A 57,671-nucleotide genomic window follows, 5' to 3' on the forward strand; every position below is an offset into this window, starting at 1 on the left:
CCCACAGCGGGTGTGCCTCCTTCGCCGCAACGATCCGCTCCACCAGATCCACTGCCGTCGCCCGGCCATGATTGAGCGGCGCCCGCGGCCGGTCATGCAGACCTTCCGGGCCGAACTCCCGGTACCGTCCCAGCCATTTGTAGCCGATCTTGCGCGACACCCCGAAGTCAGCACACAGCTGCGTCATCGTCTCATCACCCGCCAGGCACTCCACAACAAACCGAAGTCGTTCATCCATGATGTCAGTCTCTCGCCAAACCATCGCCGGTCCTCCCGGCGAAGGAGAAAACTGTCACCCATGCAATCAGTCCATTCTGTTACCTATCTATCCGGTTCGGACAGACGGCATCTTTCTCCCCGTCACTATGCGGGGAGAAATGCCCGGCAGGGCAATGAGGGGCAGCGCAAACCTGAAGCATTATCTCTGCTCTCGATCCTGCTCGCCCTTGAAAGCGTCGCGTCACCTGTCATATATTGAAGCGACAGATGACGTTAGGAGGCGAGCCCGTGGCGACGGCATCGAAAAAAACACCTGCGGCGCCAAGAAACAATGAACTGCAGAAGGTGGCCAGATTGCTCGGTGGCGCCCGCATCCTGTCGCGGCATCTCCGGAGCGCATTGGACGCCCATGAGTTGCTTGTTCACGGCCTGCCAGGTTCGGCGCTGGACCATCTGCTTGGGCAACTCGTCTTCATCCAGAAGACTGATTCGCTCGAGAAGGCCGTCGGCATGAGCTTGCGCACCTACCAGCGTCGTAAGGACGCCCCCTCCAAGCCGCTCAGCCAGGACCAGAGCGGACGAACCTGGAAATTCGCCGAGATCCTGTCGAAAGCGACCGACGTGTTCGGTTCACAGGCGGAAGCCGAGCAATGGCTGGAGCGCCCGGCGATCGGGCTCGACCAGCGCCGTCCCATCGATCTTCTGGCAACCCCGGCCGGTGTCGAGCTTGTGCAAGACTATCTTGAGCGGCTTGAATACGGCGTTTATGCATGACGCCGCTGCCGGCCGCACTTGGCGGCTCCGACCTCGTTGGCTGGCGTCTCGATCAGGCTGCGTTTGCGCCCACATGGGACAGTGGCGAGGGCGCATACAGGGTCGGCGGACGATGGAACAGCAGGGGCGTGCGCGCAGTCTACTGCTCAATCGATCCTTCGACGGCGATTCTCGAGGTCGCAGTCCACAAAGGTTTTAGGACGCTCGACACGATTGCGCATGTGATGACGGCGGCGATAGTCAGCGATGTCACGGATGTGCATATCGTCGACCCTGCCGCCGTTCCGAACCCTAATTGGCTGCGTCCGGGCATTCCGAGCTCTGGGCAGCAGGCATTCGGCGACGATCTTCTCAAACGGCACCGGTTCGTGGTGATTCCGAGCGCAGTATCCCAGAATAGCTGGAATCTGATCTTCGAGGCGAGCGCCGCGAAGGGCGCCTATGCCCTGAGGACCCAGGAAGCCTTTGCGCTCGATACGCGATTGCATCCGCCTCCTGCTAAATGACCGTTGCTTCTCTCGCTGCTTCGCTACCCTGCTGTTTCAATATCGTTTCCATGAAAATCGTATAATGCCAGAGATCGCAGGTCTCTGGTCAAATGCCGAACCTATGCTAGCCTGCCCCGGCTGGGCTGTCCCAGGCCGTGTGATCGAGGGATCAATCATGCTGTACATCCTTGCACTTCTCATCGGCGTCGTTGCCGGCCTTCGCGCCATGACCGCGCCTGCCGCCGTCGCTTGGGGCGCCTGGCTTGGCTGGCTGCCGGTCGCCGGAACCTGGGCCAGCTTCATGGGCCACTGGATCACCGTCGGCATCTTCACCATCCTGGCCATTGCCGAACTGGTCACCGACCAGTTGCCGTCCACGCCGAGCCGCAAGGTGCCGCAGCAGTTCGGCGCACGCATCGCTTTGGGCGCCTTCACCGGCGCGGTGATCGGCGCGACCGGCGGCGCCACCGTCGGCGGCCTGATCGCCGGCGCCATCGGCGCGGTTATCGGCACGCTGGGCGGCGCCGAGCTGCGCAAACGCCTGGCGCTGGCTTTCGGCAAGGACCAGCCCGCCGCCCTCGTCGAGGACGCGGTGGCGATCCTCAGTGGTCTGCTGATCGTGGCGGCGGTGGCATGACGGCAAAGCCATTCGACGCCATCATCATCGGCGCCGGCCAGGCCGGCCCGCCGCTCGCCGGCCGGCTGACGGCGGCCGGCATGAGCGTGGCGCTGATCGAGCGAAAGCTGGTCGGCGGCACCTGCGTCAACACCGGCTGCATGCCGACCAAGGCCATGGTGGCCAGCGCCTATGCCGCGCATCTCGCCCGCCGCGCCGCCGACTACGGCGTGACGCTCTCCGGTCCGGTCGGCGTCGACTACAAGGCGATCAAGGCACGCAAGGACAAGGTGTCGGACGACGCCCGCGAAAACCTCGAAAGCTGGATTGCCGGCATGGACAGATGCACGCTTTTTCGCGGCCATGCGCGCTTCGAGACGGCCGACACCGTGCGCGTCGGCGACGACCTGCTGGGCGCCAAAAAAATATTCATCAACACCGGCGGCCGCGCCTCGGTGCCTGATCTGCCGGGCGTCGACGACATTCCGTTCCTGACCAACTCGTCGATGATGGATCTCGACGTGCTGCCGCGCCACCTCGTCGTCGTCGGCGGCAGCTACGTCTCGCTCGAATTCGCGCAGATGTTTCGCCGTTTCGGTTCACAGGTCACGGTGATCGAAAAGAGCCCGCGGCTGATCGGCCGCGAGGACGAGGATGTCTCGGCCGCCATCCTGTCCATCCTCGAGAACGAAGACATCACGGTTCATCTCGGCGCCGGCGACATCAGCTTCGCCAGGCAGGGCAGCGACATCGCCGTGACTTTCACCGCCGGCAAGGCGCCGGCTGTCGGCTCGCATGTGCTGCTGGCAGTAGGCCGGACCCCCAACACCGACGATCTCGGCCTCGACAAGGCCGGCGTCGAGGCCGACAAACGCGGCTTCATTGTCGTCGACGACCAGCTGCGCACCAGCGTGCCCGGCATCTGGGCGATGGGCGACTGCAACGGCAAGGGCGCCTTCACCCACACCTCCTACAATGACTACGAGATCGTCGCCGCCAATCTGCTCGACAGCGACCCGCGCAGGGTGAGCGATCGCATCGAAGCCTATGCGCTCTATACCGACCCGCCGCTCGGCCGCTGCGGCATGACCGAGGCAGCGGTAAGAAAGTCCGGCCGCCGCGCGCTGGTCGGCCAGCGCCCGATGACACGCGTCGGCCGTGCCGTCGAGAAAGGCGAGGCGCAAGGTTTCATGAAGATCCTGGCCGATGCCGACACCAACGAAATCCTCGGCTGCTCGGTGCTCGGCCCCGGCGGCGACGAGGCGATACACTGCGTGCTCGATCTGATGTACGCCAAGGCGCCGATCAGCACGCTCGCGCGGGCCATGCACATCCACCCGAATGTCTCGGAACTTCTGCCGACGATCGCCCAGGAGTTGAAGCCGCTGGCGTAGGCCGGGCAGGCGTTGGACCAGTATGTCCGCGCCCGGCCGAGGAGAGCCTTGCGCCCATAGCGCCGAAAGCTGGACCAATCGACAGCGTAGCGGCGAAAGGGCATGTGTTCGGCCTCTTTCCAGGAGTCGTATCATGCAGAAATCGATCGAGCGTATCGTCGGCGACAGCGAGGGCGTTTCCTACGAATTCCCAGTCTTCCGCTTTGAAGGGTTCCGCTTCGAGGGAACGGACAAGGCGGCATCCTCGGCCTATCTGCAGGCCGCACTGCATGCCGGCGAACTGCCGGGGGTCGTCGCCATCGACGCGCTGATGCCGATGCTTGAAAAGGCCGAAGCCGAAGGCCGCATCAAGGGCGATATCACCATCGTGCCGCAAGCCAATCCGATCGGCCGCGCCCAGTATCATTTCGGCGAGCACCAGGGCCGTTTTCACCTGGGCACGCGCACCAACTTCAACCGCGGCTTTCCGCTGCTGGCCGCGCCTGACGTAAAATTGTTGCCCGACACCACGCTTGGCACTGCCGATCAGCGGCTGAAGAGCCGGCTGCTGCAGCTGTCGATCGGCCACGACATCGTGCTTGACCTGCACTGCGACGACGAGGGCCTTGCCTACCTCTATGTCCACACCAGCCTGTGGCCGGCCATGGCGGATTGTGCGGCGGCCATGGGCATCGATGCGGTGATCCTGTGGGATGAAGATACCGACGGCACCTTCGAAGGCGCCTCGATCACGCCGTATCTGAAGGTCCCTGCAGAGGTGGCGCGGTTCGACCGGCGCGTCGCCACCACGGTCGAGTATCGCGGCATACTCGATGTCGACGGCGCTCTGGCCGGCGCCGATGCCGAAGGGCTCTATCGGCTGCTGGTGGCGCGCGGCGTGGTCCTGGACCAGGCCCTGTCCACGTCCGGCGGCTTCACCGGGCCCAATTCTTTCACCGGTTTCGTCGCGCCGCTCGAAAACATCGACATGATGCCGGCGCCGCGGGCGGGCGCGGTCCTCTACGAGGTGAAGCCCGGCGACCGCGTGGCAAAAGGCGCGCTGCTCGCCACCATCGTCCATGCGCCAGGTGAAGCCGGCGGCCGCACCGAGGTGCTCGCGCCCCAGGCAGGCATCATCCTGACACGGCGTTCCCGGCGCATCATCCGCGCCGGCGAAGATCTGCTAAAATTGGTCGGCGACAGGAAAAGCGCCGATGCACGATCGGGAACGCTGGAGGATTGAGGGGTCATGCCCTTCTCCATGCCCTCGCCCTTCTCCACCCCTTCATTGGATCCTTCATTGAATCCAGTTGCGCGGCCGTTCAATCGCCGCTATTGGAATCGCCATGAACATGCGCTCGATCAAGACCGTTTGGTGGTGGGCTCGCTGACAGCGGCCTGTTCGAACGCGTGCGCGTGAAAAATAGAAGATGGCCGCAACGGAATGTCCGGGCGGCCATTTGTTTTTCAAAGCCATGCCCCGGGTCCGTTGCCCCCAAGACGCTGAAATATCCAAGACGCTGAAATAGCCAAGACGCTGATGGAGACGGCAATGACGACGAAAATTCTGGAGAACGGGGCGGAGCGCTTCGTCACCGCGGGTGGCGTGACGATTACCCGCGAGCGCCATGAACGGCCTTACCAAGGCGCGATCGACGCCTATGTCGACGGGCTGAATTCACGCCGCGGCGCCGTGTTTTCCTCGAATTACGAATATCCCGGCCGCTATACGCGTTGGGACACCGCCATCATCGACCCGCCGCTGGTGATCTCGGCGCGTGGCCGCGCCATGCGCATCGAGGCGCTGAACAGCCGCGGCGAGATGCTTCTGCCGGTGGTCGGCAAGGCGCTCGGCGGCCTTGACGAGGTGACGATCGCCGAGACGTCGAAAAAACTGATCCGCCTCGACGTCGCCAAGCCCGCCCAGGTCTTCACCGAAGAACGTGTCTTCACCGAGGAAGAACGCAGCCGCGTTCCCTCCGTCTTCACCGTGCTGCGCGCCATCACCGCTCTGTTCAAGACGGAGGAAGACGCCAATCTCGGCCTCTACGGCGCCTTCGGCTACGATCTCGCCTTCCAGTTCGATCCGGTCGACTACAAGCTCGAGCGCCAGCAAGGCCAGCGCGACCTCGTGCTGTTCCTGCCCGACGAGATTCTGGTCGTCGACCACTATTCGACAAAAGCCTGGACCGACCGCTACGACTATTCCAGCGATGGGTTTTCGACGCAGGGATTGCCGCGCGACGAAATCGTCGAGCCGTTCAGGACCGCCGACCGCATCCCGCCGCGCGGCGACCATGAGCCCGGCGAATATGCCAATCTGGTGCGCAAGGCGATGCAGAGTTTCAAGCGCGGCGACCTGTTCGAGGTGGTGCCCGGCCAGATGTTCTACGAGCGCTGCGAGACGCCGCCCTCCGACATCTCCCGCAAGCTGAAGGCCATCAACCCCTCGCCCTATTCCTTCTTCATCAATCTCGGCGAAGGCGAATATTTGGTCGGCGCCTCGCCCGAGATGTTCGTGCGCGTCAACGGCCGCCGTGTCGAGACCTGCCCGATCTCCGGCACGATCAAGCGCGGCGGCGACGCCATTTCCGATAGCGAGCAGATCCTGAAGCTGCTCAATTCGAAGAAGGACGAATCCGAGCTGACCATGTGCTCGGACGTCGACCGCAACGACAAGTCGAGGGTCTGCGACCCGGGCTCGGTGCGCGTCATCGGCCGTCGCCAGATCGAGATGTATTCGCGGCTGATCCACACCGTCGACCATATCGAGGGGCGGCTGCGCGAAGGCATGGACGCCTTCGACGCGTTCTTGTCGCATGCCTGGGCGGTCACCGTCACCGGCGCGCCGAAATTATGGGCGATGCGCTTCATCGAGCAGAACGAGAAGAGCCCGCGCGCCTGGTATGGCGGGGCGATCGGCATGGTCAATTTCAACGGTGACATGAACACCGGCATGACGCTTCGCACCATCCGCATCAAGGACGGCATCGCCGAAGTGCGCGCCGGCGCTACGCTGCTCTTCGACAGCATTCCCGAGGAAGAAGAAGCCGAAACCGAACTGAAGGCATCCGCCATGATCTCCGCCATCCGCGACGCCAAATCAGGCAATGCCGCCGACACCGAACGCGCCACCGCGCGCGTCGGCGACGGCGTCAACATCCTGCTGGTCGACCACGAGGACTCCTTCGTCCACACGCTGGCCAATTATTTCCGCCAGACCGGCGCCAATGTCTCGACCGTGCGCACCCCTGTGCCGGACGAGGTCTTCGACCGGCTGAAACCCAATCTCGTCGTGCTGTCGCCCGGTCCCGGCACGCCGAAGGATTTTGACTGCGCCGCCACCATCAAGCGGGCCCGCGCGCGCGACCTGCCGATCTTCGGCGTCTGCCTCGGCCTGCAGGCGCTGGCCGAAGCCTATGGCGGAGAGCTGCGGCAGCTGCACGTGCCGATGCATGGCAAACCGTCGCGCATCCGCGTGTCGAAGCCGGGCATCATCTTTTCCGGCCTGCCCAAGGAGGTGACGGTCGGCCGCTATCACTCGATTTTCGCCGATCCGGTCCGCCTGCCGGACGGCTTCGTCGTCACCGCCGAGACGGAAGAAGGCGTCATCATGGCCTTCGAGCACAGCAAGGAGCCGATCGCCGCAGTGCAGTTCCACCCGGAATCGATCATGACGCTCGGCCACAATGCCGGCATGCGCATCATCGAGAACATCGTTGCGCATCTGCCGCGCAAAGCCAAGGAAAAGGCGGCTTAGGGCGAGGAGTTTCGTGTTGAGGTTTGCGCCCTACGTCGCCCCCCTCTGTCCTGCCCTCCTTGCCAAAACTTGGCATCTCCGCCACTTGGGGGGAGATTGTCTCTCATTTCGGCTTTCGCCAATCTCAAGCATTGCAGATCTAGCCCGAATATCTCGCACGACGTCATCCATGACAGCCGATCTCCCCCCTTGTGGGGGAGATGTCCGGCAGGACAGAGGGGGGCGCCGAAGAACGCGGCTTCCTCAATGACAACAGCCGAAATCAAGGCGGCCAGCAAGCGCAAGGTCGCCAGCCTCGCCTTCTGGTCGATCATCGTCGCCTTCGTCGTGCTCGGCCTGAAGCTGGCGGCCTGGTACGTCACCGGCTCCGTGGCGCTGTATTCGGACGCGCTGGAATCGATCGTCAACGTCATTGCCTCTGCCACCGCCTATTGGGCGATCCAGGTCAGCCACAAGCCGGCCGACCAGGATCATCCGTTCGGCCACCACAAGGCCGAGTATTTCTCGGCTGTTTTGGAAGGCGTGCTGATCGTGCTGGCAGCCCTTCTGATCCTCAACGAAGTGTGGTGGTCCCTGCGGCATCCCGTCCCGCTCGAACAGCCCTGGACCGGCCTCGCCATCAACGGCGTCGCGACGGTGATCAACGCCTTCTGGGCCATGACGCTGATCCGTGCCGGCCGTGCCGAAAAATCACCGGCACTGGTCGCCGACGGCAGGCACATCATGACCGACGTGGCGACCTCGGTCGGCGTGTTCATGGGTGTGGTCGGCGCCGTGCTGACCGGCTGGCAAGTCCTCGATCCCGCTCTTGCCGTCATCGTTGCGCTGAACATCCTGTGGCAGGGCTGGCACGTCATCGGCTCGTCGATGAACGGACTGATGGACCGCGCCGTCGACACGCAGGAGCACATGCGCATCCGCGACATCATCTCGGCCAATTGCAAGGGCGCGCTGGAAGTCCACGACCTGAAGACGCGGATTGCCGGCCGCGCCACCTTCATCGAGTTCCACCTGGTCGTCGACGCCAACATGTCGGTGGGCGCCAGCCACGTCATCTGCGACCGCATCGAGGATGCGCTGAAGGCGGAAATCCCCTCGGTGCGCGTCACCATCCATGTCGAGCCCGACGACGAGGCAAAACTGCCCAGGGGCACGACCGCCGTGCCGTTCGCGTGAGGCCTGAGAGACGCCGGCTTCCCTGCCATGACAAACGTCGAGCCGGCGCAGAACCTCTATGTCAGAGGGACAGCACCCCCCTCTGTCCTGCCCTCTTTGCCACTACTTGGCATCTCCCCCGCAAGGGGGGAGATTGGTCGTCATCCCGGCCTTCGCTAGTCTTGAGCGTTGGAAATTTAGAGCCGCCAAATGAAGCTGCCGATCTCCCCCCTTGCGGGGGAGATGCCAAGTGGGGGCAAAGAGGGCAGGACAGAGGGGGGTGGGACGGATCGTTGCCGCCGCCATTCTGATCCGAGGATCCGATCAACGCGCGCAGGCAGCCTGCGGCATCGGCTCAAGCCGATAGACCTTGTCGTCGGAAGCGGTCTCGCCTTCTGCTGCCTTCGAGCACAGGTCGACGATCGGCAGGCTGCTGTTGGGATTGGCCAGCATCATCGTGCCGTTGGCGCCGCGGCGCAGATAAATCTCCCTGGCCGCGATGTCGCAGGAAAAGTCGCTCGTCGTTCCGCTCGCCACACAGCGCCACTGGTCTGCTTCGCCGTCACAACTGTAGCTCTGCGTGACCTCTACGGCACTTTGGCGCGTGGTGACGGAAACTTCTATGTCGGCGCCATCAGGCCAATTTGCCGTCTCGCCATCCTTGGCGAAAGCGGCCAGTTCGATCGGGCCCCGGAAAACCCGGATGGTGTGGGTAAGCTGATCGGGATGCGAGCCGAGATGCGCGGCATCGTAGTCGCGCCCGTAGCAGAACGGCTGGTCCGGTTTCAGCCGCTCGCGCAGCGGTGCTCCCAGCGCCGGATCGACCGGATCGATGCGCGCGAATTCGGCCTTGCAGGTCTCACCCGGCATGCGGTCGAGCCGGAAGCCGTCGTCTTCCGTGCCGAGTGCCTGCCTGGAAAACTCCGTTTCGCCAAGTTCATCCTCGGCGCCGGCATCGAGATAAAGGCTGCGATGCACGCCGGAGACGATCAGCCGGCCTTTTTCGTCGACGTTCAGCAAGGCCATGGTGCGGTCGCATTCCATGCCGCAATGGATCTCGCCCGACTGCGGACCGTCCTTGCCGCACCACCCGCCAACCCATTCGGGCTTGTAGGCGCCGCGCACCGTCGTCGCCAAAAAACCGTTGTAGCCGGATGGACCCCTGCTCGGCTCCTCGTTCGGAGGGCTGACCGGATCGCTGCCAAAATAGAAGAAAATCCGTCCCACCTTCTGGTTCGGGTGCAGCTTGAGATGCGCGGCATCGTAGATACGCCCGAAACAGCCATCCTTGCCGTCCGGGCTGAGTTCGGTGAGCTCAGGCGTGTCGTCGGCAAGGGCCGTGCCGGCGACAGCGGCCAGCAAGGCGACAGCAAGTCCGGCGCCCACAATGGTCTTCCCCACAATGGTCTTCCCCCCAATGGTCTTCGATGTCATGTGCCCTCCTCGCCCGACCCCTCTTCGCCCGACCACGACGTAACGTCAATTTATGCTAGGATCGAGGCCGAAGCCACGCAATTTGCCAGGACAAAGTGGAGAACGACATGATGCGACGCCGCGACATTTTCCGCGTGGCCCTTGCCGGCGCCGCCGGTCTTCTTGGGCTGCGCCAGGTCAAGGCGGCGGCCATGGCAGAGGAAAGGCAGAAGGTCGCCTATCACCTCAGCGACCTCGACAAGGTCGGCTTCGCGCTTGGCAATATCAAGAACCACTATGAGGGCACCGGCGGCAAGGTCGACATCGTGCTGGTCGTGCACGGACCGGCACTCGCCGCCTTCAAGTCGAAGAGCGCGTCGGCTGCCGTTTCCAGCCGTTTTTCCGGCCTGGTCCGCGACGGGCTGGCCCCGCATGCTTGCGCCAACACCATGCAGGGCATGGACGTTGCGCTCACCGATCTGCTCGACGGCTTCCATGCCGCCGCGACCGGCGGCGTCGTCAAGCTCGCCGAATTGCAGCGCCAGGGCTACGCCTATTTGCGGCCCTGAACCTCTGCGGCTTGGACATGAGCACGGCGAGGCCCTACGAAGGGCAGGAGAGCCCCGGAGGAATGCCAGCCACCACAACCGCCCCAGACACCGCCACACGTGTCACCTCCACCCCTGTCGCTTCCGCCCTTGTCGCCCCCACTTTGGCGACCTCGCCGGCAAGGCGGTGCTGGTCACCGCGACCGGCATCGGGGCGGCACTTGCACTGGCTTACGCCGCGCAGAAATGCCGCGTCGCGCTGCATTACAATTCAAGTCGGCGAAAACCTGGCCAAAACCATCCGCAACGGCGGTGGCGAGGTATTCCCGGTCCAGGGCGATTTCTCGTTTCCTGCCGATGTCGAGCGCGTCGTCACGCGCAGCATTTCGGCCGGCTCGATGGCCTGGTCAACAATGCCGCCTCGGCCGCGTGCCAAAGCCGAACTGGCCGAGGCGCATTGCGACGCGGACCTCAACGCCCGCTCCGTGCTGACCGCATCACGCCAGGCGATGCCAAGGCTGAAGCGCCAGGGCGGCTTCATCGTCAACACCTCGTCGATCGCGGCACGCAATGGCGCCGGCGGCGGCGCCGGCCTCTATGGCTCGGCTCGTCTCCACCCGCGGCATGGCCAAGGAACTGATCGGCTCGCGTTAACGCGGTGGCGCCGGGCACCATCGCCTTCCATGAGCGCTATTCGACCGAGGAGCAGGCCATGGTTGCCACCATTCCGCAGGGCCGCGCCGGCACGCCGCAGAACTGCGTCGGCGCGTTCCTCTCGTCAGCCCTGTTGAGCGGCTGCATCACCGGGCACGACGGAGGCCAGTTGATGCCGTGAGCGGCGACCTGGATACTTGTCGCAGCAAGCAACGGAGAAACCGGCAATGTATGGTCTGATCGGCAAGATGCGGGCGACGCGCGGCCAGCGCGACGCAATGATGGACGTCCTGCTTGCCAGCACCGGCGCCATGCCGGGCTGCCTGAGCTACATCATCGCCACCGATCCGGCCGATGCCGACGCGATCTGGGTGACCGAGGTATGGACCGACCAGGCAAGCCACAAGGCTTCGCTGCAATTGCCGGAAGTCCAGGCGGCGATTGCCAAGGCGCGGCCGATCATCGCCGGGTTCGAGTTCCAGGTGGAAACGCATCCTGTTGGTGGGTTTGGGTTGGCCAAGGCGGGATAGGCTGGCGGAACAGCGCGCCCTTGGGGGAGATCGGCCGTCCCGGCTTTCGCCAATCTCTGATGGTGCAAGAGTGGGCGGGACGCTGAAGCTGCCAATCTCCCCCCTCGTGGGGGAGATGCCGAGTCATGGCAAAGAGGGCAGGACAGAGGGGGCGCGAAGGATCGCGACGCAAGGCGTTACCACCCCCCCACCATACTCCCCGCAAAAACGGTTCGCATTTTTCGCCGGCCGGTCTAAGAGCCGGATATGGACTCTTTCCCGAACCCACCGGCCCCGAACCCGTCGGCCATCGAGCATCTGGCGCGGATGCCCAAGGTCTGGCAGTGGCTGGTGCTGCTGATTTTCTCGATCCTGTTTGCCGGCGCGCTGGAATTCGGCGCCTTGCCGGCAGCGCTGCTGATCGGACCGATGCTGGCGGCGATCCTGGCCGGCACCAACGGCGCAACGGTGCGTGTGCTACGCCCTTTGTTCGGCGCCGCCCAGGCGATCGTTGGCTGCCTTGTCGCCGCTTCGATCTCCGCCGACATCTTTCCGCTCTTCTACAAGGAATGGCCGCTGTTTCTCGGCGCCGTGGTAGCCACCGTTGCGGCGTCCAGTCTGCTCGGCTGGCTGATCAGCCGCTGGCGTATCCTGCCCGGCACCACCGCGGTCTGGGGCTCATCGCCGGGCGCGGCCACCGCTATGGTGCTGATGGCCGGCGCCTTCGGCGCCGACCAGCGCCTCGTCGCCTTCATGCAATATCTGCGCGTCATCTTTGTCTCGATGACTGCCGCAGTTGTCGCAAGGGTCGACACATCAGGCATCGAGATCCCGGCCATCATCTGGTTCCCGCCGATCGATCCGTTGGCATTTGCCGCGACGCTTGGCGTGGCGCTCGTTGGCAGCCTCATCGGCAAGCTGTTCAGGCTGCCGTCACCCTTCTTCCTTGGCACCTTCATTCTCGGCACTGCGGTGCATCTCGGACTTGGCGTGACGATGCAGTTGCCGCCCTGGCTGCTCGCCCTCGGCTATACGATGATCGGCTGGACCATCGGCCTGAATTTCACCAGGGCGATTCTGCGGCACGCGACGCGTGCGCTGCCGCAGATCGTCGGCTCGATCATCATCCTCATCGCGTTCTGCGGCGGCCTCGGCTTCATGATCAGCCATATGCTCGGCATCGATCCGCTGACCGCCTATCTGGCGACCAGCCCCGGCGGCATGGACAGCGTCGCCATCATCGCCGCCGCCGCACAGCATGTCGACATCTCCTTCGTCATGGCGCTGCAATCGGCCCGCTTCCTCGTCGTGCTGCTGGTCGGACCGAGCGTGGCGCGGCTGGTGGCGCGAAGTCTGAAGAAATAAAGGGCAGTCTGCGGCTGCAGAAAGACCTGCGGCGCTGTCACATAAATGGACCGCAATCTGCTCGCGGCCGCTGAAGGACCACCCCGGTCGCTCAGGAATGCGTCGGGTAGCATAGGAAACACCAGTCGTCCGGCCCACTGTCATTCAGGGCTCCGAATCGAGGTTAACGCGTAGGCCACCGAGGATTGCGCGTCGGTGCGCCAGCCGGGCCCGCCTCTATCGCCTTACGGCAGCGCGTCTATCACGCTTCAGTCAGGAGGTTGTTCGAGGCATCCTCGCCGACGCCGGCTATCGCGGCCACAACGCACCGCAGAGCCACAAGTTCAGGGTCTTCACCGCCGGCCAGAAGCGCCGCGTCACCCCAGCCATCAAGCGCCAGATGCGGCGGCGGTCGGCGGTCGAGCCCGTCATCGGCCACATCAAGAGCGAACACAGAATGGGCCGCAACTACCTCGCCGGCCAGCAGGGCGCCGCCCTCAACGCCATCCTGGCCGCCGCCGGCTACAACTTCTCCCTCCTGCTCAGGTGGCTGAAGGATTTTTGTCGCTCTTGATCGCCCTGCTTCAACTTCGGCCGAAGTCGGTCGCCGCTTAGCGCCCGGATTGTTCACGGTCGACGACTGACCGGGCACGCGAACGGCTGGGGCACTTGGCCAGACAAGTGGGCCTGGATTTGCGGCAGACCTACGTCGGGGTCGGCAAGCTGGCTGATCCAGCACCAGCGTTATGCACACGCCAAGCAGTTCAAGCAGGCCAACAACGCTGCCCAAGCTGAAGACTGTCTCGGCCGGCCCATTCGCGACATCTCCCGCCAGATTGCCGGCGAAGACGAAGCTCGAGACGATCTTCGAATGGCCGCTCTAACAGGCAACGACGGCTCTGGAGCAGAGACAGCGCCAGCTCGGCCGCAATTTCTACTATACAGCCTGCATGCGCCGAACTCGTAAAGGCATGCGCCTTGCCCTTGCCGATGCACGCGACCTCCGGCGTCTCGCTGGCTACGGCGCTGCAGCGCTCAAAAAAAGCGGCCAGTTCGCCCTGCACACCAAAGCACTGCCGGGCAATCCTTATGACGGCCATCCGATGGCAGCGATTATGCCCCCACATGGAGAAGACCAACGCACCCACCACAAGTTCAGGGCCTAAACCGCCGGGCAAGCCTGATCCGCCTTCATTGTTCACGACGACGAAGAAGCATCTGGCAGCGGATCAACGCAAGTAATCCGAAAACCAGTATCACAGTCCCGAATTGTCGGTAGTTGAAATCGCCGATCACAATCACTACCTCGCCGCACGCTACTGCTAGTGTCAAGACGAGCCGTTCCGTCTTTTTTCCCAAGAACAGCAAGGTCCATGATGATAGAATAAACACAACCGTGCCAATAATCATGGGAGCAGCAAAGGACATCTCGAGCCAGATCCCTTCGACGTGCCCAATTTTCATTAGAGCGTACAGTGCAATTAAGCCCAAGGGCGTGACAATCATGCCTGATTTGACGATATTGATTACCGAAATCGAATCCGGGTCCGATAGCATGGAATTTACAGACGTGGATGCGTATACTCTCGTCAGGTTTAACACTCGGTGAACCAAAAGTTGGCTGACTTGGCCATTCACGCCCGAAGGCATCCATAGAAACGCAGCCCATACTGCAGTAGATATTATTGATTCCATACCATATTGGATCGATTTACGATTAGCAGCAAGGAATGCTCCCAGGGCCCTTCGTGATACTATTTCCTTTATTCCAGAACAGACATAGTAATATGCTAAATATCCCGCGCACACCGCTATGCAGATGTGGAAATGAAAAGGCCCTATAAATATCGAAATAATGGATGCTGCAGTAAAAACGATTGAACTTATTGAATCGACAAAGGACCACCAGAGCACACGTCCAGATTTTACGGCGGACAGCTTTTCTGGGATGAAAGCACAAGTAAATACCGCAATAGTGGTCGCGAAAAGTGCGTAAATCTCACCGGTCGCGATGTCATAAACCGTCGCAAATATTAATGACAATCCTCCGAGATAAAGAGTGTTCCGCGCCACAGACTTAATGCCGGCGATTGGAAACGTTCTGCGTAGGGCGCCACGCGATATAGCAGCCCTGGACGATCCGAAATCAATGAAAGTCGTAAATATAAGCGACAAGCTAAGTGCTTTATAAATTTCGAGCACGTATTCTGGACTAAAATAGTGTATGTTTAACTGGAGTGTGAGAACACTCAAACCTAAAAAGCCAAATTTGTATCCGGCAAATAAAACCTGCTTTTTCATTTCCGAAGAACTGCGCCCACCATAATCGGATTGGTGTGCGCGGATCGACGAAAGACCCTACCGAGAATCCGCGTCAAAACGGACGCCAACCTTGTATAATCCATACCAGCTCCACCTAGACGCTGCATTATGAAGTCGCCTGTATGGCCAATCGTGAAATGCTGGATTGTCGTAAAGCCTGCGCGCTCCGCCAGTTCCTGAATTCCGTATGGAGTAAACCGCAAATAGTCGGCCGGCGCCATGTGTATAGGGTTGAGTAGGCAGGTGGAGATAATGGCGATGCCGTCTTTTTTTAAGAGTCGAAACGCTTCAGAAAAAACCACGTCTGGTTGTGTACCCACATGCTCGAGAACTTGATCCGAGAGATACATACTATAGCTCGCATCTGGACGCGGTATGGACCGGCAGTCGTATTCTGGATACGAAAGATCCTCTATTGTACCTTCAAATCTTAGTCCCCGCAGCAGGTGGGCCGATCCGCTTACTGACAACGCGGTTCCGGCAAACTCCGTTTGTGCCAGTATCCTCACAAGTTCGTCCGTTTGCATTCGGCGTAGTTCGTTGTCGGCGTTAACTTTTGGCGCTCTGAAGAATATCGCCTTAATCATTTTTTACATCCCGAGTTTAATGGCGGCGAGCAAATCAAACAGGGGTTGGCCTCGCCGAAAACACCCCCCCATTCTAGGGACGGCACTGTTGCCGAACCACAACCGGGTTCGCGCACCGACGCATGGCGGGTCATCGGCCTTAGCGCCTTACGAGAGGCCGACAATACGACGCCTGCACCCTTCCACAACATGATGCCCCTCTAAAGGCGTTCATGTAGAATGCCGTCTCTGACCTGGTGCCCTGGTCGACTAATCCTCTGTCTACTAGACAACGCCTTTGCTGCAGCAGACGATAAAGCGACAGATGAGCGGTGCTCCTTTGCGAATATTCCCATCGCTACAATAAACGCAAAAACCGGCTGAGCCAGAGGAGTCGATTGCAACAGCAAAAGAAACACGACACTAAGAGTAATAAAGCCCAACTGCCGAACCTGCGCAAATATTGCTAATAAAAACACCAAACCTACCGCCCCACATTCGAATAACACAGCGCCAATTCCCGAGTGTATACGGCCGTGAAACCCGCTGATGTAAGTGAATGTCGAATAATACCAATCGTTGTGTTCCACATAGTTACGCCAACTCACGAACCCATGTGGAACGCCCGCGTCAAAAAACACGCTTGTGGCCGAGAGGACAAGGCTACCCAGCCTATCGTTGATTGACTGATCTTTGAGCAGCGACTCCATGTCGGAGTTGGCAACCAGCGCGGCAATACGCTCGACGCGCCCTCCTCCCTGTATTGCGAGAGTTAGCGCACTAGCCAGCAGGCCGACTGCTATCAACGCAGACAATGCCAAAGCGACGCGGCGGTGCCGAGCACTAAAAAGCAGTGGCATCAAAGTTGCAGCGCCTGAAGCACTTCTGGAAAGAGATACCACGGCAATCATTTCTAGATATGTTCTGCGCCCATATTGGTAGCGCACCAAAGAAAGCAGTATCAAATGAAAGGCTAAAAAGGTCGGCTCAGGCGTTAGAGACTCTACACCGCGCCCGCCTAACCCATACGCGGATCGTTCGATCGGTACAATTCCAACAAACAGATTTGGATCGACGACAATCTGCAAAATGCCACAAATTATGTAAATTGCCGAGCTGGCAAATGCTATCTTCGAAATATTGGCAACGCAATCTAGTGAAAGCTTACTTGCTATCACAACAACAGTAAAGCTTAAGTACGTGACAAAACCCCTAATTGCTAAGGGATCTGGAAGCTCCAACAACATGAGAATAAAGGTAAAAAAGGTCACAAGGACAAACAATTGCTCAACCTTGCTGAGTGCAAGACCGCCTCGTGACAGATAAGTTAATACAACGAATATAAACCCAGATACGAGGGCAGTTGGCTGCAAATCTGTTCCAAAATTATAGATTTCCACATAGGGAAAGAGGCAGCTAACTACGAAAATGTATGCCCATGTCTTAACCATCAATCCGCTCTTGAACTGCCTTCTTCCAGGCCGCGATTTCCTCCTGGGGCATCCTTATGTGAGTGCCCGCCCCAGTTGGAAACCCAACCGGGAGGTTTCTTATGTCAATCAGCGGCAACCCCGTGTCGCGTCCGATCTCAATCGCCCTATTGTCAATTGCCGCTACGAACACGGGTACCGAACGATTCAACAGATGAATCGCACCATGCAGCCGCGTTCCGATATATATTGCGGACCCATCAGCTATCTCTTCGACGCTTGATATTGTCTCTCCAATAACGCGAAAGACCTTATCATTACCGACGAGTTCCCTTAGGTAGAGGGTGTCTTGAGGCGATTGCGGCCAGAAGTACATCTCTTTCCCTAGCGAACGAACATACGAGAGAAGTGCCTTATCTCGAGCAGCATTCTTTCTGTAATGAGTCAAAGTGAAAATTATTCGACCCACGCTATCCTCGGATTTGGATGGGTATTCACCCGATAAACCCCACATTGTAGGGCATCCGGTGTTCCAACTTGGAATACCATTTGCCGCTAACTTGCTTTTTGTATAAGCGTCTCTGACAGAATGTAATCCGTTTTTGCCAAGTGCGGAACGCAACAGTACTCCATTGAACGGAAGGTTTCTTTTCTCGTATGAGTGCCATCCGCAACCAATCAAGTGCACCTTTTCGCGATGCGGAGCGAACATGGACATATTTGCCCATTGTCGAATACGTGGATACCTCCCGCTTAGCAGGTTTGAGCCCCCAACAACTATTGCCCTAGCATTCGACAGAAGCGAGTTTAGCCTCCTCGAGATCGTCATCGTTTGCGTCGGCACTGACACAATATGATCGTTGGGAAACATTCTCCTTAATTCATTTTTTGCGTAATGGGAAATTATCACATCACCCGTGTTGTCGCTAACTATTGACGGGTCTGCGTGGACAATCATATTCCGAACTCCTTCAGCCGCCTATAGAAAACATCCAGGCTAAATAACGAAGTAAACTTCTCCCTATTGGAAGCACCCACCTCGGAGCGCGCACGTCGACAGCGTAGCTTACTGACAAGCTCTGCGCACTCACCTAGCGTATTAAATGTCCACTCTCGATCTACCACTTCGATCGCACCGCCCGAGTGTCTTGCGATCACAGGAAGCGAATTTGCCATTGCTTCCGTCAGCACACGGCCAAACGGCTCTCCATGAGAGAGCATCAACAATACGTCTATTGATGAATAAATTACTGACCGATCGCTTTCATAGCCACGCAATTCTACGCCGCGGACTCCACTAAGGATTGAGGAAAGGGGGCCAACGCCATAAACAGCGAAGGTACACTCAGGAGGCACTAATTTGGTCAACTCACATAGATCCTCCACGCCCTTTCGAGCAGTAAGTTCACCCACAACTCCTATCACTAATGTTCGGTGGTCATTAGGTTCCCGTTTCCGCGTTTGCGGCAAAACATCTTCGCTTGCATTCCATATCATAGTAGAGTTAACGCCAATTGCATTCAGTTGCACCTTAATGTAGTTCGAAATCGATACCACCGAAGTCGCACGCCGTAAAAAAAACGTATACACGCGGTTGCTCAACGACGACCTTAAGCTCCCTGACACTATTTCTTGATGAACCGTTACAATAAGTGGCAACCTAAACAAAATTGCCATCCATGAAAATAGTATTACTGCGTTTTTTAAGTGAACATGAACGTAGGAAATATTTGACCTATGCCTTAGAAGGTATATAAATATCTCGAATAGCCTGAGACGTTCTATATATATACTATTAGCACTCTTAGTTTTAGTTATAGGATCACTGAATGGGGAGGGGGGGATAAACGTCACGGTCTGACGGCCGGTCTCCTCAATATAATCGTTCAGTTGACGACAGTGGATTCGCGCGCCACCTCCCTGGTTGAGCCCAATTATACGAACAATTTTCTGAGGCGCTGTCTTAGCCATGAGCGTACAAGATCACTTCCGCAAATGAGAACTAATGAGATCTACAAGAGATTCCCTGAACTTTTCGCGAGAGAACCTCCTAATCGCAGCATTTCTATTCACCGCAGTCATTTCAGAGAAATCGTGCCTTAGATTAGCAACCAACATATCAGCTACAGCGGCTGAATCGCGAGGCCGTATTTCCAAAAAAGAGAAATCCGAGAACTGCTCCCTTATGCCGTTAACATTGGTAATCAGTGGGATGACCCCCGCGACAAAAGCCTCTATGACCACAAGTGGCTGGCACTCCGAAGGGTAGCGTGACGGAAACAATAAAAAATTACTTTCTCTTAGCTCTAATTCCAACTGGCTTCTCTCAGGATTTGCGATCAAGCGTAGATTCTTCATTTTCGCCGCCCGCAGCCGCACCTCCGCTTCAAAATCGGGGTCGTTTAGAAATTTTCCAGCAGCAACAAACAGAAAATCTGAAGAGCATCCTCTTTCGCTAATCTTTTCTATTACATCCAATACATCATCCAGCCCTTTTTCGCGGATAAAGTTCCCGACGTAGGTAACCCGGCGATAAGCTCTCGTCCATTTGCTGGCGGGATCTTGGTCCGTCGTTATCTCGTTTAGTCCCTGATAGCAGTTGTCAATGATCATGACATTGCTGGAGTTTGACATTTCCGACGGGATCGAGAACCTATTCAAAAAAATGACCACGTCCGCGCGCCTGTATATACAGTACGCAATTCGGCCAAATATTTTTCTTTTAAATAACCGGTCAAGATCTCCTCCATGACAATGAAATACGACCTTTTTTCGGCAGGCTATGGCTATAGAATAAATAGTAAAATCTCTTAGAAAGCCCGACAACGATCGCGACACAGTCACGTAAACAATTTCAACTTCCGGTTCAATAACTTTACGAAAGTACGAACATAAGAATTCACCTGCGAAAATAAGTTTTCTTATCGCTTTACTGGTTGTTCCTTTTATACGAACGACCTTGGATCCTGGAAATACGTTTACCGCCTCTTGAAACATGGCGGATTGGCCAGTGACCGGACTGTGTGACGGGCCAACAAGCAACAACTTATCAGCGACATTAAAAGGACTGTTACTTCTTCTGAGCTTCATACTTTGGATTCGCCGCGTTGTTTTGACAGGAATTGGCCAAGCTTGCGCGCCGGCTTCGCAACTAGCGCGTAGTCGACAAGACCTGATCCGAGCCAGCGGCGGCGTGCCCGCAGCGCTTCCAGATTGTGCCCGATGTGGGAGGCAAGGCTTCGCGTGCTGGCCCCACCAACCATCATGTCCACCAACACGTGGCTGGTGGCAGCTGTCTGAAATCCGTGGAGTTCAACAGCTCTCAACATCCAATCATAGTCCGATGCCACTTTGAGGCTGAGATCAAATGCACCGACCGCGTCCGCAACCTTCCGTCTGACGTAGAACGTTGGATGGGCGGGCATCCATCCGGCCCGAAAGCCCTTGGCGGGTCGGGCCGCAGCACGCCAGCGGCGCACGACCCGCTTGCTCAGATGGTCTTCGACAAAATCCAGGTCACCATGCACGATATCGGCTGTCTCGAGCCCTGCGGATATTCGTCCCAGCACTGTGCGATCGTGAAAGCAATCGTCTGAATTCAGCACGCCTACCGCGTCTCCGGTATAGAGACGCAGCCCCTTGTTGAGTGCATCATACATTCCGCTGTCGGGCTCGCTGACCAGCCGGATCTGGTCCGGTGGGTAAGACCGGACAATTGACAACGTCTCGTCCGAAGAATTGCCGTCGATGACCACCAGCTCCTTGTCGCCATGATGCTGGGCCAGGAAACTATCGATCGTATGCCGGATTGTCGCCGCGGAATTCCAACAGACGGTCAAGACCGAGATTTTCATGTCGACCCGGCCCAACGTCGCTTACTGTGCCGCAACGCGAATGCGGTCCTCATCGAGGCGCCGATGTTCGGCTTCCCGCCTTACCGTTTCGAGGTCGGACTGGATCATCTCCTGGACCATCGTGGCGAGCGACGTTGTCGCCTTCCACCCGAGAACGCGCTCCGCTTTCGAGGCGTCGCCGATCAGAAGCTCTACCTCGGTCGGCCTGAAGTAGCGCGGGTCCACCTCGACCAGAACGGCGCCCGATTTCGCGTCGATGCCTTTTTCGTCGATGCCGGAACCGACCCACTCGATCTCCATCCCGACCTCGCTGAATGCAAGCTCGACAAAGCGGCGGACCGAGTTCTTCACCCCGGTTGCAAGAACGTAGTCGTCCGGCACTTCATGCTGAAGGATTCTCCACATGCCTTCGACGTAGTCGCGGGCATGGCCCCAATCCCGTTCAGCCGACAGATTGCCGAGATAGAGCTTGTCCTGAAGGCCCAGGCTGATTGCAGCCGCTGCGCGCGTGATCTTACGGGTGACGAAGGTCTCGCCGCGCATCGGGCTTTCGTGATTGAACAGGATGCCGTTGGAAGCATGAATATCGTAGGCTTCGCGGTAATTCACGGTGATCCAGTAGGCATAAATCTTTGCCGCCGCATAGGGCGAGCGAGGATAGAAAGGCGTCGTCTCCCGCTGCGGGATCTCCTGCACCTTGCCGTAGAGCTCGGAAGTCGATGCCTGATAAAAACGGGTCTTTTTTGTCAGGCCAAGCAGCCGGATGGCTTCAAGGAGACGCAATGTGCCGATCGCGTCGGCATTTGCTGTGTATTCCGCGGTCTCGAAACTCACCTGGACATGCGATTGTGCGGCGAGATTGTAGATCTCGTCAGGCTGCACTTCCTGAACGATGCGGATGAGGTTGGTGGCGTCGGTCATGTCGCCATAGTGCAGCGACAGCCTTACGTCCTTTTCATGCGGGTCCTGGTAGAGATTATCGATACGCCCCGTATTGAAAGACGACGACCGCCGCTTGATGCCATGGACATCGTAGCCCTTTGCCAAAAGAAGTTCCGCCAGATAGGCGCCGTCCTGGCCGGTGATGCCGGTGATGAGTGCGGTTTTCCTGGTCATTGTGCTTCTCCGGAGTCGATGCGACGATAATTCTCAACGCTGATCAGCGTGGCTTTGGACATCACAATACCCATTTCAAAAACTGGAGATGGTGAGGCTCGTGAGTGGCGGCTTGGCTGTGTCGACTAGCGACCTTTGCCACTTTGTCAACGCGCACCAAATCCCGTCAGCATGGTTCGGATGGTGCGAAACACAATCAGCACGTCGAGCCAAGGGGAGAAATTCTTGATGTAGTAGAAGTCGTAATGAAGTTTTTCCAGGACATCGTCGACGGCCGCGACGTGGCCCTGGTTGACTTGCGCCCATCCGGTAATGCCGGGCCGAACGATGTGGCGGTATCGATAGAATGGCAGCTCGGCCTCGTACCACTTAGAGAGTACGAGTGCTTCCGGGCGCGGTCCGATCCAGCTCATCTCGCCGCGCAGGATGTTGAAGGCCTGCGGCAATTCATCAATCCTGGATTTTCTCAAGAACTGCCCAAGGCGCGTAATGCGCGCATCGCCGGCCTTTGTGATGGCCTCTTCCTTTTCATCGCCACCCGCGGCGCCGAGTTTCATCGTTCGAAATTTGTAGACCTCATAGATATTTCCTCTGTACCCCATCCTTTTTTGTTTGAAAAAGGCCGGTCCAGCTGAGTCAATCTTTACTGCGACCGCTACGAATAAAAGCAATGGTGAGAAAACAATAAGTACAAATAGCGCTGAGGTCCAATCGATGACCTGTTTTATTTTCAAGTAGCCCTGATTTGGATTCAACGATCCCAAAGTGTTTTCGGAGAGGTGCTCTATTTCCACTCGACCTGTGAGCGACTCACTGATTTGCTTGACATGGTAAACCGGCGTTCCCGAGAGCGCGCGATCGGCAATATACCGCTCCCATTCATCCGAAAGATCTGCACGGAGATCGGCCACCACACCGCTCGCATATTCGACAATAGTATCGGGCGAATGAATTCGGTGCCAGTTCACGCCGGGTATGCTTTCCAGCCTATCGACGTCCCCACCGGGGATTACTGCCAACCGGTATGGGTCGAGCCGTCGCGTGGCCAAGCTCAGACCAAAGTACCACAATGTCGACTGTAAGAAACTCGCGGCGGCCTGGAACCGGCTATAGTCGAACCTGAAAAAAAAGATGGTGACGAACACCAGGCCGTAAGTCAGGGCGAAGGTGGGCAGGATGTAACCAGCCGCTGCCACGCCCGGAAAATTGCCGATGCGCTTGTAAAGCAAGTAACCCATTGTGTGGGCGATGAATGCCGCGCCAATCGTAACCTGCATGTTCGATTGCAAAATTACTTGTTGATCAAACGACATGCGAATCAAGGCGGGGACCAAGATCGCGAAGGTTAGTCCACCAAGCAGCTGAAAGCGCATTCGAAGCAGGAGATGCCTTTGGTTAGGAAGGTTGACGCTAGAGGTGTTCAAATTCGTCAGGCCGCTCTCTGAGGGTCGCCAGTAAACAAGCCAGGAATTCTCAGACGCACAATGCAACCACTGAGATTGATTGTTAGGTTCTGCATCCCATTCCGCGCAAGGCAGCCTAATGAAACCATCTATCTAGCCCGGCGCGCAAACGAACACACCAAGCCGAAACAAAAATCGCCATTCATTCCCCCGGCATCCTTCGGCTCCAACACAGCTACCGCACTCCCGGGTGAAAACCTCGAGAGCCAATTTCTACAACAATGTACATCGCGCCGCCGGGCCTAGCCATTTGCGACTATGCGATGGCTACGAGTTCCTTAGAATCCATGTCAACAGGGATCTCGCCACTCATAATGGCAACCAAAACCCGGGCCCTTCCGACTGGATCAAGCCGGTCAAGGCGACCGATCATCTCCGCAAACGGACCCGAAAGAATCCGAACCGATGCGCCCGCAGTAAGGCCTCCGCTGAAATCAAGCAAGCCGTCCTTGCCGGTCAGGGCAATGAACCGCTCGACCAAACCCGAGGGGACCGGCAATGGCCGCTCGCCCTGCATGATGAGGGAGCGCACACCGAACGTTCCATTGACCGAGCGCCACCGCTGCAGCGCAACATCGAGGGCGATGAACATGTAACCTGGAAAATAGGCCGCCGGTCGCGTCTCTATGCGCCGGGCATGACGTATGGTCTTCTCGCAGCGAGGCACAAACGGGTGAAACCCCTGTAGCCGAAGATGCCGTTCGGCGACGTTTTCTTTTCCCGGAAATACGCTGGCGGCATACCAGCGTGCTGCGGCGCCGACCGAGGGCCGTTGCAACGATAAAGTCGCCTTAGCATTTGTTTTTTTCGGGCTAATCACGCGTCTCGCTCTCGGCGCTCTTCGGCATGGTCGATGTCAAGGGTTACGACAGCGCAGCGATACCGCAAGCAGCTATGTCGCGGGGATCAAGGCGGTTCGTCGAAATATTCCTGCTATTTGTCCATTAACTTTAGCTGTGCCTAACAAGCTATCGAGCTGCATTATTTTTTAGCCACCCAACCAGCGGTATCGACCGATTGCGTCGATGTGTAGCCGCTCGGTTACACTGGCTCGGACGAATCGCTGGCTATTGTGGTCCTTAGTCCGTCGATTTGACCATAGTGTGACGGTACCGTTAGCAAAGCGTTGCCGAGCAGATGCCGGCCAATGGTCTGCCCTGCATGGACGAGTCCGACGAGCCGTCGCTGAGCAGGATCATTCCACGATTACAGCCAGCGATTGCGTCGACCAGAGCTCAGGGGCGCTTGAGCAGCGACCAGACGGCGGGCACAAGGCTCGCCGCCAGGCCGACCTTGATCAGGTCGCCGACGATGAAGGGCACGACGCCGAACTGCCACGACTTTTCCGGCCCGATGAGCAGCGCCAGCCAGGCAAAGCCCATCGCCATCATGACGATTTCGGCAACCAGCATCGCGTTGAAAAGCTTGACCGGATGGCGATCCCAGCCGCGATCGGCGGCCCAGCCGACCATCGCCGCCATGACCACGAAGCCGAAGAGATAGCCGCCGGTCGAGCCGAGCATATAGGCAATGCCGATGCCCTTTTCCGGCGTGCCCTGGAAGACCGGCAAGCCCATGGCACCCTCCGCCATGTAGAGAAGCAGCGTGGCGACGCCGAGGCGCATGCCGAATGCGGCGGCGATCAGAAAGACGGCCAAGGTCTGCATCGAGATGTCGACCGGCCCGAGCAAAACCCTGGTCTTGGCCGACAAGGTCAGCACCAGTGTTCCAACGATCGCCAGCAAAAGCTGCGTCGCCAGGCGGGCTGCGCCCTTTTCAGGCAGAGCGAGAGAAACAAGCGGCGTCGTTGTAATTGCCATGGTCTTCCTCATTGCGGACTGCCGCAGATCGCGGCGTTGCGTTTTCCTATATTGGCTTCCATGCTATGCGGCAATCGGTTTTGCCGCCTCTAAAGCGCGTCGCGTTCGACCGGCTCATGCGACGCGCTTCAGGTTGTTGTTTTATGCATGTCGTTGTCGCAAAACCGCTGCACACCCTCGGGTCAAGGGCATGCTTTTGCGCGACACGCGTTGGAACAGAACTGAACGACATTGGCATGGCGCTGAAATTCGACACCGACTTCGAACCGGCCTACGGCCAGAGCGTGACCGTTGCAACCGACGTGCTCCGGATCACCGCGAAAAATCCCGGCCCTTTCACGTTCTACGGCACCAACAGCTACATCGTCGGGCGCGAGACGCTGGCGGTGATCGATCCGGGGCCGGATGACGATGCGCATCTTAGGACATTGCTCGAGGCGATCGCAGACAGGCCGGTCAGCCACATCTTCGTCAGCCACACGCATCGCGACCATTCTCCGCTGGCAGTTCGGCTGAAGCAGCACACCGGTGCGATTGTCCTGGCCGAGGGTCCGCATCGGCCGGCGAGGCCGCTGCGCATTGGCGAAATCAATCCGCTCGACGCCAGCGCCGACACCGCCTTCAATCCGAATCTCGCGCTTGCCGACGATATGGTGGTCGACGGCGACGGCTGGGCGATCAGAACGGTGCTGACGCCGGGCCATACCGCCAATCATGCCGCCTTTGCGCTGGAGGGAAGCGGTATCCTGTTCTCGGCCGATCATGTCATGGCCTGGGCGACCTCCATCGTTGCGCCGCCGGACGGCACCATGGCCGACTATATGGCCTCGCTGGATCGGCTGATCGAGCGCGACGACCGCCTGCTGCTGCCCGGCCATGGCGGGCCGGTGACAGCGCCGCGCAGCTTCATGCGTGAGCTGAAGTCGCATCGCAGGATGCGCGAGCAAGCGATCCTGGAGCGGATCAGAAGCGGCGACCGGACGATCAGGGAGATGGTCGCGGCGATTTACAGGGATACCGATCCGCGCCTGCACGGCGCGGCCGGACTGTCGGTGCTTGCCCATCTCGAGGACCTGGTGGCGCGCGGCCTGGTGAGCACCGACGGCGACCCGGCGATCGACGGCATTTTCGCGCCCATCGCGTAGCCGCCACGCGGCCGGGGCCGTGCCGGCCTGGCCTGCGACTTCCTCATCCAGCTCGGCTAGGAAATCCACGATGCGGGCCGCATTGTCGCCAAGGTCGTAGCGTCCGTAGCGCGAGGCCGAACGCATGTCGACGATAGCCGCGTCGCCATCGTCGGTCACACGGATGGCGACGTCGGCGGGAAGGCTGAGGATGAAGCTCCTGGCCAGGACGTTGATCGTCACCTCGCTTTGCCCGATCGCACGGGGAAACGGCGCCGTAAGCTGCCAGTCCCGACGATCGAGCACGGATTCGACTGCTTCCAGGACCCGATCGAATGGGCGTGGCCGACGAGAACGGTCAGGAGCAGGACCGCCGAAAAGCGCCCATCCGCCGCGACCAACCGCCTTCTATCTGACGGCGCCCATTGGCAATACGGTTCAATATGCAAGCAGATCTTTGCTGGAATAGATATCGCCTCTGATGTCGACGATCAGCCGTTTTGCTGACACAGCCGTTGTGCTGGTCACGCGAAGCGCCAGTTTCCCGGAATTGTTCATCAAGGTCGCGCCAGAAAAATTTCCGATGTGCGAAGAGATGTCTGTGCCGGTGGTAATATCAAAATCCATCCCATTGAACCTAGCGTCCAAGCACATATAGAAAGAATGATTTCTATTGTTCAATCTAATTGAAATACGAGCCATAAGTCTTGTAGGCATATCCATCAAATCGAATATTTCTGCCCCGTCACCCCTATGAGTTAGTAATTTTGGAAATTGAAGATGCCGGATAAGCACCCCGTTGTTTGTGGCCGTGCCGACGTAATTGAGTATAGCGTTTGGAACGGTGTTTGTAACCACGCTTTCAATCTCGCTGTTGTTTCCCGAACGGATAAGCGTCGGACAATCTGTCGCCAAAATTTCTCCACGCACCGTCGCGCCGAACGCTAAATTGACAGCACAGTCACAGTCCTTCGCATAGCCGTTCTGGATGTTGCAGACTTCGACGGCCGATCCTCCGCCAATGTTGAAGCCGTACTCGAAACCATGCGCCCGGACATTCGAAAAATTGCATGCCGGCGCCGAGCCGTGCTCTGTGGCCAGAATATAGATACCGTAGAAACCTACCTTTGAGCCGGTCGAATGATTGGGATGATCCTTATTGTGCTTGACGATTAGATTAGAGACGTTAATCCCGTCCGACGGACCTTGGCCGCCGCTTTCTGCAGAACGAGAAATATAAAGACCATGATCGATTGTTTCGCGCACCGTCACGTTCGAAATCTGGCCTTCTCGCTGCTCATCTTCAATGTGGATGGCCTCGCTCCGACTAAACTTGATGATGCTATCGCCAAGGAGCCAACCCTTCGTACCGGCTACGCTTAAGCCGAATCCGGAGCCGGGAAAGGTCGACCCGACCCCAGTACCGAGAATATTGCCAGTCACAATGAAGTTTTGTGCGTTCCCATCAAAATGGTTTAACGCGATCACGTCGGCACGATCCGAATACATAAAAGACGTACTGATTATGACATCACGCAAATCTGTCGATTGTGCATCGTCAGAAAGAAGCCCATAGGAAGAACCTATAACATCCGCGCCGCTGATTATTATTTTGCTTGCACCATTCGAATTGTCCCTGATGCCTATGCCATCGACTGACTCAACGCGTCCGGTCAACTTCCAAAACTCTGTATCGTTTACGATGTTTACTACAGGATTGGACGTGGCACCGGAGTCGATAACTCGCTCGAACATCTCAGCATTGCAAAAGGTATTCACGGAAGCGACCAGATAGCGTCTTGAGGTGGCCGAGCGAAGAGCAATAGCGCTTTTCACCGCCGCACTATCGTCGGTGATCTCGTCTCCCGCCGCGCCGAGCATATCCGCGGTGGAGTCTTGCCCCTCCGCAATCTCCCACCAAAATCCGCCTTCGGTCTGGAATTTCCCCGCATGTGACGGCTCAGACCCCACCTTCTTGTACAGCGCCCCGCCGCCATCCCCAACGGCGCTGTATCCGGTTACGCGAAGGGCATTGATGTTTGCAGGAATCGAAAGCGTCGACATGCCGGTGACAGTAGCATAGATCGGCACATCGCCTCGGGCGTTGATGTCCGTTGCGGGGCTTTCGCCCAGGCACGACCCGCTTTCTCGCTTCCGCCAGGAATATAGCGGCAGCGTAACTATCGCGGCTGCGAGCGCTGAGATTCCGGAAATAAAGAGACGGCGGCTGGTTCTCATAGACGGGTCCAGACAGTCTTGCTGTATTCAATTCACCGGGTGAACGCCCGTCTCTAACCTGGGTTTTTAAACCCAGGCCCGCGTCGTCGACGCCGATGCCGACGATGTAACAGGCAGGGTTTTCGACTTGGATCGCGGGTATCCTAAATAAGTTCTGCTTCCGTGTGGCGATCTTACCAGCGATCAACGAATCTGTCAGGGCGCGGGTAGTTGATTTGGCGCTAACATTCAACGTCTAGTAGGTATGCCCTCATGACGAGACCGCGAGTGGCGAGCCTCACTGAGGCTCGCCGACGGTGCTATCGAGATACTGGGTTAGCGCGCAAACCAGATGATAAAAAATGCTTGCCGGTACGTCGGTAGCCAGCGAGCGGCCGCGCTCGTCGATCCGGTCTATCCACAGGCCGAGCGGTGCCGGATTGATGTGCCAACGGAACAGGCGGCCGACACGCGCTTCGATCTCGGGCTTGAGGTCAGGGCCGCCCGAACCGTCCAATGCAATCGCCGCCTTGATTGCTTCGGCCTGCGGCCAACTGCGCGAGACAAGGTCGAGTGGCAGGCCTTGCCGCGAGACGGCGCCATAGGCGAGGCCGGTGGCGCGATTGAGGCCGTTGGCGATGGCCGAGGCATAGAGCTTTCTGGCAAAGCCGGTCAGCTCACTCTGGCCGCTGCGCCGGGTGAAGTCGCACAGCAGCGAGGCCCATTCGAAATGGTGGCCGGGTTCCGTCCAGGCACCTTTCTCGCCCTCCGCCGGCCTCCACTCGGCATCGAAATATTCGCCCAGCGTCCAGCTCTCCGGATCGAAGAAATGGCTGCGAAACAGATCGACGATGCGCGCGGCGCGGCGAAGATAGGCGAGTTCGCCGGTCGCTCGATGCCAGGCCAGAAAAGCCTCGAGCAGATGCATGTGCGGGTTGGAACGGCGTTCGCCAACGCCGCTCGACGTTTCGAGAAAGCCGGTCATGCGGTGATCCTCGAGACGCGCGTCGAGAAATGCAAACGTTTCTTCGGCAAGCCGCAATGCATCAGGATTGCCGACCATGTGGGCATGCGCCAGCGCCAGCAGCACGCAGGAATGATCGTAGGCATCCTCGGTTGCGTCGGCGACGGTGCCGTCGACATTGAGCGTGCGCACCCAGCCGCCATTGTCGGTGCGGCCGTTCCTGGCCATGAATTCGAGGCCGTGGCCGATCAGCCGGTCGGCAGGCCCGTCCCAGCCGCGCGCCCTGGCGACAGCGAAGGCGTAGACTTGCCTGGCCATGGTGCGCATGCGCTTGGGCTTCTTCAGCGGTGTGGCGTCAAAGCCGAGCGCCTCGTGAAAACCGCCATGGCGCTCATCGACCCCGACCGTCGACCATAGCGGCACCGTCTCTTCAAACAGCCAGTGGTGCACACGACGGCGCCAAGCGCCGCTTTCGATGACGCGGTCGTCGGCGGGCGTGAACCTGGTTTCCAGCCGGCCGCTCTTTTCGAGCTGCTCGACGATCTTCTTGACGTTCTGGCTGCGGCTGACCGGGGCGACGAAGGTGGCATCGGCGGTCGAGACGATGGCAACGTCCTTCAAGCCAATGGCCGAGAGCAGGCGACTGTCGCTGCGGATGTAGGAGTTCTCGCAGTCGATGGCGACGACATCGCCGACGATGACATTGCCGTCATTGTCGGAGGGGCCGACATCGAGCAGCGATTGCCAGGAACCGAGATCGTTCCAGCGGAAGCCGGCCGGCACCATGGCGATATGGCTGGCGCGCTCCATGATCGCATAGTCGATCGACGTCGACGGAATGGCGGCGTAGAGTTCCAGAGGCATATAGAGACCGGAAAGATCTGACGTCGCCGCCTGATAGGCATTTTCGGTGGCGTTCCAGATTTCGGGCTCGAAAGCCGTGAAGGCGTCGCGCATGGCGCTGGCGCGAAACAGGAAGATGCCGGTGTTCCAGTAGAAGTTGCCGGCCGCCAGATAGCTTCGCGCGGTCGCGAGGTCCGGTTTCTCGACGAAACGCGAGACATCGCAGATGCCATCCTTCTCGCCGGCGATCTCGATATAGCCGTAACCGGTTTCGGGGTGGCCGGGTTTGATGCCGAATACCACCAGCCGGCCGGCACGCGCCGCAGCGGTGCCGTTTTCCACGCTCTGCCAGAATTGTCGCGCGGTCGTGATCTCATGATCGGACGGCACCACCAGCACCAGGCTGTCGCCAAATTCGGAGAGGGTTCGCAGGGTCGCCAAGGCGACGGCGGCGGCGGTGTTGCGTCCGGTCGGCTCGAACAAGGGGCCGCCGCCGGAAAGGTCGATGCCGGCGAGATCAGCGTGGACGCGATCGGCATGCCGCTCCGAGGCAATCAGGAAGACCGGCGTTTCGCCGTCCGGCCGCGCCGTAAGCCGCCGCAACGTCTTGACCAGCATCGAGCCATCGCCTGAAAAATCATGGAACTGCTTGGGATTGTCCTCGCGCGACAGCGGCCACAGCCGTGAGCCAACGCCGCCGCTCATGACAAAACTGACGATTCTCTCAGTCATTGGGCTCTCGCGCTCAAAAGGACTGGGGCCTCGCAGCACCGCATCGACGCTTTCGAAGCTCTGCCAGCGCTAGTCCCCAATACAAGTTCCTGTTTGTCCGATGACACCAGCTTAAACCTGAGGCGCCGTTCGCAACGATTCCCACACTGTTAACCGTGGTCAATGGGCGTCGCTTTTTAAAACGTTCAATCTCAACAATGCAAGGAGTGCTGCGCGTATCTCGCCGGGGCCGTTGTTAGCGGCCGTGCATTTAGGCGCCATTCTCGTCCGTAGACGAAGCGTGGACGCCGCCCCGATTTCACGAAGAGCACGGCGCGGCAAACTACGAGCTCACACTCGGCTCCTCAAACCTCAGAACCGGCTGGAGCGCTCTTCCGGTTGAGGCGACTTCAGATCCTGGCAAGAGCATTGCGGATTGGCCGGAAGTCGCGCGGCGGTCTCCAGCGCGACAAGCGAGGCTGTCATGGAGAGATTGGGCAGCACGTCCTCCTGCAGCAATTTCTGGCGGTTGCGGTCCATATAGTCGTTAAAACCCGCCGTGACGAACGCACAGGGCACGAAGCAGGCGCCGATCTCGCGCGCCAGGGTCGCCTCAGGGGCGATGGAATGGTTGAGCACGTCCGCCCCCATGCCGCGATACGCCAGGGCTTCGGCCGGGGTTGTCAGCCGCGGCCCATAACAATGGGCAGCCACCAGTTGCTGTTCGATGCCATGCACGCGGCATTCGGCCGGCCAATGGCGGCGGGCCGTCTCGGCCAGAACCGCCGCGCATCTTGGACATACGATCTGCTTGCCCGAACAGTCAAAACTCTGGCGGTCCGGAAGCAGTGAAAACGGGGTCTGCGTCAGTTCGATGATATCGGCGGGCACCACCATGTCGCCGGGCTGGATCGCCTTGTTGACGGCGCCAACGGTCGAGCAGGCGAGGACCTGCCGCACCCCCGCTTGCATCAACACCCAGAACGCGCGGCGATGGCAGGAATGGTCGATATGGTCGCGGGGATTGCCGTGCGAATACATGCACAACGCGCGCTTTGCTCTGCCTTCGGCTGAAATCGAGGCATCGAACTCGAGCAACTTCCAGTTGTCGGAACGACCGAAAGGCGTTTCAAAACTCATGTCGCGCCGCAGCGTGCGCACGCCCTCGACTCCGACATCTTCCGGGAAGGCAAGCCCCCAGTTTGCCGAGCCGGTGATGATGGCCAAGCCTAGCTGAGGGATGTCAGTCGATCGATCCGCCGGAGCACCGGCTGCGTGATGATTTTGGGGCATGCTTCCCATCTTGATCAGGATATTGGCTCGTCAGGATTTTCGGCTCGGTAAGGATTTTTGGCGAAGGGCGACGATCACGACGACGACCACAACAATGGCGGTCCACAATGTCGAGATCGCCGCAATGGTCGGATCGATCTGATCGCGCAGCGAGATGAACATGAGCTTCGGCATCGTGCTGTTGCGACCACTTGCCACGAAGATCGAAATCACGGACTCGTCGAGCGACGTCAGGAACGCCATCAATGTCGCCGACAACAGGCTGAGCCGAAGTTGCGGGACGATTATCTCGCCAATAGCCCTGGCCCAGTCCGCGCCGAGGCTGCGCGCCGCCTGAACCTGGTTCCAGTCGAAGCGAGCCAGGGCGGGCAGCAGCACAATGCACGCCACCGGAACGGCGAGCACCACATGTCCGACCAGCACACCGAACAGCGTTCCGACAAGACGTTGCGCCGCCAGCACAAAAAACAGGCCGATCGCCAGCAGGATTCCTGGGGTGACAGAGGGGGTGAGCAGAACGCCCTGGATGGACGCTGCGGACTTGCCGCCCAGCCGATTCATCGAGATGCAGGCGAGCAGCGCAAACGGCACCGCGATCAGCGCCGTCAATGTCCCAAGGATCAGGCTGGTCCTGAGTGCTGCCATCCACGTCGCCGAGCCGAAAAAATTCTCGTACCAGCGCAACGAGTAGGCGTGCGGCGGAAACTCGAGGAGATTGGACGCCGAAAACGAAAGCGGCACCACCACGAGCGTCGGCAACATCAGAAATGCCATGACAAGCGCAGCAAAGCTCCACAGGACGATGCGGGCGAGCCGGTTTTGCGGATAGGCTTCAAGCATGGGCGGCTGCCACTGCGTCCTGGGCCAGCAGGCGGCGTGCCGCCAGCAGCATCACACCGATCAGCGCCATCAGAACGAGGAGCAGAATGCCCAGGACGCTTGCCGACCCCCAATCCTGAAAGGTCGATAGCGCACGCTCGATCCGGGTAGAGAGAGGATTTACCTTGCCGCCGCCAAGCACCGCCGGCGTGATGAAAAAACCGATGGAATAGATGAGCACGATGACCGAACCCGAGAAGATGCCGCCGGCCGAAAGCGGCATGATGACGGTGCGGATGACCTGCCCGAGCGTGGCTCCCATGCTCGCTGCCGCGCGAACGAGGTTTGGGTCGATATCGCGCATCGCGGCATAAACCGGCAGCAGAAAGATCGGCAGCATGTAGTGAACCATGCCGATCAGCGTTCCGGTAAAATTGTAGACCAGCGGCAAAGGCTCCGCCGTCAGGCCAGAACCAGTCAAGGCCGCGTTGACCAGGCCATCACGCCGCAACAGCACGAGCCAGCCATAGGTGCGCACCAGGATAGCGGTCCACAACGGCAGCATGACGAAGGCCATCAGCAAATTGGCCACCCTTGGCCTGGCGCTGGCCAAGGCGAGTGCCAGCGGGGTGCCCAGAACAATGCAGATCGCCAGCGTGCCGAGGGACAGTTCGAGGGTGGTGACGAGCGCCGACCATGTCAGTCCGCTCGAAAGCACTTTGGCGTAGTTGCCGACAGTGTACTCGCCGCCTGTGGTCAAAAAAGATTGCCGGATGATCCAAAGGATGGGCAGTATCGCCGCCAGTCCAACGATGAACAGCGCCGGCAGCGAAAGCGAAAGAAAAAACCGCCGCTCGCGGCGCGCATCCGCCAGCAGCGCTGGATCCACGGTGGCGGTCACGCCAGCGCTCCCGGTATCGCGTGAACCTTCGCTGCTGGTGCATAGGCGGTCATCCGCTGACCGGCGGCAAGCTCGGCGCAGCCGCCGGCCAGCGCTGCCGGAATGCAGACAAGGACCTCCTGGCCACCGTCAAGCGCCAGCGTCAAGAGCCAGTTCTCGCCGCGGAACGCCTTGGCGCGCAGTGTTCCTTCGAGGGCCACGCCGTCTGCCCCGACGAGCTCCGCATCAAGATGGAAGCTTTCGGCGCGAATCATCAGGGTTTCGCCTGACGCTTCGGCGCCGTCGATCCTGCGCACCGAGCCCGGCGCCACAATGTTGGCCTCGCCCATGAACTCGGCGACGAAGCGGGTCGATGGACGATCATAGATCCGCTGCGGCGTATCGATCTGCTGGATGCGGCCAGAATTCATCACCGCAATCCGGTCGGACATGATCAGCGCCTCGCGCTGGTCGTGGGTCACATAGATTGTGGTGATGCCCAGGTCATCGTGCAGACGCCGGATCTCGTACTGCATGGTTTCGCGCAGATTCTTGTCGAGCGCCGACAGCGGCTCGTCCATCAGCATCACGCGCGGTTCGAAGACGATTGCCCGCGCCAACGCCACCCGTTGACGCTGGCCGCCGGACAGTGCGGCGATATTGCGCTCCGCCAGGCCATCCAGCTTGACGCGGGCCAGGGTGGCAAGCGCCCGCTGACGCGCCTCCGCTCTCGGCGTCTTGCGCAGCGCCAGCGGATACGCGACATTCGCCAGGACATTCATGTGGGGAAACAGGGCGTAATTCTGGAACACGATGCCGATGTCGCGTTTGTTGGGCGCCAGGCGGGTGATGTCGCGATCGCCCAACAAGAGTTTTCCGGAATCCGGCCGGACAAAACCGGCCAGAGCCATGAGCAGCGTGGTCTTGCCCGATCCCGATGGCCCCAGCAGCGTGAGGAACTCGCCAGCTTGAATGTCGAGCGAGACATCATCCAGCGCGACGTAGGACCCGTAAGCCTTGCTGACGCTGTCGATGGTGATCGGGAGCGACGTCATCATCTGCTCCAGCCTTGTCAGCCGAGACTCAGCGGGCCATCATCTCGTCGAAGGCCTGTTGGGCAGCCTCGCCGTTCTTGACCCACCATTGTGAATTCGAAAACACCGAAGTGCCGGCATTTTCAGGCGCGGTCGCAAGCGTCTTCAGACGGTCCTCGGGAATGAGGCCACCCTCATAGGCCGCAGGATTGACCGGGCCGTAGGCAATGAAATCGGTCAGCTTCGCAACACGCGCGGGCTGCGTCATCGCTGCGATGAGCTTCATCGCTGCTTCCTTGTTCGGCGCGCCCTTCGGCACCCCGAGGCAGTCCGTGCCGATGACCGACCCCTTGAACGTATAGTCAGCCGCGCCGCCATCTTTTTTCACGGTCTCTGCCCGTCCGTTCCAGGTAACGACCAGATCCGCCTCACCATCCTTCAGCAGCTGCGCGGATTGGGCTCCCGAGGTCCACCACACGGCGACATCCGGTTTGATCGCTTCAAGCCGCTTGATGGCGCGCTCCAGCCCTTCCGGCGTGCTGAGCACGGCATAGACCTCCGCCGGCGCCACGCCATCGGAGAGAAGCGCGATTTCGATCGAGTCCTGCGCATTGGCGCGCAATGCGCGGCGGCCCGGGAATTTGGCAACGTCCCAGAACTCGGCCCAGGTCTTCGGCGGGTTGTCGCCATAGGTCTTGGTGCTCCACGACAGGACGGTGCCATAGGAATCGAACGGATAGCAGTAGTCGGACGCGGCACCCTCCGGCACGGATTTGGCATCGATGATCTTGTAGTCGAGGGGCTCCAGCAGCGATTGTGCGGCTGCCTGGGCGCCTTCCGGCGAGCCGAGGTGGATAATGTCAGTCGCAATTGCCCCCGAGGTGACCTGCATCTTCAAGGCGGCCAGGCCGTCGCTCAGGGTCTCCTCGCGGACATCATAGCCAAGCTCTTTTGCAGCAGGGCCCCACATGGCCTCTTTCATGGCGTTGCCATAATCGCCGCCTGCGGTCGTGATGGTGAGTGTTTGCGCGTGGACGGGCACGGCAGCCGAGATCGCGAATGCTGTTAAGGAAATGCGCAGCCAGGACATAGGTTCTCCTCCCCAACGTCATCAAATATTGCCTGAAATGGCCATTTATTTGTAATCGTAACGTTACGATTGCATCAGAACACGCAGGAGTCAAGCTGCTTGCCACGGGCGTTCGGATTGACCGGGATGTCGAATCCGGTAACGTTATGGCGGTCAGCAAGTCAGCCGGCGCTTTCGCAAATGAAGTCGGGCGAACAATGGCCAATCTGAAGCAGATCGCGGCGGAACTTTCCCTCTCGGTGACCACGGTGTCCCGCGCTCTGAAGGATGGGCCGGAAGTGCAGCCCTCGACCATAGCCCGCGTCAAGGAGGCGGCCAAGCGGGTCGGCTATCTGCCAAATCATCATGGTCGTGCGCTAAAAACCGGTCGAACGCTGACGCTGACGGCCGTACTCCCGATGGAGACCCGAGATCATCTGTCCGATCTGTTGAAGCTGCCTTTGATCGAAGGCATGACGCTGGCGGCGCGGCAAGCCGGTTATAGTCTGTCCATCTATTCCACCACGCCCGACGACGATCCCGTCGAGAGTGTGCAGCGGCAGCTTCAGGCGCGCAGCACAGACGGACTGATCATCACACGCCTGGTGTCGGGTGATCCGCGCGTCAAGCTGCTGCTGGATCAACGCATGCCATTCGTCGCGTTTGGAAGAACCGACCTGGATACCGCGTATCCGTATGTCGATGTCGACAATGAACAGATTGCCTACGAGGCAACGCGACGGCTCATGGACAAGGGCTGTCGACGCATTGCTCTGCAACTTCTGGTTCCGGAGGATCAGGCGAGTGCCATGCGTCTTTCCGGCTATGCAAGGGCAATGGCCGAGGCCGGCATCCCGATCGACCAATCGCTGATCGGTCATGGCATGTTCACCATGGAATCGAGCGCGGCCTGGTTCGATCGCTTGCTGGCTTGCTCAGATCCGCCGACAGGCTTGGCATGCGCCAACGAACTCGGCCTGCTGGGGGCGCTGCACGCTCTTGGCAAAAGAGGTCTTGCGCCGGGGAGCGACGTCCACATCGTCACGCGTGACAGCACACGGCTGGCACGCTTCCTGCCGGCAAAGATCGAAGTTCATTACGTTGATATGGCGGCTGTCGGACGCAAGCTTGTCGAAGTCCTGGAGAGCCGGATCATCAATCCGCTCGGGCCGGTGGAGACAATTTTGCTCAAGGGTGAATTCGACCCCGGCGAATAGCCTGCGCGCATATTCAACCACTGATTGTATCAGCCGCATTTCTGTGGCGTCAAAGCGATTTCGCTTTGGCTGTAAAAATGCTCTGGACGTCACTCGGCCGGGGCCGTACCGACCTGGCCGGCGACTTCCTGATCCAGCTCGGCCAGGAAATCCACGATGCGGGCCGCATTGTCGCCAAGGTCGTAGCGGCCGTAACGCGAGGCCGAACGCATGTCGACGAGGACCGCATCGCCATCGTCGGTCACACGGATGGCGACGTCGGCGGGAAGGCTGAGGATGAAGCTCCTGGCCAGGGCGTTGATCGTCACCTCGCTTTGCCCGATCGCACGCGGAAACGGCGCCGCAAGCTGCCAGTCCCGACGACCGAGCACGGTTTCGACGGCTTCCAGGACCCGATCGAAAGGCAGATTGTAGCTGCGTCCGGTGACCAGCGGATAGGTCTCGGTCTGCAGCCGCCGCTCGCCCGGGGTCGGCGGCGAAAGCGCGTTCATATCCCCGGTCCGGGTGCTGGTGTCGAGCACCGGCGGATCGTCGAAATCCGTCGAGTTGTCCCTGAGCGGTGGAGAAGTCGCTGCCCAGTAGGCGGCAATGCCAAAAGGAACAAGCACCAGCAGTGCCAGCACCGTGCCGACGGTGAGATCGCGGCCGCCACGGTCGCCGAAATTCCACAGTCTCGAAAACGCAAATCCGGCGAACAGAAGCGCAAAGGCGGCAAGCAGCGCGACAATGCCGAGCACCCAAAGGAAAGCCGGCGTTTCAACAAGCTGATAGCCGTGGCCGACGAGAACGGTCAGCAGCAGGACCGCCGAAAAAGCGCCTGTCCGCCGCGACCAGCCGGCCGCCCTCGACGTCTGTCGCTCGGGAGTTTTCATCATTTTCAGCACTGCTTCACCCCGGACCGGCGCTTAAAGCCGTTCAGCGGCGGCTTGTAGGCGAAGGACGTCATGTCAGTCAGTCCGTCGGCAGGCGATAGTCCCTGAACTGCCGGCGCAAGGTTGTCTTCTGGATCTTGCCGGTGGCGGTGTGGGGAATCTCGCCGACGAAGGCGACGTCATCCGGCATCCACCACTTCGCCACCTTGCCGTCCATGAAAGCCAGGATATCTGTTTTGGTCGGCTCGCGGCCCGGCTTGCGGACGACGACAAGCAACGGCCGTTCGCCCCATTTCGAATGTTGGATGCCGATGGCGGCCGCCTCCGCCACATCCGGATGACCGATCGCCAGATTCTCGAGCTCGATGGTCGAGATCCATTCGCCGCCCGATTTGATGACGTCCTTGGCGCGATCGGTGATCTGCATATAGCCGCCCGGGTCGATATGGGCGACATCACCGGTATCGAACCAGCCTTCTTCATCGAACTGTTCGGATCCGATGCCGCCATAATAGGCACGCGCGACGGCCGGTCCGCGGACTTTCAGGCGCCCGAATGTCCTGCCGTCCCAAGGCAGTTCCTTGTCGTCGTCGTCGGTGACCTTCATTTCGACCCCGAAAGGTGGAAAACCCTGCTTGCCCTGGACGTCGAGCCGGGCTTCGCCCTCAAGCCCGGCATAGCCCGGCTTCATGGTACAGAGCGTGCCGAGCGGCGACATTTCGGTCATGCCCCAAGCATGGATGACCTCGACATCGTAATTGCCCTGGAACTTTGCCGTGATCGCACGCGGGCAGGATGAGCCGCCGATAACGACCTTGTTCAGATAGGGAAGTTTCTTGCCGGTCTCCTCCAGGTACTGCAGCAGCATCAACCACACTGTCGGCACGGCGGCGCTGAACGTAACCTTTTCGGTGTCGAGCAACTCGTAGATCGAGGCGCCGTCCATCTTGCAGCCAGGCATGACCAGCTTGGCGCCGATCATCGGGCCGCTCTGGCCAAGGCCCCAGGCGTTGGCGTGGAACATCGGCACAACCGGCAGGATGGTGTCGCGCGAGGAGAGGCCCATCGCATCGGGCATCGCCGCAATCATGGCGTGCAGCACGTTCGAGCGATGGCTGTAGAGGACGCCTTTCGGATCGCCTGTCGTGCCCGAGGTGTAGCACATGCCGGCGGCGGTGTTTTCATCGAACGTCTTCCAGGTGAAGGCGCCGTCGGCTTCGTCAAGCCATTCCTCATAGGCGACAGCATTCGGCAGCGCCGTCTGCGGCATGTGCGCCTTGTCGGTCAGCACGATCACCTTTCTGAGCGATTTGACCGAGCCGGCGATCTTTTCAAGCAGCGGCATGAATGTCAGGTCGACGAAGATCGCCTTGTCCTCGGCATTGTTCATGATCCAGGCGATCTGCTCGGGAAACAGGCGCGGATTAAGCGTGTGATAGATCGCGCCGACACCCATGATGCCGTACCAGGCTTCGATGTGGCGCGCCGTGTTCCAGGCCAATGTGGCGATGCGGTCGCCAAGCCCAAAGCCATCACGCTCGAGCCGCTCGGCGACCCGCAAGGCGCGGCGATGAATTTCGACGTAAGTGGTCCGGACGATCGGGCCCTCGATCGAGCGCGACACAATCTCGCGTTCGCCGTGCTGCCTGGCTGCGTTGTCGATGAGCTTGTGGCAAAGCAGCGGCCATTCCTGCATCAGTCCGAGCATTCTTCTCCTCCCATTGGTTTTCGTTCCCCCACTGGTTTTCGCTCCATTGTGGGACGAACAAGCGGATTGTCCAGCCATGACCGGGCAGAAGCAGCCCATTGTTCGAAAAGGCAGGGAAAACCGCCACAATCCGGCCATTGTCGACATTAACTTTGATTAATGGTAGGGGTGTGATTGGCGAATGAAAGAGGTTCGCATGGACGCGCAGCTCGACGACAAAGCTCTCGAAGATTCGCTTGCCGAAAGCCTGGCCGATTTGGTGCCGGACGCCAAAACCGTTTCCGAGGACGAATTCGTCGAAGTCGTCGGCGGCGCCCTTGAGGCGGTCGGCGGCACGCTGCTGTTCAAGATGTGCGTTCAGAACGAAGGCGAAAGCCAGCACGTCGCCGCGGCTTGCGTCGGCGATGGCGGCAACCGCCAGTTCCTGCTTCTTACCTTGCCGACCGGCGGTGGTGCGCTCAAGGTCGAAACCGCGTCGCGAAGCACCAATCCTGTCGCCGGTATCGCCGCCGCCTATGCCGGGCTGATGGACGCGTTTCAGGCTGCCGCCTGATCGGTCATCGGCCCTGATCGGTCATCAGCCCTGATAGGTCATCGGCCCTGATCGGTCATAGCCATGCTCGATTTGACGAGAGATCCTTCAACGCCAAAAGGCGATGGAGCCCCCGCATTCGACAGCGCCCTTGCGTAGCGCGCACGCCCTACACACCTTAGGTCGTGCAAGGAGAACCGTCATGGACCAGACCGCCAATCCGTCACCCGGCTTTCAGCGCAACCCGGATAAAGTCATTACCATCGAGCCGTACAGCGGAACTGTGACCGTACGCGCCGGCGACACGGTCATTGCCTCGTCCAGGAGGGCCAAGGTGTTGACCGAATCCCCCTACCCCCGGGTCCTCTACATTCCATTCGAAGACATCGATTTCGACCAGCTTCGCAAGACGGACTTGTCGACTTATTGCCCATTCAAGGGCGATGCGAGCTATTGGAGCGTGCTGCCTGCCGCGGAAGCAGGCAAGGATGCGATGTGGGCCTATGAGCAGCCTTTCGACGAGATGATCGAAATCCGCGATCACGGCGCGTTCTATCCCAACAAGGTGACGGTCGAAGCCAAACCAGCCTGAGCCGGGCCAGCCTGAGCAGGGCCAGCCTGAGCAGGGACGGCTCGCGGCCTGTCCCGCCGATCGTTCGCTGGCACGGCCATGGCCGACGTCGGCCCCTTACCCGCGACCGTTCTTCGCAGCCTGCACCGCCGCCTGCGCGGCAGCCAGCCTGGCGATCGGCACGCGGTAGGGCGAGCAAGACACGTAGTCGAGGCCGATCTCCTCGCAGAAATGGATCGACGCCGGATCGCCGCCATGCTCGCCGCAAATGCCGAGCTTGATATCCGGCCGCGTTGCCCTGCCTTTTTCGGCCGCCATCCGCACCAGTTCGCCGACGCCTTCGATGTCGAGCGACACGAACGGATCCTGCTCGATGATGCCCTTCTGGCGATAGGTCTCCAGGAACGAGGCCGCATCGTCGCGTGAGATGCCGAAGGTGGTCTGGGTCAGATCGTTGGTGCCGAAAGAGAAGAATTCGGCCGCCTCGGCGATGGCCTGGGCGCGGATCGCGGCGCGCGGCAGTTCGATCATCGTTCCGGTAAGATAGGTGATCTTGACGCCGGTTTCCTCCATCACGCTCTTGGCGACGGCATCGATCCGCAGCTTGACGTAGTCGAGCTCCCTCACCAGACCGACCAGCGGCACCATGATTTCCGGGACCACCAGCGCGCCGGCCTTCCTGCCGGCTTCGACGGCGGCCTCGAAAATGGCGCGCGCCTGCATCTCGGCGATTTCGGGATAGGAAACTGCAAGCCGGCAGCCGCGATGGCCAAGCATCGGGTTGAATTCGTGCAGGGCCTCGGTGCGCTGCCTGAGCTTGTCGGGCGACAGGTTCATGGCGGCAGCGACTTCGGCCACCTCTTCCTCGGTCTTGGGCAGGAATTCGTGCAGCGGCGGATCGAGCAAGCGGATCGTCACCGGCAGGCCGGCCATGATCTCGAACAATTCGAGGAAATCCGAGCGCTGCATGGGCAAGAGTTTTGCGAGCGCCGTTCGCCTGCCCTTTTCCGTGTCGGCCAGGATCATCTCGCGCATGGCGACGATGCGGTCGCCCTCGAAGAACATGTGCTCGGTGCGGCAAAGCCCGATGCCTTCGGCGCCGAAGGAACGCGCCATGCGCGCGTCGAGCGGCGTTTCGGCGTTGGTGCGCACCTTCATGCGGCGCACGGCATCGGCCCATTCCATGATGGCGGCGAAATCGCCCGAGAGCTCCGGCTGCAGCATTGGCACGGCGCCTTTCAGCACCTGGCCGTTGCCGCCGTCGATGGTGATGATATCGCCCTTGCGGAACGTCGACCCCATAGCCATCAGCGTGCCGGCTTTGTAGTCGACGCGCAGCGAGCCGGCGCCCGACACACAAGGCTTGCCCATGCCGCGCGCCACCACCGCCGCGTGGCTGGTCATGCCGCCACGCGTGGTCAGGATGCCTTCCGCCGCATGCATGCCGTGGATGTCCTCGGGACTGGTCTCGATGCGCACGAGGATCGCCTTGCGGCCTTGCGTCTTGAGCTCCTCGGCATCGTTGGAGGAAAAGACGATCTCGCCGGTGGCTGCACCCGGAGATGCGGGCAGACCGATGCCGATGACATCGCGTGCCGCCTTCGGATCGATGGTCGGATGCAGCAACTGGTCGAGCGAGGCCGGATCGATGCGGGCGACCGCCTCCTCCTTTGAAATGAGCTTGTCGCGCGCCATCTCGACGGCGATTCTGAGCGCCGCCTTGGCGGTGCGCTTGCCGGACCTGGTCTGCAGCATCCACAATTTGCCGCGCTCGATGGTGAATTCGAGATCCTGCATGTCGCGGTAGTGCTTTTCCAGACGGTCGGAGATGGTGACGAAAGACTGGAAGGCTTCCGGCATCAGTTTCTGCAGCGACGGCTTGTCGGAGCCGGCGGCAATGCGCGCCGCCTCGGTGATGTTTTGCGGCGTGCGGATGCCGGCGACGACATCCTCGCCCTGCGCATTCACCAGGAACTCGCCATAGAGCATCTTTTCGCCGGTCGACGGATTGCGGGTGAAGGCGACGCCGGTGGCCGAGGTCTCGCCCATATTGCCGAAGACCATGGCCTGGACGTTGACCGCGGTGCCCCAGCTTTCGGGAATGTCGTGCAGGCGCCGGTAGGTGATGGCGCGGTTGTTCATCCAGCTCGAAAACACGGCGCCGATCGCACCCCAGAGCTGCTCGTTCGGATCTTGCGGAAACGGTTTGCCGAGTTCCTCCTCGACCTTGGCCTTGTAGAGCGCGATCACGCCCTGCCATTCGATGGCGCTCAGTTCGGTATCGAGTTCATGGCCGAGGCCGCCCTTCTGGTCTTCGAGGATTTCCTCGAACACCTCATGGTCGAGGCCCATGACGACATCGGAATACATCTGGATGAAACGCCGGTAGCTGTCATAGGCAAAGCGGGCGTCGCCTGAATCGGCGGCCAGCGCCTCGACCGTCTCGTCGTTCAGGCCGAGATTGAGCACGGTGTCCATCATGCCGGGCATCGAAGCGCGGGCACCGGAACGCACCGACACCAAAAGCAGTTTTGAGGGATCGCCGAAGCGGCGCCCGGTCAGCCGACCGATGTGATCCAGTGCGACCGCGACATCCGCCTCCAGCGAGGCCGGGTAGGTGCGGCCGTTGGCGTAATAGGCGTTGCAGACCTCGGTGGTGATGGTGAACCCCGGCGGCACAGGCAGGCCCAGGCTGCACATTTCGGCCAGATTGGCGCCCTTACCGCCCAGGAGGTTCCTGTCGCCGGCACGGCCTTCTGCAGCGCCGTCGCCAAAGGTGTAGACCCATTTGGTCATGCTTGCTCTCCGGTTGCAGGAGATTGAAAAGATTGACGAAGCCGAAGTCCCGCCGTGTCCCTGCACGAGCGATATGATGCTGCAGTGCGAAAGGCAAGCCGTCGGCAAGCCAGCCGGCTTCTACAATCGATTAAGAAAAAGCGATGACAAAAAGACTTGCGGCTCGGCGGCCAGTTGAAGAGTACAAAACAGGAACTATGGTAACGCCATGTGACTGACCGAAACCCTGGGCGTGTCCAAAATGCCGGCGGCACCATCGTCAAGCCGATCTTCTCATTCCCCGGCGGCAGGCGGTTCCATTTCGTCGATCCGGCCGGCAATGAAATCGCCGTTTGGGGTGAATAGTCGCCATCGCCCAACAGCAGACGATGATATGCGACGCCAATCTGCGGGAACCGGTGGACCAGTTCCGCGCACTTTTCATTCTCGGCATGTCGGCCATTCTCGGCATTGAGCTTTCCGTCGGCTCGTCCTATAAGGCCGCGCGCAGCGGGCATGTTGCGACTGTTGGGGCGTAGCCAAGTGGTAAGGCATCGGTTTTTGGTACCGACAATCCCAGGTTCGAATCCTGGCGCCCCAGCCAAACCTCTTTTTTAGTTAATTTTCAAACGCTTAGCACACATTAGAAACTGCTAAGTGTTACAGACAAGCGGATGATCCACATGGCGTTCTATCCGCATCATTCGGACCGGGAGGCGGCATGGATCTTCGATGGTCAATAAACCTGCTTGAGGACGGCGCTGTCGTCACTCAGGACGGCGAATATCTCGGAACTTGGGGAATCGATGAATCGGACGCGATATATGAATTCACGCCAGACGGTGCAGCAGACCCGTTGCTGTGCAGTGGATTTGTGAAGTTCCTATGCGATCACATTAAACAGTGGCACAGCCAGCAACAGAGCGGCGGCGCGTGAGCCATTCGCGATCGATCCTTGAACACCAGTGCCAAGTGATGTTGCTCGGTCGAAACTATTCCCTTGCGTTGTAGCTTAGTGATGACGCATGACTCAGATGGGCATTGGGGGGGATTTCAATTGAACAAGATGTTGATTGTTGCGGCCGCTGGACTAGCGCTGTCCGGCTGCCAGAGTGCAGCCTTTGGTGTCCGGACCGGAAGCGTGCTTGCGTCGCAGCGCGAGCCATCCACCGTGGAGGTTAATGGTATCCTCAATGCGATGCGGGAATATCTTTATGACCCGTATTCGGTCCGAGATGCCGAAATCTCGAAGGTGATCGATCTAGGCGGAACGGCAACAGTGTGCGTCAAAGCAAACGCCAAGAACCAGATGGGCGGTTACATTGGCCGTAAGACAGTGATGGTCTACATGAACGCCATCGGGAAGCCTTTCGCGATCAACCAGGATGTCTACGCCGTTAGCGGCTGTAACCAGCTAACCTATCGGCGATTTGTCGAGATCGAGCAGTTGAAAGCCCTTTGACAAGAACGCGCTCGGGACAAAAAGTTCGAAAAACTACCAAGAAAACCCCAGCCATCATTATAGATGATTTCAATTCCTGATGTAGAGCATTCTAGCTCTCCCATTTAGGGCTCAATCGACCGCGCCGGGATCAGCGGGAACGCCCTCGATAAAATCGCCATTGAGAGGCTGGAACTGCTTATGGAATTCGCGAAGCGGTGTCGCCCAAACCTTGCCGCTTTTCCAGTCCGCGACACGGTAGAGAACGGCGCTGCTCCGCCTAATAGTTTAAAGGTACCGTTGATCAAAGGGGATCAGAATGCGTGCAGTCGTCGTATTGGGTCTAATTATTTGCGCCGGCACTGCACGGGCTAGCGAATTAGAGGTTCTTCTCAGCGAGAAAATTGGAGGCTGCTTAGTCATTCCGGTCGATATCGCGACGCCGTTCAAAGTGACTTTTGAGGTCACGTTGGATAAAGCCGACAAGGCACAGACTGTTGCTGTGGTTGCTTACGAGCCTCACTCAGAGTCGATGGCGAAGGCCGCTCCGATCCTTGCACGAGGCGTGAAACGGTGTTGGCCGCCGGGAATCAAAACAAACCCAGTTCGATTCACATTTTCGATGGACGAATAGAACCAGAATTTCCGTGCTTGTTTGCAATTAATGGCTATCAGCCGAGAAATTTTCAGCTTGTCCACCAAATAAACTGTTCGCCCATCGAGGTCCGCAACTGAGCTTTAGTGGTAATGCCCGCTGGCGCCGATTGGTGAGCTTTTGAACCAGGCCAAGCTATGATAACGCGTGATTAGTAGGGCGAATTGACTGCAAGAAGAGGGGAACGTTTGAGCCGCATTTTGGTAACGGTCATCGCAGGAATCTGCTTCACAATATCGACTGCTTCGGCCGGGCAGTTAGAGCAAAACATCAATTACTTGGCACGTATGGCAGATGGCAAATTGCATCGGGCTGCAAAAATTTCAGGTGACATCTATGGCCTATTGAAAAGGTGCCCGGCGCTGAGACCAAGCGAAAGTGGAAAAGCCGTGATGGCTGTCCCCCTCCTTTTTGAACGAGGGGCTAGATAAACACTTGGCGCCTCCCGCTAAATTCGAACGAGTTGTCCGCGTGTTTAATGGCGCTTACCGTAAGGCTCTTCTGAGTAAAGTTAGTTGCAAGGCCGGGAAGGCCAAGGACCCAGATAGTTACCGGTAGATGTGCGCCTTGGGGCCAATCCATATCGCGGGAATTATTATGGCCGCAGGGCAGCGAAGCGTGCCGGTGGTTGGCTGCCCGGCTTTCAAGAAATTCGGGAGCGGACCCCAATTTTCAGGTGCCCATTGTGGCAAGCTCTTCATCGACTGCTGCTTGATACTTCGTCAGAGCCCCTCCGGCGTCTCGCTTTGCCAAAATCCGTGGCCTCGATAGGCACAAAGCCTTTGTCACGAGCGATGCAATTGCTTGACGGGGAGCGGTGTACGTATTCCGGCTCCGAGTTCCGCCGGGATCGCTCCGTCCGCCGCATATCACTTCATTGGCCAAACGATCATGAGCATCGGCACGGCAACAATGACGACGAGGAACGATAGCGGCAGTCCCAGGCGTGGATAGTCGCTGAAACGGTAGCCGCCCGGCCCCATGACGAGCGTATTGCACTGGTGGCCGATCGGGGTGAGAAAATCGCAGCCGGCGCCAATGGCGACTGCCATCAGAAATGCTTCCGGCCTGTAGCCGAGATCGCCGGCAAACGCGGCGGCGATGGGCGCCATGACCAGAACGGTGGCGGCATTGTTGAGGAATGGCGTAACGGCCATCGCGGCGACAAGGATAAGCATCAATGCGCCGGGCGCCGGAAGGATCGTCCCCAGCTTGGCAAGCTCGCCGGCAATGACGCCTGTCGCCCCTGTACTGCGCAGCGAATCGCTCACTGGAATGAGAACGGCGAGCATGACGAGGATTGGCCCATCCAGCGATTGGTAGACGTCGCGGACCGGGATGACCTTGAAAAGCACCATCCCGACCGCGGCCGTAAAGAAAGCGACGGAGACCGGGAGCAGCCCGAGCGCAGTCGCCACCATGGCGAGAGCAAGGATGGTTACCGGCACAACACCTTTGCGGACGCTGCCGAGCAGGATAGCCCTTTCTGCCAGCGGCAGGCAGCCGAGTTCACGCAGTATCTCGGGTATCGTGGCTGCATTGCCCTGCAACACGATGACATCGCCCAGCCTTAGCTGGATTTCGGCCAGCCTGCGGTCGGGGCGCTCGCCGTGACGGCTGACAGCCAGGAGGTTGACGTTGAAGCGGTGATAGAGGGCAAGGCGCTGGGCCGTCCAGCCGATCAACGGGGAGTTTTCACCGATGACGGCTTCGATAGCGACCAGCTCGCCGGCCGTGTCATCCCCGCTGGCCCTGCTGCCCGTAACGCTGAGTTTGCCCTGGGAGACAAGGCGATCCAGCGCCCCAGGGTCGCCCTCGAGCAGCAGAATGTCGTTCATCTTGAGGACAACGTCGGGCAGTGGCGTCATCCGCATGGTCCGGTTGCGCAGGATCGATGTCACGATAGCATCGCCGCCGGAAAGCTTCATGAGGTCTGCCACGGTTTTGCCGAGCACAGTGGAATCGCGGACAATGCGGGCCTCTGTCAGGTAATTCTTGATATCGATGGCTTCATTCACCGACCCGCCGAGCTTTTCGCGCACCGGCAGCAGCCAATAGAAAAACACCAGGAAGATCGTTCCGGCGGCGGCCAGGGCGGCTCCAACAGGTGTAAAATCGAACATTGTGAAGGCGGTGCCGGTCAGTTCCTCCCGCACCCGCGACACAACGACATTGGGAGATGTCCCCACCTGCGTCATGAGTCCACCGAGCAGCGACCCGAACGCCATAGGCATCAGGAATATCGACGGTGAAACGCTCGACCGGCGCGCGAACTGGAAAGCTATCGGGATCATGATCGCGAGCGCACCGATATTCTTTACAAAGGCAGACAGGATCGTGACCACGATCACCAGCAGCGCCAGTTGCGAGCGAACGCCCGACAGGTTCGGAGCGAAACGCCTGATGGCGACTTCCATGATGCCCGAGCGTGCGATGCCTGCGCTCACCAGCAGGGCACTGCCGACAATTACCACGATATCGTCGCTGAACCCGCTGAAGGCCTCGTCAAAAGGCACGATGCCAACCGCGAGTGCGGACAACAGTGCCGCGGCTGCAACCAGATCATATCGATACCGACCCCACACGAGCGCCGCCATCATTATGAAGATAACGGCGAACGACAGAATTTGCGGCGTAGTCATGTCTTCGGATGCCCCGCCGCTTGTGCGGCTGATCAGAACGGCCAAACCGCCGTTTTGTTGCTTTTGCTGGTCACGGTTTTGCTAGCACGGTTCCGTGCTTGCCAATAAGCCCGTGTCGATCAATGTTCCCGACTTTCGCAGCCATGGTCCTGGGGTGGCGCCTTTCAACCTGGCCGGCGCCTGGCCGCTCCGACTTTATAGCGATAGCCGTCATCCTCGCTAGTGCGCGCTGCGCCATGTTCGGCCGCGATCGACCCGCCGCTCTCCGCAACCAGGCGATACACCGCCTCCACCCCGCCGACGATGTGATCGCGCGTGCGCACATAGTCGACGCAGGAGTCCCGCATCGTCCACAGCGATTGGAACTCGCGCGGCGACTGCGAGACCACCGCATCCTCGGCACTTCCAGCCCTTCCATGAGGCTCGCCGAAAAGCGTTCGATGGCCTAAAGCTGGTCGCATTGACGGCCGTGCAAGGGAGAGAACACAGATGACCGCGCCCGCCATAAGCCGCTTCCCCGTTCCCGAGATCGCCGGCCTTCCCGACGACATCCGCGAACGGATACTCGCCGTGCAGGAGAAGTCGGGATTCGTGCCCAACGTCTTCCTCGTGCTTGCGCATCGGCCGGACGAGTTCCGCGCCTTCTTCGCCTATCACGACGCGCTGATGGACAAACCCGGCCCGATCACCAAGGCCGAGCGGGAGATGATCGTCGTGGCCACGAGCAATGCCAACCAGTGCCAGTACTGCGTAGTGGCCCATGGCGCGATCCTGCGCATTCGCGCAAAGAACCCGCTGATCGCCGATCAGGTGGCCACCAACTACCGCAAGGCCGACATCACCCCGCGCCAGTTGGCGATGCTCGATTTCGCCATGAAGGTTTCCGCGCGCGCCTACGAGGTCGGCGACGCGGACATCGCGGACCTCAAGATGCATGGCTTCACCGACGAGGACGCCTGGGACATCGCGGCCATCGCCGCCTTCTTCGCCATGTCAAACCGGCTGGCCAACGTCACCAGCATGAGGCCGAACGACGAGTTCTACGCGATGGGGCGCTGACCATGCCGAAGGGATACAAGGATCTGCTGGCCGACGCCGATGCGGTCGTCCGCTCGGTCGAGGCAGCGGACATGGCGACCATTCCCGACGGCGTTGTCATGGTCGACATCCGGGATCCGCGGGAACTGGAGCGCGAGGGCATGATCCCCGGCGCGTTCCATGCGCCGCGCGGCATGCTCGAATTCTGGATCGACCCGGAAAGCCCTTACCACAAGCCGATTTTCGCCGAGCCCAGGACCTTTGTGTTTTACTGCGCGTCCGGCTGGCGCTCGCTGCTCGCCGCCAAGGTCGCGCAGGAGATGGGACTTGACGCGCGCAGCCTGCGCGGCGGCTTCTCAGAGTGGAAGAAGCGCGGCAATATCGTCGCCGAGAAACCGAGGAAGGACAGCTAGGCTCGACGACCGGCACGGTCGCTTGCCACTGGGAATGCGGGCGATCAAGGCGCGCGATCGGTCAGCGCGCTTGCACCTTCCTCCGCGGCGCAATGTGCGCAGCAGTAGATGATGTCATCTTGTTCGACACCATGTCCGATGATCCGGCACCCGCAATGCGGGCAGAGTGGCGCAAGTTTCTGGATCGCGCATTCGAAGCTGTCGAACGTATAGCTTTCCTCAGCCAGCGTCACTTCGAAAGCCTTGTCGTAGTCATTCCCGCATTGATCGCATCTGGCCATGGTTCTTTTCCTCTTCCTCATTGGTTCAAACTCGACCAACCCGCCGCATGGCGATAGGTTCCCGGCAGGATCGTAGAGTCCTGCCAAGCAGGAGAGTCTTGCTAAATAAACAGGAGACCGGCCCGAGCAGCCTCACGCGCGCCGTTCGATCAAGCGGATCACCTCCTCGATGTCGCGCGGCGCGATGTCGAGTTCCTTCAGGCCCGGCGCGCCGATTGCGGCCACATTGTCGTGCCGCATAAGATCGACCTGGTTGCGCGTTATCGGCGCTCCCGGAAGGAGTTCCGCGACGCCGGCCAAGGCGTCCCACGCCGCAAACGGCACCGGCATCAGCCTGATGTGGGTATCGAGCTGTCGGGCGATCTCGCGCAGCAGTTCCTTATAGGTGTAGATGCGCGGGCCGCCGAATTCGAATATCGATGAGCCCTTGTGGTTTCGCCCGCCGATCAGCCGGCTGACTGCGTCTGCGACGTCTTCCACATAGACCGGCTGAAGCCGTGTGCCACCATCGCCGAACAGCGGATAAACCGGCAGGAGACGTATCAGCCTGACAATCGTCGTAAGGAAAACGTCGTCAGGTCCCGTCATGACGGCGGGACGCACAATGATGGCGCCGGGAAATGCGCTCGCCACCGCCTCTTCTCCGCGCCCACGTGCCCTGATGTAGTTCGAATCCGATTGAGGATCAGAGCCGATCCCCGAAATCTGGACGAACCGGTCGACCTCGCCAGCGCGCGACGCGGCGGCAAGTTCAGCTGCGGCTTCCACATGCACGCGCTCAAACGTCTGGGCGCCCTGCTCGACGTAGAGACTGACGGCGTTCACGATCGCTTGTGATCCGTCAATGGCCGTCCCGATCGAGGACGCATCCAATATGTCCGCCTCGACGGCTTCGGGCGGCCTTGCCGTCGAGGAAAAAACCTGGCCCACACGAGCCGGGTGGCGGGATGCGGCGCGGACCGTGAAACCCCTTTCCAGGAGCCGCTTCACGATCCGGCGCCCGAGAAAGCCTGTCCCGCCGAACACAGTGACGATCCGTTCTGTGTTGAGATCGTCAGGATCCATTTGCCTCGCCATCCCTTGGCTTTGCGTGCCCGCCGAGCGCCTGCCGCAAGGATCGCCTCTGGCCGGCGTATAACCCAGCCCCTTCGAACATCGGGACGGTTGGAGAACAACGCAGGAACGTTTTTTGTTCCAGTCGGCGCCAGGTTCGATCGAGAGACGGCCGATGTCGCTGTGGACGGCGAGTGTTCGACGCCGGGTTGCCATGCTGTCCGTTTCATCCCCAGCCTCCATTGGCTGGCGATAAAACCGGACAACTCCTGTGCTACCTAATCCGGACAACTCATCTGCTTACGACACTGTCGTTCGGCCCCACTTGCCTCGCTTTGGCTGCTCCTGTATGAAAACCGCCATGACCAACCGCGCCACCTCCGTCGCTTCCCGTCAGACCGGCTTTGCTGGCGAGACCGTGCGCGCGCTTGCTTCCGCTCTGCTGCTGCTCGGCCTTATCGGCGATCGCCGGGTTCGCTGAAGGAGCGCCCGGCGGTCGAACCGCCGCTCACGCGCATGCTCCTTGGCCAGTCTCAAAATTGGGCCAGTCCCAAAATTGGCAAGTCACATCTAGCAAATGAACATCTGGTAAAGGCGCCGCTCGGCACCAAATCCGCCTGAAGGCGGATCCCGCGAGCCGCCGGGAGAGACGACAATGAACGCACGAGAAGAGATCCGCTCAGACAGCGGGGAGATGGGCCAGGATGCCCGGGCCATGCCGGGGGCAGCCCAGGCCATGCCGGGGGCAGCCCAGGGCATGCCGGGGGCAGCCCGGGGCATGCCGGAGGCAGCCCGCAAATACCAACCCTACCCGACCGTCGGTCTCACCGACCGCGTGTGGCCTTCGAAAGTCATCGACAAGGCCCCGATCTGGTGCTCGGTCGACCTGCGCGACGGCAACCAGGCGCTGATCGATCCGATGGGCCACGAGCGCAAGGCGCGCATGTTCGCCCTGCTCCTCGACATGGGCTTCAAGGAGATCGAGATCGGTTTCCCGTCGGCCTCGCAGACCGACTTCGATTTCGCCCGCTGGTGCATCGAAGAGGGTAATGTATCAGACGATGTCTCGCTGCAGGTGCTGGTGCAGTGCCGGCCGGAACTGATCACCCGCACTTTCGAGGCGCTGCAGGGCGCCACCAACCCGATCGTGCATTTCTACAATTCGACCAGCGAACTGCAGCGCCGCGTCGTCTTCGAGAAGGACGTCGCCGGCATCAGGCGGATCGCCACCGATGCGGCCAAGATGATCACCGACATGGCAGCGAAGGCCGGCGGCTTCTATCGTTTCGAATATTCGCCGGAGAGCTTTACCGGCACCGAGCTCGAAGTGGCGCTGGAAATCTGCAACGCCGTCACCGAAATCATGAAGCCGACGCCGGAAAACAAGCTGATCATCAACCTGCCGTCCACGGTCGAGATGTCGACACCCAACATCTATGCCGATCGCATCGAATGGATGTGCCGCAATCTCGACAACCGCGAGAACCTGCTCATCTCGCTACATCCGCACAACGACCGCGGCACCGGGATCGCCACCACCGAACTCGGCCTGATGGCGGGCGCGGACCGCGTCGAAGGCACGCTGTTCGGCAATGGCGAGCGCACCGGCAATGTCGACATCGTCACGCTGGCGCTCAACATGTATACGCAAGGCGTCGATCCCGAGCTCGATTGCTCCGACATCAACCGGATGAAGGACGTCTACGAATATTCGAACCAGTTGAAGATCCCCGAGCGCCATCCCTATGTCGGCGAACTCGTCTACACGGCCTTTTCCGGCTCGCACCAGGATGCCATCAACAAGGGCATGAAGGCGTTGCGCAAGGCCAACACGCCGTACTGGGAAGTGCCCTATCTGCCGATCGACCCGGCCGATGTCGGGCGCAACTACGAGGCGATCATCCGCATCAACTCGCAGTCCGGCAAGGGCGGCATCGCCTATGTGCTGCAGGCGGACTACGGCCTCAATCTGCCGCGCAACCTGCAGATCGAGTTCAGTCAAGCGATCCAGGCGATCACCGACGCCGAAGGCAAGGAGGTGCCGGCCAAGCGCATCTACGAGCGCTTTCTCGAAACCTACGTCGATCAGCCCGACGCGCGGCTGAAATTCCTCGACCACCACACTTATCCCGACATCGAGATCAAGGGGCGGCGCGCGGTGGAGGCGATCATCCTCGACAGCGGCAAGGAGGTGACGATATCAGGCTCCGGAACCGGCCCGATCGACGGCTTTGTCGACGCACTGTCGCGCCATGTCGGCGTGCCGATGTCGGTGCTCGACTATTCGGAGCACTCCATGCAGCGCGGCTCGAATGCCTCGGCCATCTCCTATGTCGAGATGGAGCATCCCGGTGGCAAGCTGTTCGGCGCCGGCATCAACACCAATATCGTCGCCGCTTCGCTGGAAGCCGTGGTTTCCGCCGCCAATCGCATCGTCGGCCGAAAGGTCGACTAGAGCAATTCCAGGAAAAGTGCGTGGCGGTTTTCCGTCCGGAATTGCGTAAAACAAATGCTTGATGCATGTCGCGCAAAAGCATGCCCTCGGGCTTGAACCGAGGGTGTGCAGCGGTTTTGCGATAACGACATGCATAAAACAACAACCTAAAGCGCGTCGCGTGAGGCCGGTCAAATGCGACGCGCTTTAGAGCGATTCGGCGGTTCTATCAAAAAGCTGAACCGCTCCAGACCAGATGTCGAAAGGCTATGAGCTGGAGCAGGATGAGCCCGGATGGTATCATCCAGCTCCAGTCTTTCGCACCATTAACCACCGGGAAATTATCCGGTGTGGTACGCGATCGCATAATGGATGCATGCTTGTAAGGCAGTGCAGGCGCTATATGATTGCGTCTTAACCTGTGCCGACTTCGAGAGGATCGACACTTGCAGCATGCCACGCCTGCCGCCCCCGCAGTGCGCGAGACGCTGGAGCGATTGCTAGCCAGCGAAACGTTCGGGAGATCCGAACGAGCGCGTAAGCTGCTTCGCTATCTGGTCGAGCGCGAGCAGGCAGGCGAAGCCGACAAGCTCAAGGGCTTTTCCATCGCGATGGATGTTTTCGGCAAGGACGGCGATTTCGATCCGTCGACCGACGCCGTGGTGCGGGTGCAGGCGGGCAGGCTGCGCGAGCTTCTGCAGCATTATTTTGCCAATGAGGGTGTTGCCGAGCCGATCCGCATTGCCATTCCGCGTGGCGGCTATGTCCCATCCTATGAACTCAACGCGATCCGCCTGCCGGTCGAGCCGGATCCGGAGAAACACACCGAGGCGGCAGCCACCTTGCCGGAATCGCCCGAAGAACCCGGCATGGCTGCACCTGCCGCGTCGTTGATGTCCCCCGTCGTTCGCCAGCCGGCACCCTCGCTGCTGCGCCATCTCCAGTTCTTCTGGCTGGCGATCGCTCTGGTCATCGCCATGCTGGGCGTGCTGATCCTTCGTCAGGGAGGCAGCGCATTGCTGGCCGGAAGCGATGCCGCGCCGACGATTGAAAATGCGGTGGCAACCGGCAGCATTGCGCCATGGGCTCCGGCTGAAAGCCTTCCGCTCGTCTACATTGCGGTGAAAACCAACAGTGCCGAGGCTGCCCGCGTCGCCGCATCGCTGCGCGCCGGCCTCAGCCGCTTCGACACGGTCAGCTTCATCGGTCGCGATGCTGACGGCCAGCCCGATCCGGTCGCCGATGCGATCAGCTTCGTATTCGATGTCTTGCCGGGGCCAACGGCAGGCGATGTCACGCTGGAGCTTCAAAGCGTGGCGACCGGGCGGGTCCTGCTGTCACGCAACTTGACTGCCGCCGACAGCACACCCTCCACCGTCGAGGACAGTGTCGCCGGCATTTTGAGTTCGGCCGTTCCCGCCTCGGGCGCGATCTACAACTATATCGAACAGAGCGGCCTTCAGGCCGGCCTGACGGAATGTCTGCTGCTCAACGACAAATACTATCTCGACCAGGGCGCCAAAACCCATGAGGCTGCCTATCGCTGCCTCGAAATCCTGGTCGATCGGGATGCGAAATCGTCGCTCGTCTTTTCGGAGCTGGCGACCCTGCATCTCGAGGCGGGCACAGATCACTACGCCTATCCAGCCGGCGCAACGATCGAACAGGCGATGTCGCTGGCGCGTCGCGCCGTGCAGATGGGGCCGACCAGCCCCTATGCCCACCGTGCCTATGGCTATCTCAATTCCCGCCTCGGCAATTCGGAGGAATCGATCCGCTGGATGCGCAAGGCCTACGAACTCAACCCTTACGACCTCAGCATGGCGGCAGCTTACGCCTACGGGCTGATTTTCGCCGGCAGGTACAGGGAGGGAACGCCGATCCTTGCTCACGCCGCCGAAACCTCCAGCGCCCATCCGACCTGGTGGGATTACGGGCTTTTCGTCGGCCAGTTCATGGCTGGCGATATGAACAAGGCCGCGCTTGCCAGCGATGCGCTGCAGGCGACGCCGTCGAAATCGCACTATCTGGCAGCGCGGCTGATCACTGCCAAGGCCGCCGGCCGCGATCAACTGGCGCACGAACTTCTGGACGAGTTGACTGTCAAGTTCCCGAAATTCGCCGCCGATCCGCGCGCGGCTTTTGTCGAGCGGAGATACCCCGCAGATCTGACCGAGCGGCTGGTCGAGGCTTTGCGTGCCGCCGGGCTCGGCAATGCCAGCTAGTCCTTGCGACCAGAACGGCCGATCGCGAAAATTTACTGGCCATCGAACCTGGTACAAGACGCAATCCCGCCACATCCGAATTCGCGTAAAACCATAGAATTTCATGATTTCATCGCTTTACGCTGCCGAACGGGGCGCCGGCCCGAAGACGGTTGTATTTCTGCATGGCTTCGGCGGTTGCCACGGCGACTGGCACGAGGTGATTTCGACACTGGCACCTGATTCACGGACGCTGGCCTATGATCTTCCGGGCCATGGGCTATCCCTCGATTTCCCGGGTGGCGGTCCGGCCAAGGCGGCCGCCCGGGCTGTTCTGGCAGACCTCGCCGCACGCAGAATCAGCAGGGTGCATCTCGTCGGCCATTCGATGGGCGGGGCGGCGGCTGTGCTGATGGCACTGGCCGAACCCGTGGGGATAGCCTCGCTGACGCTTCTGGCGCCGGGCGGGTTTGGCACCGAGATCAATGGCCCGCTGTTGCGCCGTTACGCCGCAGCAGCCGGCAAAAGTGAAATTCGCGCCTGCCTCGCCGCGATGTCCGGACCGCAAAGCCCGCCCTCGGAGCGCATCGTGGATGTGCTTGGCGAAATGCGTGCCCGTCCCGGCCAGTTGCACAAACTTGTCGAGATCGCGGCCGCCATGACCAGGGATGATCGGCAGGGCGTCATCCCGCGCGAACGGCTCGAAACCCTGGCTATGCCGGTGATTGTGGTCTGGGGGACCGATGACGCGGTGCTGCCCTGCAGCCAGGCCGATGGTCTGCCGGCGCATTTCCACCTGCACCATGTGTTGCAGGCCGGCCATATGCTGGTCGAGGAAGCGCCCGGCCTGATCGCCGAGATCGTCCGCCACAACATGAAACGCCGCAGCAGGCCGCTTCGTCCAAACTCCGCTCCCGCAGCGGGCTGATCCCTGTCAAAGCGCGGCTTCGGGCCGGATTTTGCAAGCCGCCTATCGATCTCACAAGTGCATTTTGCTGCATTTTGCCAGCGACTGTGTTAATTCGGTGTTAACCAAACCCGCGAGGCAACGCCGATGAAGGATGCAGCCGAGACCATAAGCCAGGCCGATCAGTCGCGAAATTTGTCCGACGCCATCCGCGACGTGAAAAACGCCTTCGCCGACCGCGACGACGTCGTGGTCGACATGCGCGAGGCGCATCGCATGCGGCTGGAATTGCTTGCCGCCGAACTCGCGCCGATCTTCGCCGACGTGCCCGCCGACATGGACAATTTCGACTTCGCCGTCTCGTCCGGGCTGCAGCCGCGGCTCTGGATCGACGCCGTCAGCCATGTCGCCATGGGGCGCGACCGCCGCACCTATCGCTTCCTCAAGGACACGCGCATCGGCCGCGTGGTGCTCGCCGAATCGACCGAGATGAAACCGGTTGCCGATCAGGTGACGCGCTACGTCGCGGAGCGCGTCATCGAACGCCAGA

At 59.9% G+C, this 57,671-nt stretch carries 50 protein-coding genes, 1 tRNA gene and 6 pseudogenes (1 of these 57 running past the window's edge); 28 read left to right on the forward strand and 29 right to left on the reverse strand.

Going from position 1 to position 57,671, the window contains the following annotated elements; all coding sequences use genetic code 11:
* A partial coding sequence (locus BLT09_RS15800) for a helix-turn-helix domain-containing protein (protein ID WP_139172603.1) occupies window positions 1–262 on the reverse strand: 262 nt, incomplete at its 3' end.
* A gap of 245 nt (window positions 263–507) precedes the next feature.
* Here BLT09_RS15800 and parS point away from each other — a divergent pair.
* The 5 genes from parS (at window position 508) to BLT09_RS15825 (ending at window position 4,713) form a co-directional block, all read left to right on the forward strand.
* Entirely contained in the window at window positions 508–993 is a 486-nt protein-coding gene (gene parS / locus BLT09_RS15805; RefSeq protein WP_236473042.1) for a type II RES/Xre toxin-antitoxin system antitoxin, read from the forward strand.
* On the forward strand, window positions 990–1,499 hold the full coding sequence (locus tag BLT09_RS15810) for an RES family NAD+ phosphorylase (protein ID WP_091594540.1): 510 nt from the start codon (window positions 990–992) through the stop codon (window positions 1,497–1,499). Before parS ends, BLT09_RS15810 begins: the two co-directional genes overlap by 4 nt.
* Before the next feature lie 157 nt (window positions 1,500–1,656).
* Window positions 1,657–2,118: a DUF4126 domain-containing protein gene (locus BLT09_RS15815; protein ID WP_091594541.1), complete on the forward strand. Its 462-nt coding sequence runs from the start codon at window positions 1,657–1,659 to the stop codon at window positions 2,116–2,118.
* Window positions 2,115–3,491: an FAD-containing oxidoreductase gene (locus tag BLT09_RS15820; RefSeq protein WP_091594543.1), complete on the forward strand. Its 1,377-nt coding sequence runs from the start codon at window positions 2,115–2,117 to the stop codon at window positions 3,489–3,491. Before BLT09_RS15815 ends, BLT09_RS15820 begins: the two co-directional genes overlap by 4 nt.
* A gap of 133 nt (window positions 3,492–3,624) precedes the next feature.
* Window positions 3,625–4,713, forward strand: coding sequence for a succinylglutamate desuccinylase/aspartoacylase family protein (locus BLT09_RS15825; protein ID WP_091594546.1), 1,089 nt, complete (start codon window positions 3,625–3,627; stop codon window positions 4,711–4,713).
* 54 nt (window positions 4,714–4,767) lie between these two features.
* On the opposite strand, the gene BLT09_RS15830 is transcribed toward BLT09_RS15825, so the two are convergent.
* Entirely contained in the window at window positions 4,768–4,947 is a 180-nt protein-coding gene (locus BLT09_RS15830) for a hypothetical protein (RefSeq protein WP_091594548.1), read from the reverse strand.
* A gap of 75 nt (window positions 4,948–5,022) precedes the next feature.
* On the opposite strand from BLT09_RS15830, the gene BLT09_RS15835 reads away from it, so the two are divergent.
* The gene (locus BLT09_RS15835) at window positions 5,023–7,230 is read left to right on the forward strand and encodes an anthranilate synthase (RefSeq protein ID WP_091594894.1); all 2,208 of its coding nucleotides are present in this window, start codon (window positions 5,023–5,025) and stop codon (window positions 7,228–7,230) included.
* A gap of 246 nt (window positions 7,231–7,476) precedes the next feature.
* On the forward strand, window positions 7,477–8,406 hold the full coding sequence (locus tag BLT09_RS15840) for a cation diffusion facilitator family transporter (RefSeq protein WP_091594550.1): 930 nt from the start codon (window positions 7,477–7,479) through the stop codon (window positions 8,404–8,406).
* Between the two features lie 303 nt (window positions 8,407–8,709).
* Here the strand turns inward: BLT09_RS15840 and BLT09_RS15845 are convergent, their stop codons facing one another.
* On the reverse strand, window positions 8,710–9,819 hold the full coding sequence (locus BLT09_RS15845) for a hypothetical protein (RefSeq protein ID WP_091594552.1): 1,110 nt from the start codon (window positions 9,817–9,819) through the stop codon (window positions 8,710–8,712).
* A 110-nt stretch (window positions 9,820–9,929) separates the two neighbouring features.
* Here BLT09_RS15845 and BLT09_RS15850 point away from each other — a divergent pair, with 110 nt between their 5' ends.
* The 6 genes and pseudogenes from BLT09_RS15850 to BLT09_RS35820 form a co-directional block, all read left to right on the forward strand.
* Window positions 9,930–10,367, forward strand: a complete 438-nt coding sequence (locus BLT09_RS15850) for a DsrE family protein (protein WP_091594896.1) — start codon at window positions 9,930–9,932, stop codon at window positions 10,365–10,367.
* Window positions 10,368–10,533: 166 nt separating this feature from the next.
* Window positions 10,534–11,181 (forward strand): annotated as a pseudogene (locus BLT09_RS15855) (SDR family NAD(P)-dependent oxidoreductase).
* Between the two features lie 46 nt (window positions 11,182–11,227).
* Window positions 11,228–11,530, forward strand: coding sequence for a putative quinol monooxygenase (locus BLT09_RS15860; protein WP_091594554.1), 303 nt, complete (start codon window positions 11,228–11,230; stop codon window positions 11,528–11,530).
* 246 nt (window positions 11,531–11,776) lie between these two features.
* On the forward strand, window positions 11,777–12,874 hold the full coding sequence (locus BLT09_RS15865) for an AbrB family transcriptional regulator (protein ID WP_091594556.1): 1,098 nt from the start codon (window positions 11,777–11,779) through the stop codon (window positions 12,872–12,874).
* 271 nt (window positions 12,875–13,145) lie between these two features.
* Window positions 13,146–13,427: pseudogene (locus tag BLT09_RS15870) on the forward strand (transposase); the annotation flags it as partial.
* A 71-nt stretch (window positions 13,428–13,498) separates the two neighbouring features.
* Window positions 13,499–13,734: pseudogene (locus BLT09_RS35820) on the forward strand (IS5/IS1182 family transposase); the annotation flags it as partial.
* Window positions 13,735–14,044: 310 nt separating this feature from the next.
* On the opposite strand, the gene BLT09_RS33690 reads toward BLT09_RS35820, so the two are convergent.
* From BLT09_RS33690 to BLT09_RS15930, 11 genes and pseudogenes are all read right to left on the reverse strand, one after another.
* Window positions 14,045–15,154: a hypothetical protein gene (locus BLT09_RS33690; protein WP_139172605.1), complete on the reverse strand. Its 1,110-nt coding sequence runs from the start codon at window positions 15,152–15,154 to the stop codon at window positions 14,045–14,047.
* Window positions 15,151–15,762: a class I SAM-dependent methyltransferase gene (locus BLT09_RS15885; RefSeq protein ID WP_091594562.1), complete on the reverse strand. Its 612-nt coding sequence runs from the start codon at window positions 15,760–15,762 to the stop codon at window positions 15,151–15,153. Before BLT09_RS15885 ends, BLT09_RS33690 begins: the two co-directional genes overlap by 4 nt.
* Window positions 15,763–15,962: 200 nt before the next feature.
* On the reverse strand, window positions 15,963–17,192 hold the full coding sequence (locus BLT09_RS15890) for a hypothetical protein (protein WP_091594564.1): 1,230 nt from the start codon (window positions 17,190–17,192) through the stop codon (window positions 15,963–15,965).
* On the reverse strand, window positions 17,185–18,129 hold the full coding sequence (locus BLT09_RS15895; RefSeq protein WP_091594566.1) for a polysaccharide pyruvyl transferase family protein: 945 nt from the start codon (window positions 18,127–18,129) through the stop codon (window positions 17,185–17,187). Before BLT09_RS15895 ends, BLT09_RS15890 begins: the two co-directional genes overlap by 8 nt.
* Window positions 18,126–19,142 (reverse strand): glycosyltransferase family 4 protein, encoded by a 1,017-nt coding sequence (locus tag BLT09_RS35825; RefSeq protein ID WP_091594568.1) that lies wholly within the window; start codon window positions 19,140–19,142, stop codon window positions 18,126–18,128. Before BLT09_RS35825 ends, BLT09_RS15895 begins: the two co-directional genes overlap by 4 nt.
* 12 nt (window positions 19,143–19,154) lie before the next feature.
* On the reverse strand, window positions 19,155–20,261 hold the full coding sequence (locus BLT09_RS15905; RefSeq protein WP_091594570.1) for a glycosyltransferase family 4 protein: 1,107 nt from the start codon (window positions 20,259–20,261) through the stop codon (window positions 19,155–19,157).
* Window positions 20,258–21,025, reverse strand: coding sequence for a glycosyltransferase family 2 protein (locus tag BLT09_RS15910; protein WP_139172607.1), 768 nt, complete (start codon window positions 21,023–21,025; stop codon window positions 20,258–20,260). Before BLT09_RS15910 ends, BLT09_RS15905 begins: the two co-directional genes overlap by 4 nt.
* Window positions 21,022–22,141 (reverse strand): annotated as a pseudogene (gene gmd, locus BLT09_RS15915) (GDP-mannose 4,6-dehydratase). The gene BLT09_RS15910 and the pseudogene gmd overlap by 4 nt, the downstream one beginning before the upstream one ends.
* Before the next feature lie 146 nt (window positions 22,142–22,287).
* Window positions 22,288–23,514: a sugar transferase gene (locus BLT09_RS15920; protein ID WP_091594576.1), complete on the reverse strand. Its 1,227-nt coding sequence runs from the start codon at window positions 23,512–23,514 to the stop codon at window positions 22,288–22,290.
* 346 nt (window positions 23,515–23,860) lie between these two features.
* On the reverse strand, window positions 23,861–24,424 hold the full coding sequence (gene nusG, locus BLT09_RS15925; protein ID WP_091594578.1) for a transcription termination/antitermination protein NusG: 564 nt from the start codon (window positions 24,422–24,424) through the stop codon (window positions 23,861–23,863).
* A 415-nt stretch (window positions 24,425–24,839) separates the two neighbouring features.
* Window positions 24,840–25,424: a biotin transporter BioY gene (locus BLT09_RS15930; protein WP_091594898.1), complete on the reverse strand. Its 585-nt coding sequence runs from the start codon at window positions 25,422–25,424 to the stop codon at window positions 24,840–24,842.
* Between the two features lie 236 nt (window positions 25,425–25,660).
* On the opposite strand from BLT09_RS15930, the gene BLT09_RS15935 reads away from it, so the two are divergent.
* Window positions 25,661–26,569, forward strand: a complete 909-nt coding sequence (locus tag BLT09_RS15935) for an MBL fold metallo-hydrolase (RefSeq protein WP_091594580.1) — start codon at window positions 25,661–25,663, stop codon at window positions 26,567–26,569.
* Between the two features lie 9 nt (window positions 26,570–26,578).
* Here BLT09_RS15935 and BLT09_RS34925 read toward each other — a convergent pair.
* From BLT09_RS34925 to BLT09_RS15975, 8 genes and pseudogenes are all read right to left on the reverse strand, one after another.
* Window positions 26,579–26,887: pseudogene (locus BLT09_RS34925) on the reverse strand (DUF1499 domain-containing protein); the annotation flags it as partial.
* A gap of 99 nt (window positions 26,888–26,986) precedes the next feature.
* Window positions 26,987–28,786: a hypothetical protein gene (locus tag BLT09_RS15945; RefSeq protein WP_091594582.1), complete on the reverse strand. Its 1,800-nt coding sequence runs from the start codon at window positions 28,784–28,786 to the stop codon at window positions 26,987–26,989.
* 277 nt (window positions 28,787–29,063) lie between these two features.
* On the reverse strand, window positions 29,064–31,304 hold the full coding sequence (locus BLT09_RS15950) for a mannose-1-phosphate guanylyltransferase/mannose-6-phosphate isomerase (protein WP_091594584.1): 2,241 nt from the start codon (window positions 31,302–31,304) through the stop codon (window positions 29,064–29,066).
* 351 nt (window positions 31,305–31,655) lie between these two features.
* Entirely contained in the window at window positions 31,656–32,510 is an 855-nt protein-coding gene (locus BLT09_RS15955) for a phosphorylase family protein (RefSeq protein WP_236473043.1), read from the reverse strand.
* Between the two features lie 96 nt (window positions 32,511–32,606).
* Window positions 32,607–33,416 (reverse strand): ABC transporter permease, encoded by an 810-nt coding sequence (locus BLT09_RS15960; protein WP_091594589.1) that lies wholly within the window; start codon window positions 33,414–33,416, stop codon window positions 32,607–32,609.
* Window positions 33,409–34,296: an ABC transporter permease gene (locus BLT09_RS15965; protein WP_091594591.1), complete on the reverse strand. Its 888-nt coding sequence runs from the start codon at window positions 34,294–34,296 to the stop codon at window positions 33,409–33,411. Before BLT09_RS15965 ends, BLT09_RS15960 begins: the two co-directional genes overlap by 8 nt.
* Window positions 34,293–35,330 carry an ABC transporter ATP-binding protein gene (locus tag BLT09_RS15970; protein ID WP_091594900.1) on the reverse strand — a complete coding sequence of 346 codons (1,038 nt, stop codon included), beginning with the start codon at window positions 35,328–35,330 and terminating at the stop codon, window positions 34,293–34,295. Before BLT09_RS15970 ends, BLT09_RS15965 begins: the two co-directional genes overlap by 4 nt.
* Before the next feature lie 28 nt (window positions 35,331–35,358).
* Window positions 35,359–36,399, reverse strand: a complete 1,041-nt coding sequence (locus tag BLT09_RS15975; protein WP_091594593.1) for an ABC transporter substrate-binding protein — start codon at window positions 36,397–36,399, stop codon at window positions 35,359–35,361.
* A gap of 197 nt (window positions 36,400–36,596) precedes the next feature.
* Between BLT09_RS15975 and BLT09_RS15980 the strand changes: the two genes are divergently transcribed.
* A complete protein-coding gene (locus BLT09_RS15980) occupies window positions 36,597–37,595 on the forward strand; it encodes a LacI family DNA-binding transcriptional regulator (RefSeq protein ID WP_091594902.1) in 999 nt (332 codons plus the stop codon).
* Between the two features lie 89 nt (window positions 37,596–37,684).
* Here the strand turns inward: BLT09_RS15980 and BLT09_RS15985 are convergent, their stop codons facing one another.
* Both BLT09_RS15985 and BLT09_RS15990 read right to left on the reverse strand, forming a co-directional pair.
* On the reverse strand, window positions 37,685–38,470 hold the full coding sequence (locus BLT09_RS15985) for a DUF1499 domain-containing protein (protein ID WP_091594596.1): 786 nt from the start codon (window positions 38,468–38,470) through the stop codon (window positions 37,685–37,687).
* Between the two features lie 76 nt (window positions 38,471–38,546).
* Window positions 38,547–40,175, reverse strand: coding sequence for a fatty-acid--CoA ligase (locus BLT09_RS15990; RefSeq protein WP_091594598.1), 1,629 nt, complete (start codon window positions 40,173–40,175; stop codon window positions 38,547–38,549).
* 196 nt (window positions 40,176–40,371) lie between these two features.
* Here BLT09_RS15990 and BLT09_RS15995 point away from each other — a divergent pair, with 196 nt between their 5' ends.
* Together BLT09_RS15995 and BLT09_RS16000 are read left to right on the forward strand one after the other, a co-directional pair.
* The gene (locus tag BLT09_RS15995; protein ID WP_023797902.1) at window positions 40,372–40,728 is read left to right on the forward strand and encodes a hypothetical protein; all 357 of its coding nucleotides are present in this window, start codon (window positions 40,372–40,374) and stop codon (window positions 40,726–40,728) included.
* A 181-nt stretch (window positions 40,729–40,909) separates the two neighbouring features.
* Window positions 40,910–41,299 (forward strand): DUF427 domain-containing protein, encoded by a 390-nt coding sequence (locus BLT09_RS16000; RefSeq protein WP_091594600.1) that lies wholly within the window; start codon window positions 40,910–40,912, stop codon window positions 41,297–41,299.
* Between the two features lie 96 nt (window positions 41,300–41,395).
* Here BLT09_RS16000 and ppdK read toward each other — a convergent pair whose 3' ends face one another.
* A complete protein-coding gene (gene ppdK, locus BLT09_RS16005) occupies window positions 41,396–44,074 on the reverse strand; it encodes a pyruvate, phosphate dikinase (protein WP_091594602.1) in 2,679 nt (892 codons plus the stop codon).
* Between the two features lie 234 nt (window positions 44,075–44,308).
* Here ppdK and BLT09_RS16015 point away from each other — a divergent pair.
* The 5 genes and pseudogenes from BLT09_RS16015 to BLT09_RS33695 all read left to right on the forward strand — a co-directional run.
* Window positions 44,309–44,419 (forward strand): annotated as a pseudogene (locus tag BLT09_RS16015) (VOC family protein); the annotation flags it as partial.
* Between the two features lie 163 nt (window positions 44,420–44,582).
* Window positions 44,583–44,657: transfer RNA gene (locus tag BLT09_RS16020), tRNA-Gln, on the forward strand.
* Window positions 44,658–44,774: 117 nt separating this feature from the next.
* Window positions 44,775–44,990: a hypothetical protein gene (locus BLT09_RS16025; protein WP_091594608.1), complete on the forward strand. Its 216-nt coding sequence runs from the start codon at window positions 44,775–44,777 to the stop codon at window positions 44,988–44,990.
* A gap of 120 nt (window positions 44,991–45,110) precedes the next feature.
* Window positions 45,111–45,515: a hypothetical protein gene (locus tag BLT09_RS16030; RefSeq protein WP_139172609.1), complete on the forward strand. Its 405-nt coding sequence runs from the start codon at window positions 45,111–45,113 to the stop codon at window positions 45,513–45,515.
* A gap of 298 nt (window positions 45,516–45,813) precedes the next feature.
* Window positions 45,814–46,128 (forward strand): hypothetical protein, encoded by a 315-nt coding sequence (locus BLT09_RS33695; RefSeq protein WP_139172611.1) that lies wholly within the window; start codon window positions 45,814–45,816, stop codon window positions 46,126–46,128.
* Window positions 46,129–47,018: 890 nt separating this feature from the next.
* On the opposite strand, the gene BLT09_RS16035 is transcribed toward BLT09_RS33695, so the two are convergent.
* Together BLT09_RS16035 and BLT09_RS16040 are read right to left on the reverse strand one after the other, a co-directional pair.
* A complete protein-coding gene (locus tag BLT09_RS16035) occupies window positions 47,019–48,791 on the reverse strand; it encodes an SLC13 family permease (RefSeq protein ID WP_091594611.1) in 1,773 nt (590 codons plus the stop codon).
* A 164-nt stretch (window positions 48,792–48,955) separates the two neighbouring features.
* Window positions 48,956–49,180, reverse strand: coding sequence for a hypothetical protein (locus BLT09_RS16040; RefSeq protein WP_139172613.1), 225 nt, complete (start codon window positions 49,178–49,180; stop codon window positions 48,956–48,958).
* A gap of 100 nt (window positions 49,181–49,280) precedes the next feature.
* On the opposite strand from BLT09_RS16040, the gene BLT09_RS16045 reads away from it, so the two are divergent.
* Window positions 49,281–49,850, forward strand: coding sequence for a peroxidase-related enzyme (locus tag BLT09_RS16045; protein ID WP_023797919.1), 570 nt, complete (start codon window positions 49,281–49,283; stop codon window positions 49,848–49,850).
* Between the two features lie 2 nt (window positions 49,851–49,852).
* Window positions 49,853–50,242, forward strand: coding sequence for a rhodanese-like domain-containing protein (locus BLT09_RS16050; RefSeq protein WP_027150948.1), 390 nt, complete (start codon window positions 49,853–49,855; stop codon window positions 50,240–50,242).
* Between the two features lie 44 nt (window positions 50,243–50,286).
* Here the strand turns inward: BLT09_RS16050 and BLT09_RS16055 are convergent, their stop codons facing one another.
* Both BLT09_RS16055 and BLT09_RS16060 read right to left on the reverse strand, forming a co-directional pair.
* Entirely contained in the window at window positions 50,287–50,523 is a 237-nt protein-coding gene (locus tag BLT09_RS16055) for a hypothetical protein (RefSeq protein WP_023797920.1), read from the reverse strand.
* Between the two features lie 132 nt (window positions 50,524–50,655).
* The gene (locus BLT09_RS16060; RefSeq protein ID WP_236473044.1) at window positions 50,656–51,588 is read right to left on the reverse strand and encodes a complex I NDUFA9 subunit family protein; all 933 of its coding nucleotides are present in this window, start codon (window positions 51,586–51,588) and stop codon (window positions 50,656–50,658) included.
* A 766-nt stretch (window positions 51,589–52,354) separates the two neighbouring features.
* Here BLT09_RS16060 and leuA point away from each other — a divergent pair.
* The 4 genes from leuA to BLT09_RS16085 all read left to right on the forward strand — a co-directional run.
* Window positions 52,355–54,031 carry a 2-isopropylmalate synthase gene (gene leuA / locus BLT09_RS16070; protein WP_208602512.1) on the forward strand — a complete coding sequence of 559 codons (1,677 nt, stop codon included), beginning with the start codon at window positions 52,355–52,357 and terminating at the stop codon, window positions 54,029–54,031.
* Window positions 54,032–54,456: 425 nt separating this feature from the next.
* Complete coding sequence (locus tag BLT09_RS16075) at window positions 54,457–56,235, forward strand: tetratricopeptide repeat protein (RefSeq protein ID WP_091594619.1); 1,779 nt, start codon at window positions 54,457–54,459, stop codon at window positions 56,233–56,235.
* Between the two features lie 103 nt (window positions 56,236–56,338).
* Window positions 56,339–57,142, forward strand: a complete 804-nt coding sequence (locus BLT09_RS16080; protein ID WP_091594621.1) for an alpha/beta fold hydrolase — start codon at window positions 56,339–56,341, stop codon at window positions 57,140–57,142.
* Between the two features lie 126 nt (window positions 57,143–57,268).
* Window positions 57,269–57,671, forward strand: the 5' portion of a protein-coding gene (locus BLT09_RS16085; RefSeq protein ID WP_091594623.1) for a hypothetical protein. Its footprint extends 221 nt past the window's final position; only the first 403 of its 624 coding nucleotides appear in the window; it begins with the start codon at window positions 57,269–57,271; its stop codon lies off the right edge, out of view.

The organism is Mesorhizobium muleiense, assembly GCF_900099905.1.
In the GTDB taxonomy this organism is placed as follows: domain Bacteria; phylum Pseudomonadota; class Alphaproteobacteria; order Rhizobiales; family Rhizobiaceae; genus Mesorhizobium; species Mesorhizobium muleiense.

Bases quoted from the DNA above. Each gene is read 5' to 3' on its own strand.
- BLT09_RS15810 (WP_091594540.1), top strand. From the start codon at position 990: ATGACGCCGCTGCCGGCCGCACTTGGCGGCTCCGACCTCGTTGGCTGG.
- BLT09_RS15815 (WP_091594541.1), top strand. From the start codon at position 1,657: ATGCTGTACATCCTTGCACTTCTCATCGGCGTCGTTGCCGGCCTTCGC.
- BLT09_RS15820 (WP_091594543.1), top strand. From the start codon at position 2,115: ATGACGGCAAAGCCATTCGACGCCATCATCATCGGCGCCGGCCAGGCC.
- BLT09_RS15825 (WP_091594546.1), top strand. From the start codon at position 3,625: ATGCAGAAATCGATCGAGCGTATCGTCGGCGACAGCGAGGGCGTTTCC.
- BLT09_RS15830 (WP_091594548.1), bottom strand. From the start codon at position 4,947: ATGGCTTTGAAAAACAAATGGCCGCCCGGACATTCCGTTGCGGCCATC.
- BLT09_RS15835 (WP_091594894.1), top strand. From the start codon at position 5,023: ATGACGACGAAAATTCTGGAGAACGGGGCGGAGCGCTTCGTCACCGCG.
- BLT09_RS15840 (WP_091594550.1), top strand. From the start codon at position 7,477: ATGACAACAGCCGAAATCAAGGCGGCCAGCAAGCGCAAGGTCGCCAGC.
- BLT09_RS15845 (WP_091594552.1), bottom strand. From the start codon at position 9,819: ATGACATCGAAGACCATTGGGGGGAAGACCATTGTGGGGAAGACCATT.
- BLT09_RS15850 (WP_091594896.1), top strand. From the start codon at position 9,930: ATGCGACGCCGCGACATTTTCCGCGTGGCCCTTGCCGGCGCCGCCGGT.
- BLT09_RS15860 (WP_091594554.1), top strand. From the start codon at position 11,228: ATGTATGGTCTGATCGGCAAGATGCGGGCGACGCGCGGCCAGCGCGAC.
- BLT09_RS15865 (WP_091594556.1), top strand. From the start codon at position 11,777: ATGGACTCTTTCCCGAACCCACCGGCCCCGAACCCGTCGGCCATCGAG.
- BLT09_RS33690 (WP_139172605.1), bottom strand. From the start codon at position 15,154: ATGAAAAAGCAGGTTTTATTTGCCGGATACAAATTTGGCTTTTTAGGT.
- BLT09_RS15885 (WP_091594562.1), bottom strand. From the start codon at position 15,762: ATGATTAAGGCGATATTCTTCAGAGCGCCAAAAGTTAACGCCGACAAC.
- BLT09_RS15890 (WP_091594564.1), bottom strand. From the start codon at position 17,192: ATGGTTAAGACATGGGCATACATTTTCGTAGTTAGCTGCCTCTTTCCC.
- BLT09_RS15895 (WP_091594566.1), bottom strand. From the start codon at position 18,129: ATGATTGTCCACGCAGACCCGTCAATAGTTAGCGACAACACGGGTGAT.
- BLT09_RS35825 (WP_091594568.1), bottom strand. From the start codon at position 19,142: ATGGCTAAGACAGCGCCTCAGAAAATTGTTCGTATAATTGGGCTCAAC.
- BLT09_RS15905 (WP_091594570.1), bottom strand. From the start codon at position 20,261: ATGAAGCTCAGAAGAAGTAACAGTCCTTTTAATGTCGCTGATAAGTTG.
- BLT09_RS15910 (WP_139172607.1), bottom strand. From the start codon at position 21,025: ATGAAAATCTCGGTCTTGACCGTCTGTTGGAATTCCGCGGCGACAATC.
- BLT09_RS15920 (WP_091594576.1), bottom strand. From the start codon at position 23,514: ATGCGCTTTCAGCTGCTTGGTGGACTAACCTTCGCGATCTTGGTCCCC.
- BLT09_RS15930 (WP_091594898.1), bottom strand. From the start codon at position 25,424: ATGGCAATTACAACGACGCCGCTTGTTTCTCTCGCTCTGCCTGAAAAG.
- BLT09_RS15935 (WP_091594580.1), top strand. From the start codon at position 25,661: ATGGCGCTGAAATTCGACACCGACTTCGAACCGGCCTACGGCCAGAGC.
- BLT09_RS15945 (WP_091594582.1), bottom strand. From the start codon at position 28,786: ATGAGAACCAGCCGCCGTCTCTTTATTTCCGGAATCTCAGCGCTCGCA.
- BLT09_RS15950 (WP_091594584.1), bottom strand. From the start codon at position 31,304: ATGACTGAGAGAATCGTCAGTTTTGTCATGAGCGGCGGCGTTGGCTCA.
- BLT09_RS15960 (WP_091594589.1), bottom strand. From the start codon at position 33,416: ATGCTTGAAGCCTATCCGCAAAACCGGCTCGCCCGCATCGTCCTGTGG.
- BLT09_RS15970 (WP_091594900.1), bottom strand. From the start codon at position 35,330: ATGACGTCGCTCCCGATCACCATCGACAGCGTCAGCAAGGCTTACGGG.
- BLT09_RS15975 (WP_091594593.1), bottom strand. From the start codon at position 36,399: ATGTCCTGGCTGCGCATTTCCTTAACAGCATTCGCGATCTCGGCTGCC.
- BLT09_RS15980 (WP_091594902.1), top strand. From the start codon at position 36,597: ATGGCCAATCTGAAGCAGATCGCGGCGGAACTTTCCCTCTCGGTGACC.
- BLT09_RS15985 (WP_091594596.1), bottom strand. From the start codon at position 38,470: ATGATGAAAACTCCCGAGCGACAGACGTCGAGGGCGGCCGGCTGGTCG.
- BLT09_RS15990 (WP_091594598.1), bottom strand. From the start codon at position 40,175: ATGCTCGGACTGATGCAGGAATGGCCGCTGCTTTGCCACAAGCTCATC.
- BLT09_RS15995 (WP_023797902.1), top strand. From the start codon at position 40,372: ATGGACGCGCAGCTCGACGACAAAGCTCTCGAAGATTCGCTTGCCGAA.
- BLT09_RS16000 (WP_091594600.1), top strand. From the start codon at position 40,910: ATGGACCAGACCGCCAATCCGTCACCCGGCTTTCAGCGCAACCCGGAT.
- ppdK (WP_091594602.1), bottom strand. From the start codon at position 44,074: ATGACCAAATGGGTCTACACCTTTGGCGACGGCGCTGCAGAAGGCCGT.
- BLT09_RS16025 (WP_091594608.1), top strand. From the start codon at position 44,775: ATGGATCTTCGATGGTCAATAAACCTGCTTGAGGACGGCGCTGTCGTC.
- BLT09_RS33695 (WP_139172611.1), top strand. From the start codon at position 45,814: ATGCGTGCAGTCGTCGTATTGGGTCTAATTATTTGCGCCGGCACTGCA.
- BLT09_RS16035 (WP_091594611.1), bottom strand. From the start codon at position 48,791: ATGACTACGCCGCAAATTCTGTCGTTCGCCGTTATCTTCATAATGATG.
- BLT09_RS16045 (WP_023797919.1), top strand. From the start codon at position 49,281: ATGACCGCGCCCGCCATAAGCCGCTTCCCCGTTCCCGAGATCGCCGGC.
- BLT09_RS16050 (WP_027150948.1), top strand. From the start codon at position 49,853: ATGCCGAAGGGATACAAGGATCTGCTGGCCGACGCCGATGCGGTCGTC.
- BLT09_RS16055 (WP_023797920.1), bottom strand. From the start codon at position 50,523: ATGGCCAGATGCGATCAATGCGGGAATGACTACGACAAGGCTTTCGAA.
- BLT09_RS16060 (WP_236473044.1), bottom strand. From the start codon at position 51,588: ATGGATCCTGACGATCTCAACACAGAACGGATCGTCACTGTGTTCGGC.
- leuA (WP_208602512.1), top strand. From the start codon at position 52,355: ATGCCGGAGGCAGCCCGCAAATACCAACCCTACCCGACCGTCGGTCTC.
- BLT09_RS16080 (WP_091594621.1), top strand. From the start codon at position 56,339: ATGATTTCATCGCTTTACGCTGCCGAACGGGGCGCCGGCCCGAAGACG.